This is a genomic window from Paracoccus litorisediminis, assembly GCF_009711205.1.
In the GTDB taxonomy this organism is placed as follows: domain Bacteria; phylum Pseudomonadota; class Alphaproteobacteria; order Rhodobacterales; family Rhodobacteraceae; genus Paracoccus; species Paracoccus litorisediminis.
On sequence record NZ_WMIG01000006.1, the window covers coordinates 115344 to 173014 of the forward strand.

At 64.4% G+C, this 57671-nt stretch carries 46 protein-coding genes (1 of these 46 only partly in view); 17 read left to right on the top strand and 29 right to left on the bottom strand.

The features are described from left to right. Positions 1 to 18: 18 nt before the first annotated feature. Positions 19 to 1482, top strand: a complete 1464-nt coding sequence (locus GL300_RS13190; RefSeq protein WP_155040105.1) for an amino acid permease — start codon at positions 19 to 21, stop codon at positions 1480 to 1482. Next, a complete protein-coding gene (locus tag GL300_RS13195; protein ID WP_155040106.1) occupies positions 1479 to 2402 on the top strand; it encodes an asparaginase in 924 nt (307 codons plus the stop codon). The genes GL300_RS13190 and GL300_RS13195 overlap by 4 nt, the downstream gene beginning before the upstream one ends. A 116-nt stretch (positions 2403 to 2518) precedes the next feature. Here GL300_RS13195 and GL300_RS13200 read toward each other — a convergent pair whose 3' ends face one another. The 5 genes from GL300_RS13200 to GL300_RS13220 all read right to left on the bottom strand — a co-directional run bounded on the left by GL300_RS13200 (position 2519) and on the right by GL300_RS13220 (position 12343). Then, a complete protein-coding gene (locus GL300_RS13200; protein ID WP_211595064.1) occupies positions 2519 to 3160 on the bottom strand; it encodes an RraA family protein in 642 nt (213 codons plus the stop codon). Positions 3161 to 3267: 107 nt separating this feature from the next. Then, positions 3268 to 9000, bottom strand: a complete 5733-nt coding sequence (locus GL300_RS13205) for a DUF3320 domain-containing protein (RefSeq protein WP_155040107.1) — start codon at positions 8998 to 9000, stop codon at positions 3268 to 3270. A gap of 114 nt (positions 9001 to 9114) precedes the next feature. Beyond that, positions 9115 to 10302, bottom strand: coding sequence for an acetyl-CoA C-acyltransferase (locus GL300_RS13210; RefSeq protein WP_155040108.1), 1188 nt, complete (start codon positions 10300 to 10302; stop codon positions 9115 to 9117). A 28-nt stretch (positions 10303 to 10330) separates the two neighbouring features. Then, positions 10331 to 11098: a 3-hydroxyacyl-CoA dehydrogenase gene (locus GL300_RS13215; protein WP_155040191.1), complete on the bottom strand. Its 768-nt coding sequence runs from the start codon at positions 11096 to 11098 to the stop codon at positions 10331 to 10333. Positions 11099 to 11173: 75 nt separating this feature from the next. Then, positions 11174 to 12343: an HPP family protein gene (locus GL300_RS13220; protein ID WP_246195169.1), complete on the bottom strand. Its 1170-nt coding sequence runs from the start codon at positions 12341 to 12343 to the stop codon at positions 11174 to 11176. 214 nt (positions 12344 to 12557) lie between these two features. On the opposite strand from GL300_RS13220, the gene mprF reads away from it, so the two are divergent. After that, positions 12558 to 15191 (top strand): bifunctional lysylphosphatidylglycerol flippase/synthetase MprF, encoded by a 2634-nt coding sequence (gene mprF / locus GL300_RS13225; protein ID WP_155040109.1) that lies wholly within the window; start codon positions 12558 to 12560, stop codon positions 15189 to 15191. 48 nt (positions 15192 to 15239) lie between these two features. Here the strand turns inward: mprF and efp are convergent, their stop codons facing one another. Further along, positions 15240 to 15806, bottom strand: a complete 567-nt coding sequence (gene efp / locus GL300_RS13230) for an elongation factor P (protein ID WP_155040110.1) — start codon at positions 15804 to 15806, stop codon at positions 15240 to 15242. Between the two features lie 138 nt (positions 15807 to 15944). On the opposite strand from efp, the gene epmA reads away from it, so the two are divergent. Then, positions 15945 to 16988: an EF-P lysine aminoacylase EpmA gene (epmA, locus tag GL300_RS13235; RefSeq protein ID WP_155040111.1), complete on the top strand. Its 1044-nt coding sequence runs from the start codon at positions 15945 to 15947 to the stop codon at positions 16986 to 16988. Position 16989: 1 nt separating this feature from the next. Here epmA and GL300_RS13240 read toward each other — a convergent pair whose 3' ends face one another. Further along, positions 16990 to 18189 (bottom strand): glycosyltransferase family 87 protein, encoded by a 1200-nt coding sequence (locus GL300_RS13240; protein ID WP_155040112.1) that lies wholly within the window; start codon positions 18187 to 18189, stop codon positions 16990 to 16992. A gap of 291 nt (positions 18190 to 18480) precedes the next feature. Here GL300_RS13240 and GL300_RS13245 point away from each other — a divergent pair, with 291 nt between their 5' ends. The 3 genes from GL300_RS13245 (at position 18481) to GL300_RS13255 (ending at position 22703) form a co-directional block, all read left to right on the top strand. Then, on the top strand, positions 18481 to 20109 hold the full coding sequence (locus tag GL300_RS13245) for a Na/Pi cotransporter family protein (RefSeq protein ID WP_155040113.1): 1629 nt from the start codon (positions 18481 to 18483) through the stop codon (positions 20107 to 20109). 127 nt (positions 20110 to 20236) lie between these two features. Next, on the top strand, positions 20237 to 21196 hold the full coding sequence (locus tag GL300_RS13250) for a SphA family protein (protein ID WP_155040114.1): 960 nt from the start codon (positions 20237 to 20239) through the stop codon (positions 21194 to 21196). 274 nt (positions 21197 to 21470) lie between these two features. After that, entirely contained in the window at positions 21471 to 22703 is a 1233-nt protein-coding gene (locus GL300_RS13255; RefSeq protein WP_246195170.1) for a Hint domain-containing protein, read from the top strand. A 54-nt stretch (positions 22704 to 22757) separates the two neighbouring features. Here GL300_RS13255 and speB read toward each other — a convergent pair whose 3' ends face one another. Beyond that, complete coding sequence (gene speB, locus GL300_RS13260; RefSeq protein WP_155040115.1) at positions 22758 to 23708, bottom strand: agmatinase; 951 nt, start codon at positions 23706 to 23708, stop codon at positions 22758 to 22760. 227 nt (positions 23709 to 23935) lie between these two features. On the opposite strand from speB, the gene GL300_RS13265 reads away from it, so the two are divergent. Further along, positions 23936 to 25396, top strand: a complete 1461-nt coding sequence (locus tag GL300_RS13265) for an aldehyde dehydrogenase family protein (RefSeq protein ID WP_211595066.1) — start codon at positions 23936 to 23938, stop codon at positions 25394 to 25396. A gap of 69 nt (positions 25397 to 25465) precedes the next feature. Beyond that, entirely contained in the window at positions 25466 to 26443 is a 978-nt protein-coding gene (locus GL300_RS13270; RefSeq protein ID WP_155040116.1) for a LysR substrate-binding domain-containing protein, read from the top strand. Between the two features lie 20 nt (positions 26444 to 26463). Here GL300_RS13270 and GL300_RS13275 read toward each other — a convergent pair whose 3' ends face one another. The 4 genes from GL300_RS13275 to menC form a co-directional block, all read right to left on the bottom strand. After that, positions 26464 to 28434: a DEAD/DEAH box helicase gene (locus GL300_RS13275; RefSeq protein WP_155040117.1), complete on the bottom strand. Its 1971-nt coding sequence runs from the start codon at positions 28432 to 28434 to the stop codon at positions 26464 to 26466. Between the two features lie 170 nt (positions 28435 to 28604). Further along, positions 28605 to 30062, bottom strand: coding sequence for an APC family permease (locus GL300_RS13280; protein WP_155040118.1), 1458 nt, complete (start codon positions 30060 to 30062; stop codon positions 28605 to 28607). 44 nt (positions 30063 to 30106) lie between these two features. Then, positions 30107 to 30835: a GNAT family N-acetyltransferase gene (locus GL300_RS13285; protein ID WP_343043037.1), complete on the bottom strand. Its 729-nt coding sequence runs from the start codon at positions 30833 to 30835 to the stop codon at positions 30107 to 30109. Continuing rightward, positions 30832 to 31959: an o-succinylbenzoate synthase gene (menC, locus tag GL300_RS13290; RefSeq protein ID WP_155040119.1), complete on the bottom strand. Its 1128-nt coding sequence runs from the start codon at positions 31957 to 31959 to the stop codon at positions 30832 to 30834. Before menC ends, GL300_RS13285 begins: the two co-directional genes overlap by 4 nt. 136 nt (positions 31960 to 32095) lie before the next feature. On the opposite strand from menC, the gene GL300_RS13295 reads away from it, so the two are divergent. Beyond that, entirely contained in the window at positions 32096 to 32332 is a 237-nt protein-coding gene (locus GL300_RS13295; RefSeq protein ID WP_246195171.1) for a hypothetical protein, read from the top strand. Here the strand turns inward: GL300_RS13295 and ada are convergent. After that, on the bottom strand, positions 32329 to 33396 hold the full coding sequence (ada, locus tag GL300_RS13300; RefSeq protein WP_246195172.1) for a bifunctional DNA-binding transcriptional regulator/O6-methylguanine-DNA methyltransferase Ada: 1068 nt from the start codon (positions 33394 to 33396) through the stop codon (positions 32329 to 32331). The two genes, GL300_RS13295 and ada, sit on opposite strands and share 4 nt — an antisense overlap. Before the next feature lie 223 nt (positions 33397 to 33619). On the opposite strand from ada, the gene otsB reads away from it, so the two are divergent. From otsB to GL300_RS13315, 3 genes are read left to right on the top strand one after another with little or no spacing between them, the layout of a single operon-like run. Beyond that, positions 33620 to 34360 carry a trehalose-phosphatase gene (gene otsB / locus GL300_RS13305; protein ID WP_170297668.1) on the top strand — a complete coding sequence of 247 codons (741 nt, stop codon included), beginning with the start codon at positions 33620 to 33622 and terminating at the stop codon, positions 34358 to 34360. An 8-nt stretch (positions 34361 to 34368) separates the two neighbouring features. After that, positions 34369 to 36153, top strand: coding sequence for a glycoside hydrolase family 15 protein (locus tag GL300_RS13310; RefSeq protein ID WP_155040121.1), 1785 nt, complete (start codon positions 34369 to 34371; stop codon positions 36151 to 36153). Continuing rightward, the gene (locus GL300_RS13315; protein ID WP_155040122.1) at positions 36150 to 37532 is read left to right on the top strand and encodes an alpha,alpha-trehalose-phosphate synthase (UDP-forming); all 1383 of its coding nucleotides are present in this window, start codon (positions 36150 to 36152) and stop codon (positions 37530 to 37532) included. Before GL300_RS13310 ends, GL300_RS13315 begins: the two co-directional genes overlap by 4 nt. Here GL300_RS13315 and GL300_RS13320 read toward each other — a convergent pair. From GL300_RS13320 to cyoA, 5 genes are read right to left on the bottom strand one after another with little or no spacing between them, the layout of a single operon-like run. Beyond that, entirely contained in the window at positions 37507 to 38205 is a 699-nt protein-coding gene (locus tag GL300_RS13320) for an SURF1 family protein (RefSeq protein WP_211595071.1), read from the bottom strand. The genes GL300_RS13315 and GL300_RS13320 overlap by 26 nt on opposite strands. 41 nt (positions 38206 to 38246) lie before the next feature. Continuing rightward, positions 38247 to 38621: a cytochrome o ubiquinol oxidase subunit IV gene (gene cyoD, locus GL300_RS13325; protein WP_192336809.1), complete on the bottom strand. Its 375-nt coding sequence runs from the start codon at positions 38619 to 38621 to the stop codon at positions 38247 to 38249. After that, positions 38621 to 39241, bottom strand: a complete 621-nt coding sequence (gene cyoC / locus GL300_RS13330) for a cytochrome o ubiquinol oxidase subunit III (protein ID WP_155040125.1) — start codon at positions 39239 to 39241, stop codon at positions 38621 to 38623. The genes cyoD and cyoC overlap by 1 nt, the downstream gene beginning before the upstream one ends. A gap of 4 nt (positions 39242 to 39245) precedes the next feature. Next, positions 39246 to 41255, bottom strand: coding sequence for a cytochrome o ubiquinol oxidase subunit I (gene cyoB / locus GL300_RS13335; RefSeq protein ID WP_155040126.1), 2010 nt, complete (start codon positions 41253 to 41255; stop codon positions 39246 to 39248). Between the two features lie 13 nt (positions 41256 to 41268). Next, a complete protein-coding gene (gene cyoA / locus GL300_RS13340; protein ID WP_246195184.1) occupies positions 41269 to 42408 on the bottom strand; it encodes a ubiquinol oxidase subunit II in 1140 nt (379 codons plus the stop codon). 281 nt (positions 42409 to 42689) lie between these two features. Here cyoA and GL300_RS13345 point away from each other — a divergent pair, with 281 nt between their 5' ends. The 4 genes from GL300_RS13345 to GL300_RS13360 all read left to right on the top strand — a co-directional run bounded on the left by GL300_RS13345 (position 42690) and on the right by GL300_RS13360 (position 46334). Then, on the top strand, positions 42690 to 43994 hold the full coding sequence (locus tag GL300_RS13345; RefSeq protein ID WP_155040128.1) for an MFS transporter: 1305 nt from the start codon (positions 42690 to 42692) through the stop codon (positions 43992 to 43994). A 116-nt stretch (positions 43995 to 44110) separates the two neighbouring features. After that, entirely contained in the window at positions 44111 to 44359 is a 249-nt protein-coding gene (locus tag GL300_RS13350) for a type II toxin-antitoxin system Phd/YefM family antitoxin (RefSeq protein WP_155040129.1), read from the top strand. A gap of 3 nt (positions 44360 to 44362) precedes the next feature. Beyond that, positions 44363 to 44779: a type II toxin-antitoxin system VapC family toxin gene (locus GL300_RS13355; protein ID WP_155040130.1), complete on the top strand. Its 417-nt coding sequence runs from the start codon at positions 44363 to 44365 to the stop codon at positions 44777 to 44779. A 166-nt stretch (positions 44780 to 44945) separates the two neighbouring features. Then, positions 44946 to 46334, top strand: coding sequence for an L-cystine transporter (locus GL300_RS13360; RefSeq protein WP_155040131.1), 1389 nt, complete (start codon positions 44946 to 44948; stop codon positions 46332 to 46334). Between the two features lie 20 nt (positions 46335 to 46354). Here the strand turns inward: GL300_RS13360 and GL300_RS13365 are convergent, their stop codons facing one another. The 11 genes from GL300_RS13365 to araD form a co-directional block, all read right to left on the bottom strand. Then, entirely contained in the window at positions 46355 to 47089 is a 735-nt protein-coding gene (locus GL300_RS13365; protein WP_155040132.1) for an SDR family oxidoreductase, read from the bottom strand. 10 nt (positions 47090 to 47099) lie between these two features. After that, positions 47100 to 48050, bottom strand: coding sequence for a 2-hydroxyacid dehydrogenase (locus tag GL300_RS13370; protein ID WP_155040133.1), 951 nt, complete (start codon positions 48048 to 48050; stop codon positions 47100 to 47102). After that, positions 48047 to 49678 (bottom strand): ABC transporter ATP-binding protein, encoded by a 1632-nt coding sequence (locus GL300_RS13375; protein ID WP_155040134.1) that lies wholly within the window; start codon positions 49676 to 49678, stop codon positions 48047 to 48049. The genes GL300_RS13370 and GL300_RS13375 overlap by 4 nt, the downstream gene beginning before the upstream one ends. Further along, positions 49671 to 50591, bottom strand: coding sequence for an ABC transporter permease (locus tag GL300_RS13380; protein WP_211595073.1), 921 nt, complete (start codon positions 50589 to 50591; stop codon positions 49671 to 49673). Before GL300_RS13380 ends, GL300_RS13375 begins: the two co-directional genes overlap by 8 nt. Before the next feature lie 9 nt (positions 50592 to 50600). Then, a complete protein-coding gene (locus GL300_RS13385; RefSeq protein WP_155040136.1) occupies positions 50601 to 51515 on the bottom strand; it encodes an ABC transporter permease in 915 nt (304 codons plus the stop codon). A gap of 79 nt (positions 51516 to 51594) precedes the next feature. Further along, positions 51595 to 53097 carry an ABC transporter substrate-binding protein gene (locus GL300_RS13390; protein WP_155040137.1) on the bottom strand — a complete coding sequence of 501 codons (1503 nt, stop codon included), beginning with the start codon at positions 53095 to 53097 and terminating at the stop codon, positions 51595 to 51597. 108 nt (positions 53098 to 53205) lie between these two features. Beyond that, on the bottom strand, positions 53206 to 54075 hold the full coding sequence (locus tag GL300_RS13395) for a DMT family transporter (RefSeq protein WP_246195173.1): 870 nt from the start codon (positions 54073 to 54075) through the stop codon (positions 53206 to 53208). Positions 54076 to 54078: 3 nt separating this feature from the next. Further along, positions 54079 to 55134 carry an Ldh family oxidoreductase gene (locus tag GL300_RS13400; protein ID WP_155040138.1) on the bottom strand — a complete coding sequence of 352 codons (1056 nt, stop codon included), beginning with the start codon at positions 55132 to 55134 and terminating at the stop codon, positions 54079 to 54081. A 55-nt stretch (positions 55135 to 55189) separates the two neighbouring features. Beyond that, complete coding sequence (locus GL300_RS13405; protein WP_343043038.1) at positions 55190 to 55900, bottom strand: ribonuclease activity regulator RraA; 711 nt, start codon at positions 55898 to 55900, stop codon at positions 55190 to 55192. Between the two features lie 4 nt (positions 55901 to 55904). Continuing rightward, positions 55905 to 57095, bottom strand: a complete 1191-nt coding sequence (locus tag GL300_RS13410) for an L-talarate/galactarate dehydratase (RefSeq protein ID WP_155040139.1) — start codon at positions 57093 to 57095, stop codon at positions 55905 to 55907. Between the two features lie 12 nt (positions 57096 to 57107). Beyond that, positions 57108 to 57671: the 3' end of an L-arabinonate dehydratase gene (gene araD / locus GL300_RS13415; protein ID WP_155040140.1), read on the bottom strand. 1173 nt of this gene lie beyond the right edge of the window; the window shows 564 of its 1737 coding nt (coding positions 1174–1737); the start codon falls outside the window, past its right edge — the gene reads right to left on this strand; it ends in the stop codon at positions 57108 to 57110.

Genomic DNA, 57671 nt, shown 5'->3' on the forward strand with positions numbered 1-57671 from the left:
GGAAGGAACAAGTTCACGATGTCAGCATCCAGTGACAATCCAACGCCCTCGGAAGGGCATGTCTACCGCGAGGAGGAGGCCGGCTTTCACAAGGAGCTGAAGCCGAGGCAAATCCAGATGATCGCCATCGGCGGCGCCATCGGCACCGGCCTTTTCCTTGGTGCAGGCGGGCGTCTGGCCACGGCCGGCCCCTCTCTGGTCCTTGTCTATGCCCTGTGCGGCTTTTTCGCGTTCCTCGTGCTGCGCGCCTTGGGCGAGCTGATCATGCACCGGCCCAGTTCGGGGTCGTTCGTGTCCTATGCCCGCGAGTTCTACGGCGAGAAGCTCGCCTTCGCCGCGGGCTGGATGTATTGGCTGAACTGGGCCATGACCTCGGTCGCGGATGTCACCGCCGTCGCGGTCTACATGAATTTCTTCAAGGCCTATGTGCCGTGGATGGCCGGCATCGACCAATGGGTCTTTGCCTTGGGCGCGCTGGTCATCGTGCTGGCGATGAACATGCTTTCGGTCAAGGTCTTTGGCGAACTTGAGTTCTGGTTCAGCCTGATCAAGGTCCTGTCGCTGGTCACCTTCCTTTGCGTCGGCATCTGGTTCGTGCTGACCGGCACGCCGGTCGCAGGCCATGTTCCGGGGCTGCATCTGATCTCGGAAGGCGGCGGCATGTTCCCGCATGGCATCCTGCCCGCGATGCTGGTGATTCAGGGCGTCGTCTTCGCCTATGCCTCGGTCGAGCTGATCGGTACTGCGGCGGGCGAGACCGAGGACCCGCGCGAGGTCATGCCCCGCGCCATCCGCACCGTCGTGCTGCGCCTTGTCGTCTTCTATGTCGGCTCGGTCCTGCTGCTGTCACTGCTGCTGCCCTATACCGCCTATAAATCGGGCGAGAGCCCCTTCGTTACCTTCTTCGGCGCGATCGGCGTCGAGGGTGCGGACATCATCATGAACCTCGTGGTGCTGACGGCGGTGCTGTCCTCGCTGAATGCGGGCCTGTATTCCACCGGGCGCATCCTGCATTCGATGGCGGTTTCCGGCTCGGCCCCGGCAGTTCTGGGTCGCATGAACCGTCAGGGCGTGCCCTATATGGGCATCGCGGTGACCGCCGCGGTGACGGTTCTGGGTGTGGTGATGAACGGCCTTGTGCCCGATGCCGCCTTCGAGATCGCGATGAATGTCGCGGCGCTCGGCATCATCACCGCATGGGGCGTCATCGTGCTGTGCCAGCTGAAGCTGTGGCATCTGTCGCGGCAGGGCAAGATCCAGCGCCCCGATTTCCGCATGTTCGGCGCGCCCTTCACCGGCATCCTGACCCTGGCCTTCCTGCTGGGCGTGGTGGTGCTGATGGCCTTTGATTACCCGATCGGGACCTGGACCGTCGCGTCGCTGCTGGTCATCGTCCCCGCTCTGATCATAGGTTGGCATATGTCGCGCGACCGCATCCATGCCATTTCCCGCGCACATGGAGAAACGGAGTTCCGGCTTTGACAAGCCCGCAAAAATTGCCACTCGTCGCGGTCATCGCGACGGGGGGAACCATTGCCAGCCGCAAGGGCGCCGAGGGCGCGGCCAGCCCTGCCCTGACCGGGCAGGATCTGCTGGACCTGCTGCCCCCCCTGCCCCTGCGTCTGCGCGCGGTCGAGCTGCTGGCCAAGGATTCCTCGACCCTCACCCTTGCCGACATGCAAGGCATCAGCGACGAGGTCGGCCGCCAGCTGGCAGACCCCGACATTGCCGGAGTCGTCATCCTGCACGGGACCGACGCGATGGAGGAAACCGCGCTGCTGGTGCGGCTGCAGAACCATGCACAAAAACCTGTTGTCTTTACCGGGGCACAATTCTCGGCCGACAGCACCGCACCCGACGGGCCCGCAAATCTTGCGCACGCCGTGCAATTGGCGCTGTCTGGGAATGGCGTTCGGCTGGCCTTTGGCGGACAGGTGCTGCCGGTCTGGGGGCTTTACAAGGCAGGCACCGACCGTGCCGACGCCTTTGCCCTGGCGGGCTCGGCTGATCCCGAACTTCCGCCTCTGCCCGCACCGATTGGCGGGTTGCGCATCGACCTGATCGCCGTTCATCCGGGTGCTGACGCGGTGCATCTGGACGCAAGCTTAGCTGCGGGTGCGCAGGGCATCGTCCTTGTGGCGCTGGGTTCCGGCAATGCCACACCCCAGATCGTGGCGGGCGTTACCCGCGCCCTTGCCGCAGGTGTGCCCGTCGTCACCTCAAGCCGTGTCCCGGAAGGAGTGCTTACCCCGACCTATGGCGGCGGCGGTGGCGGTCACGATCTGCAAGCCGCAGGGGCGATCCATTCCCGGCTTCTGCGCCCCGGACAGGCCCGCATCCTGCTGGCCGCGCTGATTGCCAACGGCGCATCATCGGACCAGATCGCGCAGGCTTTCGCCTGACCGCAAGCAGCCGGGCCCTCCGCAGCTTCTTTCTTGCTTAAATATCCCGGGGGACGCCCGCCCGGCCCCATTGAGGGGTCGGGCGGGCGGGGGGGGCGGAGCCCCCGGCACCACCCCTACAATCCGAAAATCTGTCCGATCGGCTCATCTGAGGCCAAGCGCCGGTTCCATTCGGCCTCCAGCACCAGTTTTGCTTCGGCCCGGTCGATCAGCGCCGCAGCCTGCGCCGGGGTCAGTGCAGCCAAACCATCGTCATCGCCGATGATCAGGTCGCCAGAACTGACCGGGCAACCACCGATGGTCACCGGAACATTGACCTCGGTTCCCGCGGCCCCGATCGGTCCGCGCGGATTGATATGCCGGGCATAGACCGACAGGCCCGTCATTTCGGCCAGCGCGCCGGTATCGCGGACCGCACCATCACAGACGATCCCAGCCACGCCGATACGGTGCAGGTGACCGCCCAGCACATCCCCGATCATCGCCCATTCCGCAACACCGGCAGCGTCGATCACCAGAACCTCGCCCGCCGCGATCACACCAATCGCCCGCAAAACCGGGCCAAAATCCGGCGCGGCACAACGCGCGGTGACCGCCCGTCCAAACAAGGCGGGCTGCCGGCCAGCGGGGCAAAGCGGGCGGATGGCGATGTCGATCTGACACTCGGCCGCCAGATCGACAATCACCGGGACCGGGATACGCCGCCAGCGTTCGATCAGATCCTGCGGAATTTCAGCACTCTCAGCCGCGATACTCACCACCTGCTCCTCCGGTTTCTGGCAAATCGCGGGCAAGGTGGCCCGGATCGCGAGCAGCTTGAAGCCCCTTTCGCCACCTGCTGGCGAAAGGGCGCTTTTCAACTTGCTTACGCGGACGCAGGCGCCAGCCAATCGAGACAGCTTTGCAGATAAGCACGGGCATCCTGGGTCAGGCGCACCACGCCAAGGTGGCGGGACAGCTCCTGCACCGGGTCATCCGATGCCGCGATCCGGTCGGCATGAAGATCATGGACCGAGGCAATCTCGACCCGCGAAATCTCGCGCAGATTGCGCCCGGACAGCCCGCGATATGCCACCCGATCCTTGGTTGTACCCTTAACCCAGTAGAAGCGGGTGCCTTCCTCATCCGTGGCATCAAGCTGAGGATGCAACTCGGCAACACGGGACTGGATGCGGTTCCCCGTCCGCTGCCAGCCATGTTCCTGCGCGACGCGGCGGGCCAATACCCCCTCGGTCATTGGTCCTTCGCGAAGCAGCAACCCCTCGATCAATGCCGCCAATACCGGGGTATAGTCGGCGTCAAAGAAGCGGTCGGCATCTGGCTGCTGTCCGGCCAAAGCCGGACCGGCGGTGGCAAAGTGTTCCGGTTCGCTGGAGGGCTCGGGCAGGTCGGGTTCGGGAACTTCGGCGACGGGCTTCGACGCCTCAGCCTCACGACGCGCGCGGTCCTGTTCCAGCAGCGCGGAAAGCCCGGTGTGGATGCGCGTGGCAGTCTCGGCCGGATTGCGGAACCAGTCGGTCGACCATATCCGCAGGATCTTCCAGCCCAGCCCCTCCAGCACCGCCTGCCGCACGCGGTCGCGGTCGCGCGCGGTGGCGGCGCTATGATAGGCGGCACCATCGCATTCTATCCCCGCCAGCCACGCCCCCGCGTGATCCGGATGCCTCACGCCCAGATCGATGCGGAAGCCTGAGACACCGATCTGGCTGTGCAATTCCCAACCCTTCAGCGCCAGCGCATCGCGCACTGCCGCCTCAAAGGGCGAATCCACCCCGCCGAGCGAGCCCAGATCCTGCCCCGCCAGCGCCACCGCGCCCCGCTGGGCATAGTCCAGAAACGCCTTGAGGTCGCGCACGCCGCGCGCCTTGGTCCGGGTCAGATCGATCTGATCGGCAGTGACCGAGCTGAAGACATGCAGTTCGGCCCGCGCGCGCGTCACTGCAACGTTCAAGCGCCGCTCACCACCGTCATTGTTCAGCGCACCGAAGCTCATCGACAACTTGCCCGCCGGGTCCGGCCCGAAGGTCACGGAAAACAGCATCACATCGCGCTCATCACCTTGGATATTTTCAAGGTTCTTGACGATCAGCGGTTCCTCGCGGTCATCGGCAAAGAACCATTCCAGCGCCGGATCGGCCTGCCGTTCGGCATCGAGCAGATCAAGGATCAGGCCCTGCTGCTGACTGTTGAAGGTGATGACGCCCAGCGTCGGACGTTCGGCCTCCGGCAGCGCCAGCCATTCCTTGAGCCGCGCACGGATCATGGCGACGATGGCGCGGGCCTCTTCGGGATTGGTGCGGCCTTGCCCCCGGCCATAGATGCCGTCGATCCGGTGTAGCCGCAGCGCCTGACCCGAAGCCTCGGGCGAAGGGAATGTCACCAAGCCGCCGCCGTAATAATTGTGGTTCGAGAAGGCGATCAGCGCCTCGTCCCGGCTGCGGTAATGCCAGTTCAGGCGATGCGTCGGAATCCCCGCCGCGCCGACCTCATCGAGGATCGAGGGCATGTCCTTTTCATATTCCGGGGTTTCGCCCGCATCGTCGCCCTCATCGCTGCGGCCAAAGAAGTTCGTCGGCGGAAGCTGTTTCGGGTCGCCGACGATGATCGCCTGCCTGCCCCGCGCGATGGCGCCGATCGCATCCCATGTCGAGATCTGCGAGGCCTCGTCAAAGATCACCAGATCGAATTGCGCCTGCCCCGCTGGCAAGTATTGCGCCACAGAAAGCGGCGACATCAGCACGCAGGGGGCGAGTTTCGGGAAGGTCGTCGGCATTTCCGCGATCAGGCTGCGGATGGCCGCTGTCGGGCGCTGCAGACCCAACTGGTGGCGCAGGGTCCCCAGTTCGGAACGTCGCGGCACGCTGTCGCGGCTGGGCAGGTCATTGCCCAGGCGGCGCATTACCTCGGCCGAGGCCAGATCGGTCATGGCCTGATCCAGCTCGCGGAAGCGGCGGATCAGCGCGTCATGTTCCCAATGTGCAAAGCCGCGCAACTCGGGCGCGGCATCCAGCGCCAGCCGCAGCCACCATGCCATATAGGCGCGTTCAAAAGCCTGGCCTGGATCGCCCGATATCTGGCTGTTTTCCAACGCCTGCACCAAGGGCGACAGTCCGGCGGCCACGGCCCGCTGGCGCGAGGACAGCCATTTCATCCAATCCGGGAAACGCCCGCGAACCGCCTCGATCCCGTCCAGAAGGCTGCGCAACGCCGCGTCGTCATCGGGCAGTTGCCCGCCCGCCGCCGAGAATCCGGCCCTCGCAACAGCAACGCCGTTTAGCGCGGCGGCCAGCCTGCGCAGATGGGGGGCGACCTCTCCGCCATCGGCGGCACCCAGCCGTTGACGCAGCAGGGTCCGGGCCGTGTCCTCCAACCCGGCCACCGTCAACTTACGCTCAAGTTCCAGATAGGCGGCGGCCTCGTCCAGCGCACGGGTCAGGCTGGCGGGATCGGAACCCTCGCCCGCAAACCCCGAAAGCCGTGACAGCGGGGATGCCTTGATCCGGGCCAGCAGCGGCTGCAAGCGACGCAAGGCGGCGATGTCGCGGGCCGGATCGGCCATACCGACCGAGGCATAGGTCTGCAGCAGCTTGCGCAGCTTGGACTGGGCCATGGCGCTGAGCGGCCAGAACTTGGTCTGCGCCTCGCGCCACTGCATTTCCAGCGCCTCAAGCGGCATGGTCGCGATGGTATCGTCCGGATAGGTCGCCGAGAGCGCGCGACGCTCGGCCCGGCAGGCATCAAGCATCCCTGCGAATTCGCGCGCCTCATCGCGCAAGCCGGGCAGGTCGTCGAAGGCTGCGATCTCGACCGCCGGGCGGTCAAGCCGGGCGGCGGGCAGAATGTCGAGCGCGACATTCGCCCCCGGCATCCCGATCGCGCGGGCCAATTCGCCGCGCGCGTCCTGCAATTCGATTAGGGCCGCACGCAGCGCCTGCGCCCCGGCAAGGAAACCATCCTGCCAACCATAGGACCAATCCCCCGCGCCCAGCAGCGCCAGCGGGCCGGTCGGATCAAGCCCTTCGACGACCGCACGACGCTGGCCCAGTTCCTGCGCCAGCTGGCACAGCCGCTCCCAGCTGTCGGCGTCGTGGCAGTCCTTGCTGGCAAAAGCCAGCGTGAAGGGCTGATCGCCGCCAACAGCCCGGCCAATCGCCTGAAAGACGCTGAAACCCTGCGTACCGGGCGCGTGCAGCGCCGCGACATAGGCATTCAACTGGTCGCGGGTCAGGCGCAGATCCTCGGTCACGCGGACCCATTCGCGGCCAACGCTGCCGCTGGCCCGGTCCCATGACCGGCCAAGCTGGCCCAGCACTGCCTTGCGGTCGGCCTTGTTGGAGTGCAGTTCCAGCACGGCCGTGCCCAGCCCCTGCCGCTCCAACCGGCGCTGCACCACGTCCAGCGCAGCGGCCTTTTCGGCCACGAACAGCACGGTGCGGCCCCGGCCCAGCTGATCGGCAATGATATTGGTGATGGTCTGGCTTTTGCCGGTCCCCGGCGGACCGATCAGGACGAAATCCCGCCCCTCGGCCGCCGCGACCACCGCCGCCAGTTGCGAACTATCGGCGGGCATCGGCGCCAGCAGATCGGCGGGCGCGTGGGTGTGGTCAATCCGGGATGGCTCGGGCATTGGTGACAGCGCACCGGCAAAACTCTCGGTCGGGCTGTCCAGCAGATGGCGGACCAGCGGACTCTCGCGCAGGTTATCCGCCCGGTCGACCAGATCCTTCCACATCAGGTATTTCGCGAAGGAGAAGGTCGAGATCGCGCATTCCTCGACCAGTTCGAACCCGGCCACGTCGCGGACGCGGTGGCGCACGATCTCAAAAATGCGGTTCAGGTCCAGCCCGCTTTCGTCGCGGGGCAGGTCACCCTCCAGTTCGGGGATGCGCAGTTCGAAATCGCGCTTGAGCATTTCAAGCAGCGTGGCGTTGATGCGCACCTCGTCCTCGATCTGGCCAAGGCGGAATTCCGACTGGGCCGAGCGACGATCCAGCCGCACCGGCATCAGCAGCAGGGGCGCGCGGTAATGGCGCGGGTCGCTGTCGGCGCGTTTCCAGCGCAGGAAGCCGGCGGCAAGGAACAGGGTATTCGTGCCGCCTTCCTGCACGTCGCTGCGGGATTTTCGGTAAAGCTCGGTCAGGCGGGCGAACATGTCGTCGCCACCCAAGGGCACGGCGATCTGGCCCTTGTCCAGCGCGTCCTGCGCCAATTCGGCCTCGATCCGGCGCGCCTCATCGGCGGGCAGGTCGCGGCCTGCCACCGCCTTTTCGTCCTTCAACGCCAGCAGGCGGAATTGCTTGCCACCCGACAGGCCATCCTCGAGCCCGGCAAGATCGGGACACAGCAGCGGCACGCTGAGCTTGGTTTCGCGGAAGTTCAGCAGCTTGTTGCCCAGCGACAGATCCAGCAGCTTGCGCTGCCAGCGTTCGATCCGGCCAAGCGCGGTGCCGGGAAGCTCGTCCAGATCTCCGGGCAACAGGCCCAGATCCAGCGGGCGCGGCAGTGCCGCGGGGGCGGCAGCATCAGGCGTGGCGTCAGCATCCGGCGCATCGTGGTGGCTGGCCAGCGGGCGGATGCGGGCGGCGCGGGCGCGGTTGATGTCGATGGCTTGCAGGAATTCGGTCTCATGCGCCTCGGACAGGCGGTCGCGACCCGCCATCGCGGCTTCCTCAAAGCCTGCGCTGGGGCGACGCGTCAGCAGCGTCGTTTCCAGCGGCACGAACTCGCGCAGGCTGGCGGCCTTGCGCACGGCGATCACGTCGGGTTCCAGCATATGGCCGAAATCGCGCGACACCAGCCAGACGCCCACCCATGCATGCCCCTGCGAGAACAGCACCGCAGTGTTCAGCCCGGCAGCCTCAAACGCCGCGGCCAGCAGCAGTGAGCTGTCAAGACAGGTCGCCAGCCCCTCGCAGGCAATGCGCTCGGGGTCGCGGACTTTCTGGCCGTTCTGCTCAAAGGACGCGGGCGGCACGGCATAGGTCAGCCCCAACCCGGTCGCCGCCGACCAGATTGCCCCGGCGATCATCCAGACACGCTGGGGGTCGTTCGACTGATAGCCCTCCATCGCGCCGGAATGGCCCGCGGCCTCCAGCAGGCGCGAGGCGTCCTTCAGCAACCGCGCCACCTGCGGATGATTGGGCGAGACAAAGGCGGCCAGGATATTCTCCATCTCGGCCAGCCCGCCCCATTCGTCGCGGGCCAGACATTCGATCGGCTCGCGCAGTTCTGCGACGGTTTCGCCGTCATGGGTCAGGGTGAAGTCCAGATGGCCCAGCTCGGCCTCGTCCAGACCGCCCAGAATGGCCGGGTCCAGCGGCGTGTCCAGATCGGTCAGCGCGATCTCGGCCCCCGGTGCGATACGGTCAAGCTGCCAGATACGGTCGCGCAATACGCCGGGGCTGGCGCTAAGCCGCAGGCTCACATCACTGGCGGCGACCAGCCCGTGATTGGCGATCCGCAGGCTGCGCAGCACCGAAACGCCATTCTGCGAGGAAGCGAAATTGATCTTTTTGCGCAGCACCACGGTCAGGGACAGGGCAGGCTTCGCCGGTTCGTTGGAAATGTCCGAAATCTCGAGCGCGTGGTCTTGTTGCATCAATTCTGTCTGATAGTCGATTGAATCCTTTCACCATGAATAGGGGTTCGGCGGCGGATGCACAAACGAATGTTCCCGCCATGTTCCAGTTTGCGCGAAGCCGCGCCGTTCCCGTCAGCGCAGTCGCTCAATCGCGATGGCCGTCGCCTCGCCGCCGCCGATGCAAAGCGAGGCGATGCCGCGGTCCAGATCATGGCTTTCCAACGCCGCAAGCAGCGTCACCATGACCCGCGCCCCCGAAGCCCCGATCGGGTGCCCTAGCGCGCAGGCCCCGCCGTGGATGTTCACCGCCTCATGGGGCAGGCCCAGATCCTGCATCGCGGCCATGGCGACGACGGCAAAGGCCTCATTGATCTCGAACAGGTCGATCTGGCCCAGATCCAGCCCGCTGCGTTCCGCCAGCTTGCGGATCGCGCCAATGGGGGCGGTCGGGAACAGGTTCGGGCGGTCGGCATGGGTGGCATGGCCAAGGATGCGGGCGCGCGGCGTCAATCCGCGGCGCTCAGCCTCGGATGCCCGCATCAGGACCAGCGCCGCCGCCCCGTCCGAGATCGACGAGGAATTCGCCGCCGTCACCGTGCCCCCTTCGCGAAAGGCGGGCCGCAGCGTCGGGATCTTGTCGGGCCGGGCCTTGCCGGGCTGTTCGTCGATGCTGACCAGCACCTCACCGCCGCGGGCGGCGATGCGGACCGGCGCGACCTCAGCCTGAAAACGCCCCTCGGCAATCGCCTGCTGCGCCCGGCTGAGCGAGGTCAGCGCATAGGCGTCCTGAGCCTCACGCGTGAACTGATAGGCCTCGGCGCAGTCTTCCGCAAAGGTGCCCATCAGGCGGCCTTTGTCATAGGCATCCTCAAGCCCGTCCAGAAACATGTGATCCAGCACCTGCCCATGACCCATCCGGTAGCCCGCGCGGGCCTTGGGCAGCAGGTAGGGGGCGTTCGACATGCTCTCCATCCCGCCCGCGACGACGACATCCGCGGAACCCGCTAGGATCAGGTCATGGCCAAGCATCGCGGCCTTCATCCCCGAGCCACACATCTTGTTCACGGTCGTCGCTCCCGCGCCCATCGGCAGTCCGGCAGCCAGCGCCGCCTGCCGCGCCGGGGCCTGTCCCTGACCGGCGGGCAGGACGCAGCCCATGATGATCTCTTCGACGGCGTCCGGCGACACACCCGCTCCGGACAGTGCCGCCGCGATGGCGGTCGCGCCAAGGCTGGCGGCATCGACCGGGGCCAGATCGCCCTGAAATCCGCCCATCGGGGTGCGGGCCGCACCGACGATGACGATCGGGTCCTTGTCCATGTCGCTTCCTCCTTATTTCGGGGCCATCTTATTTCGGGGCCATGCGCAATGCGCCGTCCAGACGGATGACCTCGCCGTTCAGCATCTGGTTCTCGACGATATGGCGCACCAGCGCGGCATATTCGGCGGGTTGGCCAAGGCGCGACGGGAAGGGCACGGTTCCGCCAAGGCTGTCCTGCACATCCTGCGGCAGACCGGCCATCATCGGCGTGGCGAAGATGCCGGGTGCGATGGTCATGACGCGGATGCCGTGGCGGGCCAGTTCACGGGCGGCGGGCAGGGTCATTGCTGCCACCCCGCCTTTGGACGCGGCATAGGCCGCCTGACCGATCTGCCCGTCAAAGGCCGCGACCGAGGCGGTATTGACGATCACCCCGCGCTCTCCGCCCTCCAGAGGCGTATTGCGGGACATGGCGTCGGCTGCCAGCCGCAGCATGTTGAACGTGCCGATCAGGTTGATGCCGATGGCGCGGGCGAAACTGTCCAGACCATGCGGCCCTTCGCGCCCCACGATCCTTTCACCTGGAGCGATGCCTGCGCAATTCACCGCCACGTCGATCCGCCCGAAAGCCTCCAGCGCCGCCGCAATCGCCGCTGCACCGTCACTGGCGCTGGTCACGTCGGTGCGCACAAATCGCGCGGCCCTGCCCAACTCCTCCGAAAGAGTCAGGCCCGCAACGCTGTTGATGTCCAGCAGCACCACCTTGGCTCCGGCCTCGACCGCCATCCGCGCTACGGCTGCGCCGAGGCCCGAACTGGCGCCGGTGATCAGGAACACCCGCTCTTCGATCCGCATCATCCCTCCCCTGACATTGCGTTTCGGGGCAAGACTAGCGGCAGGCGGTCCGCAGGCAATGAAATTCGCGGGGGTTCAGGCGACCCGCGCGTTTTGCCGGGCAAGCCCCGCCAGCAGGTCGGTCTGGGTAACGATGCCCCGGATGCGGCCACGGCTGAGGATCGGAACCGCATCGCACCCGCCCCCCGCCAACAGCGGCAGCAGCGCCGAGACACCGCTGTCGGGCCGGCCGTTCGGGACATTGCGACGCATCACCTGACCGGCAAGAACCGGAGCCGTGCGGTCCCGACGGACCAGCCGTGCCATCGACCGCCTGAAACCCTGCCCGGTTCCGAAGGCGTCCTGCCCCGCAAGACGGATCAGGTCGATCTGATAGATGATGCCAAGGAACTTGTCGCCCGCTTCGACCACGGGCATCGCGGTGAAGCCATGCGTGCGAAACAGCTCTGCGACCTCGCCCAAGGGTGCCTCGGGGCCGACTGTGACCAGCGCATGCGACATGATCGATTCCGCCGTCAGCGGGCCGAAATGGTGGCTGGCGGCCTGAAGCTCGGCCGCGCCGATCAGGCGGGACAGGTCCTCGACACCGACGTTCTGGGACTGGCGGGTGCGGCGCAGGATTTCTTCAAGGTCTTCCTTGCTCAGTCCCAGCCGCTCGGGCGCGGCATGTTCGTCGGTGCCATGCGGGCTTGGGTCCTCGAAATGGCGGAACGGGTAGCGGCGGCCCGTGGCGCGGGCATAGAGCATCGCGACCACGATCAGGATCAGCGTTCCCGCCGCAACCGGGGCAAGGACAAAGCCGAAGCCCAGCTTGGCGATGGCCTCGGGGTTCTGCGCGGCGGTCATCGCCACCGCCCCGGCCGGGGGGTGGATGGCACGCAACGGGACCATCAGGACGATAGCCAGTCCGACGGCCAGCGCGATACGCCATGCGGGATCGGGGATCAGCATGCAGCACAACACGCCCACCGTCGCCGCGCTAGCATTGCCGACCAGCGCCGACCAAGGCTGCGCCAGCGGGCTGTTCGGCACGGCAAAGACCAGCACCGAGGTCGCACCAAAGGGCGCGATCAGGTACAGCCCCAACCGCGTATCGACCAAGGGCGACATCAGGAACAACCCGGCCACCGCCAGCCCGATCAGCGCGCCAAGCCCGGCGCGCATCGCCTCGACCGGTGCGCCCGGACCGATGGCGGGACCAAGCCCGCGCAGCAACCGTTCCATCTGGGCGGAGTTCTTCTGCATTCCCTGTCCTTTGGGTGCGACCCGTTGGCCTGCGTCGAATTGGCGCAGTAATAGGCGCATTGCCGAAAAAATCGCAACCCATGCTGAATAACCGGGCGGCACGTAAATCAGGCGGCATCTTCCCCGCAGCGCTCGGCTGCACTATGGAACTGAGAAAACCGGAGGCCCGCATCGGCGCACCCGGCCACGCTGTTGAAAGGTGAGCGCTTCGCATATGTCCTCCGGGCCGAGCCAGACCGAGGTTGATCTCGAACGCCCTGCCCTGTGGCGGCAGTTTCTTCCCTATATCGTCGCGATCCTGCTGTTCGGCGCCGGGCTTTACGCGCTGAACCGGCTGCTGGCCGAGGTGAACATCCATCAGGTCGCCGAGCAGGTGCAGGCGACACCATGGAACGTCACCTGCATCGCGCTGATGACGACAATGGCCGGATACCTGTTCCTTGCCGGATACGACTGGTCGGCACTGCGCCATATCGGCAAGCCCCTGCCCCTGCCCGTCGCCATGACCGGCGGGCTGATGGCCTATGCCTTTGGCAATACGATCGGGCTGTCGGCACTTTCTGGCGGTGCGGTGCGCTGGCGGGTCTATTCCGGGCTTGGCCTTGACGGCTACGACATCGCGGCGATCTCAACCTTTACGGCGGCATCCTTCGGGATCGGGGCCTCGCTGATCGGGTTTGCGGCGCTGGCCATGCATCCCGGCGCGCTGGGGCCGCTGCTGCCCCTTCCCGAGACCACCATCCGCCTGCTGGCCATTGCCGCGATCCTTGGTGTGGCGCTGCCCTTGCTATGGGCCGGGATCACCCGGCGAGAGCTACGCATTGGCCGTTTCAGCCTGCATGCGCCGGGCGTGCCGATCCTCAGCTCACAACTGCTGATCTGTATTGGCGACATCTTCTTTTCGGCGATGACGCTTTACGTGCTGTTGCCCGATGCCGGCATGGGCTTTGCCAAGTTCACCGCCGTCTTTGCCGCGGCGACCATGGCGGGCGTGCTCAGCCATGTGCCCGGCGGGGTCGGGGTCTTTGAAAGCGTCATCATCGCGGCCATGCCGCGCGACGTGCCCATCGACAATGTCGCGGCGGCACTGCTGCTGTTCCGGCTGATCTATTATTTCGTGCCCTTCGCCATCGCGCTGGTAATGCTGGCACTGTACGAGGGCTGGCGGCTTCTGGGCAGCCGCGCGCCACGCACCGCCTTTGGCCGGTCGCTGTCCACGATCGAACCGGCATTGCGCGCAGTCTCGCCGCTTGCGCCGCTGCTGCTGGCGGTCATGGTCTTTGGCTCGGGCCTGTGGATGAGCGTCTCGGCGCTGCTGCCACCGATCACCGAGGCGGCCGAGCTGGCCGAGTCATTCTTTCCGCTGGCCTTTGTCGAGGGCTCGATCCTGCTGACCAGCGCGCTTGGCGCGGGGCTGATCGTGCTGTCTCTGGGCGTCGTGCGGCGCAGTCTGGGGGCGTTCTGGCTGACGGTCATCGCCATGCTGACGGGCGCGGGTTTCGCCATCATCGAGGGGGTCGAGCCGGGTCAGGCTACCGCGCTGATCCTTGGCGTGGCGATCCTGATGCCGTTCCGGCGGGCTTTTCACCGCCGCTCGTTGCTGACCCATTCGGCGCTGACGCCGGGCTGGATCGCACTGATGATGGCGGCCATCGCGGGCTTTGGCTTCGTGCTGTTCTTTGCCCATAAGGAAACGCCCTATACCAACGAATTGTGGTGGCAATTCGCGACCGACGAACGCGCGCCGCGCGCGCTGCGGGCGGCATTGCTGGCCGGGCTGATGGTCGGGCTGGGGGCGCTGTTCCTGCTGCTGCGCACCCCACGCTTCCGCCCCGAGACGCCGGATGAGGCGACGCTGGCGATTGCCGGGCGCATCGCCATGGCAGGGGTCAATCCCGATGCGGGTTTCGTGCTGACCGGCGACAAGGCGGTGATGCTGTCGGACAATCAGCAGGCTTTCCTGATGTTCGGGGTCGCGGGATCTTCCTGGATCGCCTTTGGCCCGCCCGTCGGCGACGAAGAAGCCTGCGAGGAGGTCGCCTACAGCTTTGTCGACGCCGCCCGCCGTGCCGGGGCACGCCCGATCTTTTATGAGGTCGGCCCGAATGACGTGCCCTTGATGCTGGATCTGGGCATGACGTTGCACAAGATGGGCGAAGAGGCGGTGGTCGACCTGAAGCGCTTCACGCTTGAAGGGTCGGACCGCAAGCGGCTGCGCACCACCTATGCCCGCGCCGGGCGCGACGGGCTGACGCTGGACATCACCCTGCCACCGCATGACCCGGAACTGATCGAGGAATTGCGCGGCATTTCCGATGAATGGCTGGACGCCAAGAAATCGCGTGAAAAGGGCTTCTCGGTCGGGCGCTTCGATCCCGATTGGCTCGGCCGCTGGGCCCTGGCACTGGTCCGTCAGGAAGGCCGGATTGTCGCCTTTGGCAATATCATGACCACAGACCGGCACGAGGTCGCCTCGATCGACCTGATGCGGCATCGCATAAATGCACCAAGCGGCACGATGGAGTTCATGTTCACCGCGCTGATGTTGGCGCTGAAAGAACGCAACTACCCGGCATTCTCGCTGGGAATGGCGCCGCTGGCCGGGCTGGACCCGAACCGCTCACGCCGGGTCTGGGACCGTTTCGGGGCGCTGATCTTCCGCCACGGCGGCAGCTTCTACAAGTTCGAGGGGCTGCGCGCCTTCAAGGACAAGTTCGACCCGGACTGGACGCCACATTACCTGGCGACACCGACCTCGATGCCGCCGCTGCTGCCTTTGGCCGATGCGGCGCGGCTGATCGCCCGCCAACCCGGCGCGGGCAGCGCCATCCACGATCCGCAGACATGAAAAAAGGGACGCCGAGGCGTCCCTTTCCCCATTCGATCCGCTGTCAGATCAGGCTTTCGCCCGCTCGACATAGGTCAGGTCGGCGGTGTTGATGATGACCTTGGTGCCGACGCCGATATGCGGGGGAACCATGATCCGCACGCCGTTATGGGCCAGAGCGGGCTTGTAGCTGGACGAGGCGGTCTGGCCTTTGACGACCGGCTCGGTCTCGGCGACTTCGACGGTCACGCGCTGCGGCAGTTCGATCGCGATGACGACACCGTTATGGACCTGCAGGAAGACGCGGATGCCGTCTTCAAGGAAAACCTTGTCGTCGCCGATCACGTCGGGCGAGACCACGACCTGCTCATAGCTGACCGGCTCCATGAAGTGGTAGCCTTCGGTGTCTTCGTACAGATAGTCGTATTCACGCTCATCGACATGGGCGCGCTCAACCTGCTCGGTGGTCTTCCAGCGTTCCGACACCTTGTTGCCGTCGGCGATGCGGCGCAGGTCGACCTGCGTGGTCGGCGTACCCTTGCCCGGGTGGAAGTTGGTCGCCGTCAGGACGACATGCAGACGGCCGTCGATTTCGACGACATTGCCTTTGCGAAGGCTTGAAGCGATGACTTTCAAGGGTGGTTCCTTGCGTGCTTTTCAGATACCGGGAAAGCCGGCCATGGCAGGCCGGCAAATATGCTGGTCCCCATAGCGGTTTCTGCGGCGTATTGCCAGCCGCAAGCACGCATTCCCTGCGCTCAAGGAGGCTTCGCGATGAAAACCCCCGAAACCAGCCCGTGGTGGGATCGTGCCCGCCATGCCGAACGCCGCCCATTGCTGCTGGCGCGCAATCGCACGCAGGCCGCGATCCGCGACTGGCTGGGCGCACAGGATTTCATCGAGGTCGACCCGGCAGCGCTGGCGATCAGCCCCGGCAATGAGGCGCATCTGCACGGCTTCGCCACTGACCTGATCGGCAATGACGGTGGGTCGCAGCGGATGTATCTGCATACCAGCCCCGAATTCGCGATGAAGAAGCTGCTGGCCGCTGGCGAGGAACGCATCTTTGCCTTCAGCCATGTCTGGCGCAACCGCGAGCGCACCGCGCTGCATCATCCCGAATTCACCATGCTGGAATGGTATCGCGCGGGCGGCGACTACCGCGAGTTGTTCGGCGACTGCGCGCATTACCTGCGCCTTGCCGCCGAGGCTGCGGGGGCCGAGATGCTGCAACATCGCGGCATCAGCTGCGATCCCTTCGCCACCCCCGAGGTGATGAGCGTGGCCGAGGCCTTTGACCGGTTCGCCGGGATCGACCTGCTGGCGACCTGCGACCGCGCGGAAACCGATGCCGAAGCGCTGCGCGCGCAGGCGCGTGCTCAAGGCATCCGCGTCGGCGATGCTGACGGCTGGTCCGACATGCTGTCGGGCATTCTGGTCGAAAAGGTCGAGCCGCATCTGGGCCACGACCGCCCGCTGATCCTTGACCGCTACCCCGCCGCCGAGGCAGCCCTTGCCGTTCCGGCCAAGGACGACCCGCGCGAGGCCGAGCGGTTCGAGCTTTACGCCTGCGGTGTCGAATTGGCGAATGGCTTTGGCGAGTTGACCGACCCCGTCGAGCAACGCCGCCGCTTTCAGATGGAAATGCAGGAAAAGCAGCGGGTTTACGGCGAAACCTACCCGCTGGATGAGGATTTCCTTACCGCACTTGTCCAGATGCCACCTGCATCAGGCTGCGCGCTTGGCTTTGACCGTCTGGTCATGCTGGCCACAGGCGCGCCGCGCATCGATGAGGTGCTGTGGACGCCGGTCGCCTGACTCAGGCGGGGCGGGACAGGCCCCGCTTCCAGACCGGCGCGCGGCACAGCGTCAGGTAAAGCGTCAGCAGCAGCAGCAAAGCCACCTCGCGCGAGCGGGCGAATTGCGGCAGATCGACCGCCTCCCAGATGCGTTGAGGAAAGAACAGGATACAGGCGAGAACCGCCAAGGTGCCCAGCAGCGCCAGATTGCCTCGGGCAGCACGCACCAGCGGATAGGCCAGGATCGTGGCCGGGGCGATGTCATAGTCATGGGCATAGACGAACAGGAAGGTCAGGCAGAAGATCGCGCCGATCAGCCAGCAATTTTCATAGGCGCGGCGCTGCAGGTAAAGAACCACCACCCCCAGCACGGCCAGCGGGGCCAGCGTCGGGGTTTCGACCCCGAAATTCGCAAGCCCGCTGCGAATGCCGAACAGATGCTTGAAGCCGGCGACGTTATAGACCGTGTCCTGATATTCCCGCAGCCCCTTGAGCCAGCTGAACCAACTGCCCTGCAGCCCCGAAGTCAGCATCGGCCATGCCGAAAGCAGCACCGTCCCCCCGGCAGCCGAGGCCAGCAACACCCAACGGCGGTCCAGCAGGAACCAGAAGCCGACCAGAATCGCCAGCTGCGGCTTGAACGCCCCCAGCGCCAGGAAAAGCCCGGCCAGAACATCCCTTTTGCGCTCGGCGAAATACCAGCTGCACAGCAGGAAAGCCCCCGAAATCAATGTGGTCTGGCCCATCCAGGCGACATGCGCCGCAAAGGGATTGCCAAGGATTACGGCGCCGGCGATCAGCACATTCCCCAGCCGGAATTCGTCGCTGTCGTCGGATTGCTCGGAGCCCAACCAGACAAAGCCGATCATACAGATCAGTGCCAGCGTGTTGAAAATCCCTGACATCAGCTTGGCCTGCGCGACGCTGCCCGCTGAAAACGCCATGCTCAGATAGGACGAGTTCGGCGGATAGGCATAGTTTCCATCGGCAGTGCCCATGATGCCGCGCATGGCTTCCTTGAACAGATCGGCGGAATAGGGCGAGGCGCCTTTTTCCCAGATATCTCCGGCGACATATAAATATGGCATGTCAAAGGCGAATTCGCCGGAACGGCCAATCCCGACGATCCCGAAAATGACAAAGAAAACCGCGCCCAGCAGCAGCAATGCCAGCGCATATTTCGGAAAAGTCGCCTTTTCCGCACCAGATACCCAACTCATAATCGTTCCCCGGCAACCAAAGGCACAAATTCTGGTCCGCCTTCACTGCTTCAGGAGGAGCGGAAATTAGTCCGCCGTCAACTGTCGGAAGGGACAGGTCCGCCCGTTTTGACGCCATCGGACGCACATTGTGCCTATCGGACAACGGCTGTCGGCATTGGATTCACGTTCTGCGGAATTGACTTGGTCTGTCAGGTCCCCGGTGATTTGCTGAAGGGACGTAAACGGCTTCTTATCCATTTTGCCCTATATCGGCCCGAGGGTTTCGAAAGAGGTGACGGAAAGGACTCGATGAATTCACTGGTGATCTTTGCCCAGATCGCGGGCGCGGTGGCGCTGCTGCTGTTCGGTATCGGCCTTGTGCGGGACGGCGCGACCGAGGCTTTTGGCGTGCGCATGCGCATGGCGCTGGGATTGGGCACCCGCACCGGGCCACGCGCCTTTCTGTCGGGGCTGGTAGCGACGCTGGGGCTGCAGTCCTCGACTGCGACGGCGCTGATGACGGCGAATTTCGTCGACCGGTCGATGATGAACGAAAGAATGGCCCAGATCGTGCTGCTGGGCGCGAATGTCGGCACGGCGCTGACTGCCGTAGTGGTCTCGGCCGGGCTGGAAGCCGCGGCACCGGCGCTGATCCTGCTGGGCTATGTCCTGTGGCGTCGCGGCGCGACCGTCTGGTCAGGCAGCGGTCGGGCACTGATCGGCTTGGGGCTGATGCTGGTGTCGCTGACCATGCTGGAGCATGGGACCGAGTTCCTGCGTTCATCGCCACAACTGGCGGCCTTTTTGCCAATGCTGGACAGTGCTTGGCCAGTGGCGTTGCTGTTCGCGGCCCTGCTGGCGGTGCTGTGTTCGTCGTCTCTGGCAGCGGTGCTGCTCATCTCATCGCTGAACCTGCCGGTGGGGCTAACCGTGGTCATGGTGCTGGGCGCGAACCTTGGTGGTGCGGTTCCGGCGGTTCTGGCCACCACGACGCTGGGCCATAGCGCCCGACGGGTAACGCTGGGCAATCTGGCGGTTCGTGCGATGGGCTGCCTTGCCGTGATGCCGCTTGCCGGATTTGCCGGACAGGCGCTGACCCAATTTCCGATGCCGCGCACCGGGCTGGCGGTCGAAGCCCATCTAGCCTTCAATATTGCCCTTGCCCTGCTGATCTGGCCGCTGACCGGCCCCATTGCCCGACTGGTCTGCACTTTCCTGCCCGATGAAGAGCGTGAGCACTCACAGGGCCCCGCATGGCTGGACGAAACCGCGCTGCAGACGCCATTGCTGGCCCTGACCGGCGCGCGGCGCGAGGTGATGGCAATCGGCGACGCCGTGGATCAGATGCTGACCCTGACCCGCAAGGCCTTCCACGACAGCGACACCGCGCCGCTGGCCCAGGTGGATGAACTGGAGCGCCGCGTCGATCGCCGCCAGCAAGAGGTCAAGACCTATCTCTCGCGCCTTGGAAGCTCGGCGACCGAGGACGAAAAGCGCCAGTCGATCACCATTCTCGACTATGTCATCAACCTTGAACATGTGGGCGACATCATCGATCGCGGCCTCGCCCCCGAGGTTCGCAAGAAGGTCGGGCTTGGTCTGCGCTTCTCGGATGAGGGTTATCAGGAAATCGATCGCATGTTCCTGATGACGCAGGACAACATGCGGATGGCGCAAAGCGTGTTCCTGTCGCGCGACCGCGACATGGCACGGCGGCTGGTCGAACTGAAGGTCGAGATCCGCAAACTGGAACGGCAATCGGCGCAACGCCACCTGATCCGCCTGCGCGAGGGTCAGGCGAACACGCGCGAGACCTCGTCACTGCATCTGGATATTCTGCGCGACCTCAAACGGATCAATGCGCATGTGATCTCGGTCGCGCATCCTATCCTGGATGAGGAAGGGCTGCTGGTCGAAAGCCGTTTGCGCCAGCGATAGCGCCGCTGCGCAAGACAGATGCAAGAACGCGACACCCTCTGCCCGGAATTTCACCGGAAATTGACAGGTAGTCCATTCGCTCAAATACTTCCTGCATCCGATCTTCTCAGCCTTGGAAAGAACGACCATGCGCAGGATCACGCGGAATTCACGTTGTATCACTCCGGCTTTGGTGCTGGCTGCGATCGCCGGCCCGGCAGCGGCCGTCGAGAATGGCGCGGGCATGTATATCCTTGGTTCGCGGACCAGCGGCGCGGGGATGGTTGCGCCGGCGGGAACCTATACCCAGCAAAGCTATTACGCCTATTCCGGCGACATCAGCGGCGAAATCCCGAATGGCGGGCGGCTGGAGGTCGGCGTCGATGGGTCGGCATTTATCGGGCTGTCGTCAGTGCTGTGGTCGTTGGAAAGCGAACCCGTGCTGGGCGGACAACCCTATGTAAGTTTCACCCTGCCCTATGGCTACAAAAAGTCCGAGGTCGATGCCACGCTGAACGCACCCGGAGGCGACGTCCTGACCGGCTCGAAATCCTCGGACAGCTTCCTGTTCGGTGACCCGGTTCTGGGTGCTGGGCTGGGTTGGGGACAGGGGCCGTTCTATGCCTCGCTGAACATGCTGATCAACGTTCCGGTCGGAGATTACGAAAAGGGTCGCAGCACCAACGTCGCCTTCAATCACTGGGCCTATGACTTTACCGGCGGGCTGACCTGGATGAATGCCGATACCGGCTGGCAGGCCAACTTCGCCGCCGGTGTCACCTTCAACGACATGAACGACGACACCAATTACGAATCCGGGGACGAGCTTCACCTTGAAGCCGCGATCGGCAAGACCCTGAACCCGAACCTGACACTGAGTTTGCAGGGCTATTATTACAAGCAGATCAGCGGCGATAGCGGCTCGGGCGCGCTGCTTGGCGAGTTCAAGGGCGAGGTCACCGGCCTGGGTCCGGCGGTTGCATGGAACAGCGACTGGAACGGCACCCCCCTCGCCTTCGAGGCACGTTGGTTTCACGAATTCGATGCAACGAACCGGCTTGAGGGTGACGCGGTCCTGTTCAACCTGATGATCCCGCTGGGCGGTTGACCCGCTACCGAAACGCCGTTCTCGGAATAATAAATCCCGAACCCTGTCTAAAAGGCCAGGTTCGGGATTTTCCATTTACTCTTCGCCCGCCCCATTTCAAAGCCATCATGGTTAAAATTCATCCGGAAGTTGACTAACTTCGACAGGTAAATCCTATCCATTTGTTTAACTTGCCGGAATTTCATCCAGCGGTTCAGATGGCCTTGGGGGAGCGTGAATTTCCTCAAGTCGAAATTACGGCAGTATTCAGCCGTTTCTGTTTTGGATGTTAACGATGCCATATGTTACCGAGATTCCCGCGGGATTGATTTCCGTGGCCGATGGAAACCTTTCCTTCAACGGGCCTGCCGACCTTTCCGACATGATCGACCGTTCCGCGGATGTGGGACAATACAAGATCGATGCGGATGGCGCGAGCAGCCTGTCCAGCGGGGACAATTTCACTTTCATCGCTCCTGACCCGAGCAGCAATCTGGAATGCACCTATCTTGTGGCGGGCACGCTTAACTTCGCCCCCTATGCGGTCAATCTTAACCGGCTGGATCTCCAGATCACCGTTTCTCCGATCAGCGGTTATCTGGTTGAGACCGACGGTAAATACTACTTCGTCACCGATGGCCCGCTTGACAACGACCATGTTACGGCGACCATCGAGGGTACGGTCGGCCCCTCGCAGGGGAATCCTCAGCCGGTTTCGGTCGGGCCGGTTCCGCTGTCGCAACTGGCTGACTCTCTGGCCAATGATATTGACGGGCTTGCGCAGGGTTGGGCCGATCGACTGGCCGCAGATGTGCGGCAACTCGACGACCAGTTCGTGGGCTACGGACGCGCCTCGGATTCGACGCTGACGCATGACCAGACCGTCGATCGTGAAATCACCGATGCCGAGGTGGTCTGCTTTGCCGCCGGCACCCTGATCGAGACCGATCGTGGCCCGGTTCCGGTTGAGGAACTGGTTGCCGGGGACACGGTCTGGACCAAGGATGACGGTTTCCAGCCCATCCGCTGGATTGGCAGCGTCAAGCTGTCGGGCGCGATGCTGGCGAACAAGCCGAACCTGCGCCCGATCCGCATCCGCGCCGGGGCGCTGGGGGCAAATACGCCCAGCAGCGACCTGCTGGTGTCACCGCAGCACCGTGTCCTTGTCCGCTCGCGGATTGCGGTGAAGATGTTCGATACGATGGAAGTGCTGATCCCCGCCAAGCAATTGCTGCAGATCGACGGGATCGATTATGACCACGCCACCACCGAGGTCGAATATTTCCATTTCCTTTTCGACCGGCACCAGATCGTCGTCTCGAACGGGGCGGAGACGGAAAGCCTGTTCACCGGACCGCAGGCGCTGCGCGCCCTGACTGCCGAGGCGCGGGACGAAGTCCTAAGCCTGTTCCCCGAACTGGCCGAGCGGGACTATCAGCCCGAGGCGATCCGCCCACTGCCTTCGGGCCGCAAATCGCGCAAGCTGGTGCAACGCCATGCCAGCAAGCACCGCGATCTGGTCTGCTGACACATAAACCGAGGGACGGTAGGGCAAGGGGCGGCATGACCGCCCCTTGCCAATTCAGCGACGCTTCACGCCCGGAAGTGCGCAGAGCATCTCGAACAGGTAGTTCGCGGCGATGACGGCGGTATTGCCAGCCGGATCATAGGGCGGCGAGACCTCGACCAGATCGCAGCCGATCAGGTTCAGCCCGGAGCAGCCGCGGATGATCTCAAGCCCCTGGATCGTGGTCAGGCCACCGACCTCGACCGTGCCGGTGCCGGGCGCGAAGGCCGGGTCAAGGCTGTCGATATCGTAGCTGAGGTAAACCGGCGCATCGCCGATCTCAGCACGGATTTTTTCCATCAGCGGGGTCAGGGATTTGTGCCAGCATGCTTCCGCCGGGGTGACGGTCCAGCCCTTGTCGCGGCCCCAGTCGAAATCCTCGGCCGTGTAGCCCGAACCGCGCAGACCGATCTGATAGACCTTATCGTTCAGCAGGCAATCGTCTTCCCACGCGCGGCGGAACGGGCAGCCATGGGCTTCTTTCTCGCCGAACATATGTTCGTTGGTGTCCGAATGCGCATCGACATGGATCAGCGCGACCGGGCCGTGCTTTTCGCGCATGGCGCGCAGGATCGGCCAGGTCAGGGTGTGGTCGCCGCCCAGCGTCAGCGGGATCACGTCATGCTTCAGGACTTCGCGATAGTGGTTGGTGATGATATCGACCGATTTTTTCAGATCGAAGGTGTTGATCGCCACGTCGCCAATATCGGCCACTTGCAGGCTGTCGAAGGGCGCAGCGCCAGTCGCCATGTTATAGGGGCGGATCATCCGGCTTTCGTCGCGGATCTGGCGCGGGCCAAGGCGCGTGCCGGGGCGGTTCGAGGCGCCGATATCCATCGGGATGCCGATGAAGCAGGCATCCAGCCCCGCCGCCGTGTCCTGCGTGGGAAGGCGCATCATCGTGGCCGGTCCCCCGAAGCGCGGCATGGTGTTGCCGCCAAGCGGTTGATTAAATCCGTCGGACATCGGGTCTTGCTCCTGTAGTATGGCAATTTTCAGGCAGACTAGGGCAGTCCGTCACTTCGCTAAAATCACGGCGTTGCGAACCTGACTTCGATCTGAACCGACGTTATCGCGGGTCAGCGCTGGCGGGCAAGCTTCGGATTCCTCCGAAGCAAGGGCCGTTCAATCGTGATGTTTCCCAATGCAAAGACAGGGCATCACGCCGCTCGATATTCTCAAGGAGCCGTAACATGACCCAGATCGCCCCCAGCACCGCCCTTCTTGGGCGCGAGATGTGCGTCTTCATCGACGGGGCATGGCGCGCCGGTCACGGCGACCAGATCGTTTCCGTCGATCCCTCGACCGGCCAGCGCATCGCGGAATTTCAGGGCGCGCGGCCCGAGGATGTGGCGGTTGCCGCCGAGGCCGCTACCCGTGCCTTTGGCACGTGGCGGCGGCTGCCCTCGACCCAGCGCGCGGCATTCCTGCGCGGCTTTGCCGAAGGTCTGCGCCGCCGCAAGGACGATCTGGTTCAGTTGCAGATGCTGAACAACGGCAAGCCCCGGATCGAGGCGGAAATCGACGTGGACGACGCCGCCGCGACCTTTGACTATTACGCCGATCTGGCCGAGACGCTGGACGCCCGGCAGGACGGCGCGGTAGAACTGCCCGACTCGACCCTGCGCGGTCGCACCCGCTTTGAGCCGGTCGGCCCGGTGGCGCTGATCGTGCCGTGGAACTTCCCGATGGTCACGACCGCATGGAAGCTGGCCCCCGCGCTGGCGGTCGGCTGCACTGCCGTGCTGAAGCCCTCGGAATTCACCACGCCTGCCGAACTTGTCTACGGCGATATCGCGCTGGAAATCGGCCTGCCCGCTGGCGTGCTGAACATCCTGCCGGGCGCGGGTGCGGTCGGTGGCGCAATGACTGCCGAGCCGCGTTTCCGCAAGATTAGCTTCACCGGCTCGAACGCGACCGGCCGCCGGGTGATGGCGGCGGCGGCGGAACGCTCGGTGCCGGTCTCGCTGGAGCTGGGTGGCAAGTCGCCCATCGTCATCCTTGACGATGCCGATGTCGCGCAGGCGGTCGAGATCGCGGCGCTGGGGATCTTCTTCAATGCCGGGCAAATGTGCTCGGCCACCTCGCGGATGATCCTGTCGGACCGCATCGCCGATGACGTCATCGCCGGGCTGCGCCGCCATGTCGCGGGCATGGTGGTCGCGGGCCATCAGGATCCGCGCGCCGAGATGGGGCCGCTGACCACCGCCGCGCAGCGCGACAAGGTGCTGGAATACCTGCTGCGCGCCCGCCATGACGGGCTGGACTGCCTGACCGGCGGTGCCTCGACCGGGCCGCAATCGGGTTTCTTCGTCGAGCCGACCGTCTATCTGGACGTGCCGACCGATCACGCCATCTGGCGCGAGGAAATCTTCGGCCCGGTGCTGGCGATCCGCCGCGTGTCTTCGGACGATGAGGCGCTGGCCCTGGCCAATGAAAACGACTTCGGCCTTGCCGCGACCGTCGTCGGCGGTGCCCGCGCCGAGGACATGGCCAACCACATCGATGCCGGTCATGTCTGGGTAAACTCGCCGCAGATCATCTTCCCGAACACGGCATGGGGCGGGTTCAAGGCCAGCGGCATTGGCCGTGAACTGGGGCCGTGGGGTCTGGCCGCCTATAGCGGCGTCAAGCATGTGACGTCGCGCGCCTGACAGCGCAGGGGTTGCGTCGCGTCATCATGCGGGCCAGATCAGGGAAAACATCCCTGACGAGGCCCCCGCGTGACCCAAAGGCGCGAAACGCAATCCCGCTCGACCCCTGCCGCCTTGTCGCGGCGGGGCAAGGCACGCACGCCGATCCCGGTCGAAAGCGCCGACATTCGCCTGATCCGCATCTTTCTGCGCGTGGTCGAGGCGGGCGGGCTGTCGGCGGCGCAATCCGAACTGAACCTGGCACTGTCGAGCATTTCCGAGAAAATCTCGGCGCTTGAGGCACGCTATGGGCTGAAGCTGTGCAAACGCGGACGCGGCGGCTTTGCCCTGACCCCCGCGGGCGAAGATTTCTACAAGGAAGCGCAACGGTTGCTGGGGACGCTGGACCAGTTCTCCAGCCGCGTCTCGGCGCTTGGCGCGCAGATGCCGCGCAGCCTGTCGATCGGGCTGGTGGACAATACCATCTCGGACCCGCTTTGCCCGATCTCGCGGGCAGTGGCGCTGTTTGCCGAACTCGCGCCGCATGTGCATCTGGAAATCATCACCCTGTCGCCGGGCGAATTGCTGCGCGAAGTCATCGGGCAAAAGGTCGATCTGGCCGTTGGCAGCTTTCCCCGCGCCGCCATGGGGCTGGATTACCTGAGCCTGCATGACGAAAGGCACAATATCTATTGTGCCACAGACCATCCGCTTTTCGATCTGCCCGATGACCAGATCGGCATCGACACCATCCGCGAACACCGGATCATCGCGCGCAGCTACTGGGCATCGCGCGACATCCGCGTCTTTGCCATTGCCGCGCCCCATGCCACGGTTTCGAACATGGAGGCCGAGGCACATCTGATCCTGTCGGGTACCTATCTGGGCTATCTGCCCGACCATTACGCCGCGCAGTTCGGCGACCAGTTGCGCAAGATCCGGCCCGATCTGTTCTCCTACGTGGCGAAATTTCAGGTGGCGACGCGGCAGGACTGGCAGTCGCGCCACGCCACCCGCGCCTTTATCGAGGCCTTGCAGCAGGCCAGTAACGAATTGCGCCGCCCCTAGGGGCGGCGCAACTGTATCGATCAGCCTTTGCGCTTGGGCGCGAAGCCCTTGCTGGGACCATCGGCCTTGCGCTTGGGCGCGGGCTTGGCCCAACCGGCTTTCGCACCGGCGGGCTTTGCCCCCGCAGGCTTGGCAAACTTGGCCTTTTCGCGCGGAGCGAAACCTTCGGTGGGGCGCTTCGCGGCTTTTTCGCCAGTGCTCCAACGCGCCTTGCGGGTCACGGCACCGTCGTCTTGACGGGGACGATCATCGCGGCGCTCAAAGCTGCGCTCGGGGCGCGGCTCATAGCTGCGTTCGGCGCGCGGTTCGCGGCGCTCTTCACGATAGCCTTCGCCCTCGAATTTCTTCTTGGGGTAGCCCTTCTTGACGGCAGGCTCGCGACGCGGCGAGGCGGCGGCGCGCTCAAAGTTCGGCATGCCCTGCTGACGGATCATCATCAGCCCGTCTTCCAGCTCGGTCGCCTCACCGAACTTGTCGGCGGCACCGGCGGCGATCTGGACGAAGCTTTCATGCTCGCGGACCTTGATCGCACCGATCACGTCCTTGGTCACCTGACCGGCTTCGCAAATCTTCGGCAGCAGCCAGCGCGCCTCGGCCCGGCCGGAATAACCGACGGTCAGGCTGAACCACACCGATTCACCGAAATCGCGCGGCTCACGCGGCGCGGACGGAGCAGGTTTCTCCTGCATCACCGTCAGCTCCTCGGGAGCGGGACGGCCTTCGCGCCACATCCGCACAAAGGCCGCAGCGACTTGCTCGGCGCCGAAGCGGTTGAGCAGTTCGGCGGTCAGCGCGCTGTCCTCGCCCGCGGGCTCGGTCAGGGCGGGGTCGGCCATCAGGCGTTCGTCATCCTTGGCGCGAACTTCGTCGGCGCTGGGGGCACCGGACCATTCGGCCTCAAGCTTCGCCATCTTCAGCAGGCGCTGTGCCTTTTTGTAATCCGAAGAGGTGACGATCAGCGCCGAGACACCCTTGGAACCGGCGCGGCCGGTCCGGCCCGAACGGTGCAGCAGGGTTTCCGAATTGGTCGGCAGATCGGCATGGATCACCAGTTCCAGCCCCGGCAGGTCGATGCCGCGCGCGGCCACGTCGGTCGCGATGCAGACCTGGGCGCGACCGTCGCGCAGCGCCTGCAGCGCATGGCTGCGCTCGGCCTGGCTCAGTTCGCCCGACAGCGCCACAACCTTGAAGCCGCGGTTGCCCATGCGGGCCAGCAGGTGGTTCACGTTGGCGCGGGTCTTGCAGAAGATGATCGAGGTCCGCGATTCATGCAGACGCAGCAGGTTGAAGATCGCCGGTTCGCGGTCGCGGGGCAGCACGCTATAGGCGCGGTATTCGATGTCGCCATGCTGGCGCGCCTCGCCCTGTGCGACGATGCGCAGCGCGTCCTTCTGGAAGTCACGGGCCAGCTTTTCGATCGCCGGCGGCACCGTGGCCGAGAACATCAGCGTGCGGCGCTCGGCCGGGGCGGCTTCGAGGATGAATTCCAGATCTTCGCGGAAGCCCAGATCCAGCATCTCGTCGGCCTCGTCCAGCACGGCGGCGCGCAGCTGGGACAGGTTCAGACCACCGCGATCGATATGGTCGCGCAGACGGCCGGGGGTGCCGACGACGATATGCGGGCCACGCTCAAGTGCGCGGCGCTCATTGCGGTAATCCATGCCGCCGACGCAGGTGGCGATCTGAACGCCCGCCTCGCCATACAGCCATGCCAGTTCGCGGGCGACCTGCAGCGCCAGTTCCCGGGTCGGCGCGATGGCCAGACCCAGCGGGGCATCGACCGGCGTAACGCGGTCTTCGCCCTGCAGGATATCGGGGGCAACGGCCAGACCAAAGGCCACGGTCTTGCCCGAGCCGGTCTGCGCCGAGACCAGCATGTCGCGGCCTTCGGCCTCGGAAGCCAGCACGGCCTCTTGCACAGCGGTCAGGCTGGCATAGCCTTTGGCCGCCAGAGCCGCGGCCAGCGGCGCGGCAATATTCAGTTCTGTCATGTTTTCGCCAGAAAGGGGGGTGCCAAACACCCGATGAGCGGCACCGATCCCTTTGCGGCAGGAGAGCCAAGGCTCCGCCGCTCCGGACGCGCAGCGCCAGAAGGGGGCCATTTAGACGCGAAGGCCCGACAAGTAAAGCACGAAATGCACGTCGGGCCTGCGCAGGCTGGTTATTCCGCAGCGACACTCTCCAGCGCCGAGTTCCGCGAGGAATAGAACAGATAGAATGCCGCCGCCAGAACCAGCCAGATCGCGGTCAGCCGGAACACGATGCCGGGCAGGTTCGAGATCAGGTAGAGGCAGCTGAGGATGCTGAGGATCGGCAACGCCGGGAACAGCGGCACCTTGAAGCCGCGCTCGGCATCAGGACGGCGATAGCGCAGGATGATCACCCCAAGCGATACCACGGTAAAGGCGGTCAGCGTGCCCATGCTGGTCAGGTCCCACAGCACGTCCGAAGGCAGGAAGGCGGCGATCGCCGCGATCACGCAGGACACGATGACCGTATTCGCGGTCGGCGTCTGGGTCTGCGGGTTGAGGCGGCTGAACACCTTGGGCAGCATGCCGTCGCGCGACATGGCGTAAAGGATGCGGGTCTGGCTGTAGATCACCACCAGCGTGACCGAAAACACCGAGATCACCGCCCCCCCCGACAGTATCACCGCCGGAATCGGCGAGCCGGTGACATTGTGCAGGATCACGGCCAGACCGGCTTCTTGCCCGTCAAATGCGCCCTGCGGCTGCGATCCCAGCGCGGCCAAGGCCACCAGCAGGTAGAAAAGGATCACGATGATCAGGGCCAGCACGATCGCGCGCGGCAGATTGCGGCGCGGGTCCTTGACCTCGTCCCCGGCGGTCGACACCGCGTCCAGCCCGATGAAGGTGAAGAAGATCGACCCCGCCGCCGCGCTGACGCCAGCAAAGCCATGCGGCGCGAAGGGGGCAAGGTTCTGGCCGTCAAAGGCGCTGAAGGCGATCAGGATGAACATCACCAGCACCGCCAGTTTCAGCACCACCATGATAGCATTCACCCGCGCCGATTCCCGCGTGCCAGCCGTCAGCAGGAAGCAGCACAGGAACACCAGCACCGCCGCCGGCAGGTTGATCAGCCCGTCGCCGCCGAATTGCAGCGCATATCCGTCCGCGACCAGCGGCGCATGCAGCAGTGCACGTGGCAGTTCCAGCCCCGTCGTCACCATCAGCAGATTGTGCAGATATTCGCTCCACCCCACGGCCACCGCCCCGGCCGAAACGCCATATTCCAGCATCAGGCAGGCCGCGACCATGAAGGCCACGCCCTCGCCCAAAGTGGCATAGGCGTAGGAATAGCTGGAGCCCGAGACGGGGATCATCGAGCTCATCTCGGCATAGCACAGCGCGGTCAGCCCCGCCGCAAGCCCGGCGATCAGGAATGAAATCAGCACCGCCGGACCCGCCGTCGGCACTTGCTCGGACAGGACAAAGAAAATCCCGGTGCCGATGGTCGCGCCGACGCCCAGCATGGTCAGTTGGAACAGCGAGATATGCCGCCGCAACTGGACGCCGCCTGCATTTATGGCCTGCTCGTGGAAAAGGCGGACCGGTTTCTTGCGCAGGATGCGCTGCACAAGCGGTGTCGTATTCGTCATGTGTCTTTTGTATTCCCTGTCTTCCGGGGCCGCCGCCCCGCTTCTCAGCCCGTTTCGTCGGTGGAAACGGGGGCAGACAACAGGTAGGCCGGCTCGCGGCTGTCGAATCCGGCGACCCTTTGGCCGAGGGCAAAGGCCCGGGTCAAGTCCTCGCGTAGCCGCAGACGGGCCGACATTGCGGAATTTTTGTCCATTTGCATCATCGCATCGATATCCTTGGGGATGGCGATGCGTTGGGCGGTGGGGTCGGGATCGGGGCGATGACCTGCGGCGCGGGCGGTGACCGGGGCGCTGTTCAGGTCCCAGTCCAGCAGCAGCCGGTCCGAGGGCAGGCCGGCGTTGATGCCCTCCATCGCGCCGTAATAATCGTTCAGATAGGTCGCGGACGTCGCCCCCAACGCGCCGATATTCAGCCCGGCATTGACCGCGCGCAGCGGATCGAAAGTCCAGCGCACCCGGGTGATGTCGTGTGCCAGACACCAGTCGCGCTGGAACCATTTCAGCCGCAGACCCAGCTTCAGCCCCCGCGCCTGCGGCAGAACGGCAAGGCGATGGGAATGCTGCACCCCCGGCGTGGCGCTGGGAAAGGCGAACAGGAAGGCCAGCATCTGCTGCCCGTCAAAGGCGCCGGCGACCAGCCCGCCCTCATGCTGGATCGCCAGCATCAGGTCGGCATTGTCGGCCGGATCATCCGCGCCCCAGACCGCGCGTTGCAGGTCCTCCGAGGCGCGCAGCTCGGCCAATGAGGCCAGTTCGCGCAGAACCACACTCACCGGAAGTCCTCGCGCGCGCCGGTGACCTGGTCAAGGAAGCTGCGGTCCAGCGTCACCCCCAAGCCCGGCCCATGCCGCGGCACCGCCATCAGGCCGTTATCGGACTCAAGCTTCTGCTCGATTATATCCTTTGTAAAATAACGACTTGCGGATGATGTATCACCCGGTTTCGAGAAGTTCGGCAGGCTGGCCAGATGGATGTTCTGCGCCCGGCCAATGCCCGATTCCAGCATGCCGCCGCACCAGACCGGCACGTCGAAGGCCGCGCACAGGTCATGGATGGCGCGGGCCTCGGCAAAGCCTCCGACCCGGCCGACCTTGATGTTGATGACCCGCGCGGCCTCGGCCACCAGCGCCTTGCGCGCATCCGTGGCCGAGCGGATGCTTTCATCCAGACAGATCGCCGTGGTCAGTCGCGCCTGCACTTTCGCATGGTCGTGGATGTCGTCGAAAGCCAGCGGCTGCTCGATATAATCCAGCCCGAAACGGTCCATCTGCACCAGCAAAGGCAGGTCCGGCAGGCGGTAATCGGTATTGGCATCGACGGTCAGCTTGATGTCGGGGAAACGCCCGCGCACCGCCTCCAGCAGCTTCAGGTCATGGCCGCGCTTGATCTTCAGCTTGACCCGGCGATAGCCCGAGGCAACGGCGGTCTCGACCCGTTCCAGCGTGGTCGGGATATCGGCAATGCCAAGGCTGACGCCAACCTCGACCGCATCGCGCACCCCGCCCAGCAGCGCCGAAAGCGGCTGGTTCAGCGCCTTGGCCCACAGGTCCCAGAAGGCCATCTCGACCATGGCCTTGGCCATGCGATGACCGCGCCAGGGGGCCAGTTCAGCGGCAATCTCGGCGGGGTTCGCGAAGCGCCGCCCGATCAGTCCCGGCAGCACCGCCTGCCGCAGGAAATCCAGCGCGCCGGCCTGGGTTTCCTCAAGATAGTCAGGCAGCACGTCCATGACGCCCTCGCCGTAGCCCTCCAGCCCCTCGCCGCGCAGCGTCAGCAGCGGGAACACCTTCTCGGTCATCGTCCCGGTCGAAATCACGAAAGGCGTCAGCAAAGGCAGCCGCACAAGCCGCAATTCCGCCGAGTCAATGCGAAGGCCAAGGGGGGGTATGTCAGTCATGATCGTCTCGCTGGAAAGGCGCGCGCAACCTGATGGGAAAGCGCGACATTCGCAAGCCGGTGATTGTGCCTGCCGTCAGATCACCAGCATTTCGGGGATCAAAAAAGCCTCGCGGCGACAACCCAAGCAGTTCGGAATGAAACGCCCCCTTCATTCGGATTCCAGTCTGCGCTACAGACGGGCCATGCTGGTAGATCCGAACAACCCGTTCTTCGACCGCCTGTGGGTCAGGCTTCTTTGCGTTCTGGCGCCATTGGGCTGGGCCGCGGTCGAGTTTTCCAATGCCGAGAACTTCTGGGGCGGCTGCTTTGCCGCCGCAGGCCTCTATCTGGCTTATGCGCTGTTCTGGGTCAGGGGACGGGACCGGAGCTAACGGTCCCCGGCCTCGCGGTCCAGCAATTCGCGCTTGCGCGCAATGCCCCAGCGATAGCCCGACAGCGCCCCATCCGTGCGCACGACCCGGTGACAGGGGATGGCGACCGCGATGGTATTGGCCGCACAGGCCCCCGCGACCGCGCGCATGGATTTCGGCTGGCCCAAGCGCCGGGCAAGCTCGGCATAGCTGACGGTTTCGCCGACGGGCAGATCGCGCAGGGCCTGCCAGACCCGCTGCTGAAAGGCCGTGCCGCGGATATCCAGCGGCAGGTCCAACCCTAGCGCCGGACGCTCGACAAAGCCGATGACCTGCGCCACCAGCTTTTCATATTCCGCATCCGCACCGACCAGACGGGCGCGGGGAAAACGGTCCTGCAATTCGCGCAGAAGCGGTTCGGGCTCATCGCCCAGCGAGATCGCGCAGACCCCCTTGTCGGTGCTGGCGACAAGGATCGCCCCCAGCGCACATTGGGCAAGGGCAAAGCGGATCTCGGCCTGCGCCCCACCCTGCCGATAGGCCTTGGGCGCCATGCCGATGATCGCGTCCGAGGTCGCATAGAAACGGCTGCCAGATCCAAATCCCGCCTGATAGATCGCTGCCGTGACGCTGCCTTCACTGGCCAGCGCGTCGCGCAGGCGACCCGCGCGATGCGCCTTGGCATAGCCCTGCGGCGTCAGGCCGGTCCGGGCCTTGAACTCGCGGTGAAAATGAAAGCGGCTCAGACCGATGCGGCGGGCAAGTTCCTCGGTCGAGGGCGGGGTCTCGGCCGCCTCGATGATGCGGCAGGCCTCAGCGATCAGGGCGTCATTGGCCTGTGCCGGTGATTGTCCGCGCGGATGGCAGCGCAGGCAGGGCCGGAAACCCGCTGCATCCGCCTCATCGGGGGTGGCAAAGAAGGCAATGTTTTCGGGACGGGCGCGGCGCGAGGGGCAGGACGGCCGGCAATAGACCCCGGTGGTGCGCACGGCATAGACGAACTGGCCATCCGCGCGCGGATTGCGGGCCAGAACCTCGCTCCAGCGCGGGTCGAGGGCTGCGTTTTGATCCTGTTGCATGAACATGATATAGCACCTTCCTGATCGTGTCGGGCATATCATGCGCGCGCTTCACGCGGAATGCGCCCCGGTTCTTGCTGTCAAATCGCAAGCCATGATGCGCGCGTCGGCCCCGCAAGCAGGTGGAACCCTGCCTGCGCCCACGACCTTTAGACTGGGGGGCATTGCCCGACCCAACCGAACCGCTAGGACCGCGAGCCCTTCGCGCCACTGGAAAAGGACGGAGCCTTTGAAGGACATCACCAAGGAATTCGGATCGCTCGATCTGGATGAACATGCTTTTTTCTTTGATTTCGACGGCACACTGGCCGAAATCGCCCCTCGGCCTCAGGATGTGATCCTTGCCCCCGAATTGCGCCGCGATTTATTGCGGCTGAGCATCCGGACCAAGGGCGCAGTTGCCGTCATCACCGGGCGCAACCGGGCCGAGATCGCCCCGCATCTGGACGCGGCGATCCCCGTCGCCGGGCTGCATGGGACGGATTTCCCCGGAGCAGCGCCCGCGCCCGATGATGCGCGCCGCTTGGCTGCAATCCGGCCCCTGTTGCCAGGATTGGCCGATCTGGTGGCAAGACATCCCGGCACCTTGCTTGAGGACAAGGGGCCGGGTCTGGCGCTGCATTGGCGCGGCGCGCCCCAGTTCGAAGCCGCGATGGTCGCCGCGGCTCAAGCCGCCCTGAATGCGCTTGGGCAGGGCTGGGCGCTGCAACCCGGTAAGTCCGTGGCCGAGATCCGCCCCATTGGCGACGACAAGGGCTCGGCCCTGTGCCGTTTCATGGAACTGCCGCCGTTTCGCGGCAGGCGTCCCGTCGCGTTTGGGGACGATCTGAACGACCTGCCGATGCTGCAGGCCGCGCGCGAGGCGGGCGGCATCGCCGTGGCGATGGGGGAACGCGACCTGCCTGCCGATATCCGGCTGGAGGGGCCAGTGGCGCTGGCGAAGTGGTTGGAAGAAAGGCTGGGCGCATGAGGAAACCGATGCAAACGCTTGAACTTGGGATCATCGGCAATGCCTCCAGCGCGGCGCTGCTCAACCAACATGGCGACATGATCTGGATGTGCCTGCCCCGCTTCGACAGCGATCCGGTCTTTTGCGGGTTGCTCGAACCCAAGGCGGGCGAGGACGAAGGCATCTGGCAGATCCGCTGCGACGACCTGACCGAGACCCGGCAAAGCTACCTGCGCAACAGCGCAATCCTTGTGACCGAACAGACCGACGCCAAGGGCAACCGGCTGCGGATCACCGACTTCATGCCGCGCTTTCGCGAGCGCGGGCGGATGTTCCGGGGCCGGACCGTGGTGCGCATCGTCGAGCCGCTGGCAGGCACACCGCGCATCACCATGCGCCTGCGCCCGCGCCACGGCTACGGCGCGCATGCCGCCCAAATCCGGCGCGGCTCGAACCACCTGCGCTACGAGTTGGGCGATCAGAACCTGCGTCTGACCACCTCGGCCCCGGTCGAATTCGTGGTGAATGAGACGCCCTTCCTGCTGGATCGCCCCCGCGTCTTTCTGCTGGGTCCGGATGAGCCGCTAAGCGATGCGCCCGAGGTGATCGCCTCGACCTTTCTTGAACGAACGCAGGAATACTGGGCCGATTGGGTGCGGGCGCTGTCGATCCCGCCCGATTATCAGGATGCCGTCATCCGCGCCGCGATCACGCTGAAGCTGTGCGAATATGAGGAAACCGGCGGCATCGTCGCCGCGCTGACCAGTTCGATCCCCGAATATCAGGGCACGGGTCGGAACTGGGATTATCGCTTCTGCTGGCTGCGCGACAGCTTCTTTACGGTCAAGGCGCTGAACAGTCTGGGCGTGACGCGGACGATGGAGGATTATCTGGACTATGTCCTGAACCTCGCCACCGGATCGCATGACGGCTACATGCAGCCGCTGTTCGGGCTGGGCCATGAGCGCGTGATCCTTGAGGAAAGCTGCGACGCGCTGGCGGGCTATCGCGGCAATGCGCCGGTCAGGCGCGGCAATGCGGCCTATGTTCAGGTCCAGAATGACGGCTATGGCTCAGTCATTCTGGCGGTCAGCCAGTGTTTCTTCGACCAGAGGCTGCCACGGTTGGGTGGCACGGATCTGTTCCACCGGCTTGAAGTTCTGGGCCATCAGGCGGTCGCGCGCTGGAATACCCCCGATGCGGGCCTGTGGGAATTCCGCACCCGCGAAAGCATACATACCCATTCGGCGCTGATGTGCTGGGGGGCATGCGACCGGCTGGCCCGAATCGCCGCGCATCTGGACATGTCTGATCGCGCCGCCCATTGGGGGGCCGAGGCCGCACGCATCCGCGAGGCGATCGAAGCTTATGGCTGGAGCGAGGCCCGCCAAAGCTATGTCATGGCCTTCGGCAGCGAGGATCTGGATGCCAGCCTGCTGCTGATGACCGAAATCGGCTTCACCACCGGACAGGACCCGCGCTACCGCGCCACCGTCGCCGCGATCGAGGCCGAGCTGCGGCAGGGGCATCACCTGTTTCGCTACAAGACCCCCGACGATTTCGGCGCGCCCGAAACCGCCTTTACTGCCTGCACCTTCTGGCTGATCGATGCCTTGTGCCGCCTGGGTCGTCATGACGAGGCACGCGAAATCTTTGCCGAGGTGCTGGCGCAAAGGAACGCGCTGGGTCTGCTGTCCGAAGGGGTCCATGTCGCCAGCCGCACGCTGTGGGGGAACTTCCCCCAGACCTATTCAATGGTCGGGCTGATCAATGCCGCGACCAAGCTGTCGCGGACATGGGAGGAGGTCGTTTGAGCCGTCTGATCGTCGTCTCGAACCGTCTGCCCGCGCTTGGCAAGGGCGTGGCGGCAGGCGGGCTGGCCGTGGCGCTCGATGCGGCGCTGAAGGACAAGGGCGGGTTGTGGCTGGGCTGGTCGGGCAAAACCTCGGACGCGCCCGGCCCGGCGCAGGTCCACACAGAAGGCGCGGTGACCTACGCCGCCCTGGACCTGACCGCCGAGGATGTGGCGGGCTATTATGACGGCATCTCGAATTCGGTGCTGTGGCCCCTGTGTCATTACCGGGCGGATCTGCTGGAATATAACCGCGCCGATATGGACCGCTACATGGCGGTGAACGGCAAGTTCGCCGATGCGCTGGTTCCGATGCTGCGACCCGACGATCTGGTCTGGGTGCATGACTATCACCTGATCCCGCTGGCCGAGGCCCTGCGCGAAAGGGGGGTCCAGAACCGGATCGGCTATTTCCACCATATCCCTTGGCCCGCGCATGACCTGTTTCGCGCCCTGCCCCGCGCGCGCTGTTTCCTGCAGGCGATGCTGGCCTATGACGTGGTCGGCCTTCAGACCCGCGCCGATGCCCGCAACCTGCGCGAGGCGCTGGACGCCCGCCGCCACGACCTTGAGGAAACCATCGCGCCACGCGGCACGCGGATCGGGGCCTATCCGATCTCGATCGACACCGCGGCTTTTGTTGCCCGCGCGCGGCGGGCGCGCGATCTGCCCCGCATCCGGGAACTGCACCAGCGTTTCGGGCCGCGCGACATGGTCATCGGGGTGGACCGGCTGGATTACTCCAAGGGACTACCCGAACGCCTGCGCGCCTTTGAACAACTGCTGGAAAACCATGCCGGGCTGCATAACCGTGTCAGCTTCCTGCAGATCACCCCGGCCTCGCGCAGCGGGATCGAGGGTTACGACCGCATCCAGCAAGAGGTCGCGGAACGCGCGGGTCGGTTGAATGCCAGCTATGGCACGCTGGACTGGGTTCCGGTTCGCTATATCAACCGCGCCTTCAGCCACAGCCTGCTGGCGGGGCTTTATCGCCTGTCCAAGGTCGGGCTGGTCACGCCGCTGCGCGACGGCATGAACCTTGTCGCCAAGGAATATGTCGCGGCGCAGGACCCCGAGGACCCCGGCGTGCTGGTCCTGTCGCAATTCGCGGGTGCCGCAGCAGAGATGCAGGGCGCACTGATCGTCAATCCGCATGATGTCGAGGAGGTCGCCACCGCCCTTGCCCGCGCCCTGACCATGCCGGTCGAGGAACGCCGCGACCGGCATGCCGCGATGATGCGCAGGCTGACGGCTTTTCCGGTGGCGGTCTGGGCGAAATCCTATCTGGCCGATCTGGAGGCGGCGCAGCGCCGGGTCAGTCCTGCGACCGATCCCGGCTGAGAACATAAAAGGCCCCGGCAGCCAGTCCCGCCGCCATTGCAAACCATGTCAGCGCATAGCTGAGATGGTTGTTGCGGAAGCTGACCACGGTCAGCCCGCCAATCGGCAGGGCCTGCGCAGCCGGGGCGCTGTCGGCGTCGATGAAATAGGGCGCGTGATCGGTCAGCCCGAAATGCTGCGACAGCGCCTCAACATCGCGAGAATACCAGCGCCCGCCTGCCGGGTCGTTGTCGCGCAGGAATGCTCCGCCGGGTTGCGTCAGGCGCAGAAGACCGCTGACCTGCTGCGGCCCTTCCGGGCGGGCGCGGGCGCTGGCCTCACGCCGGTCATCGGGGACAAAGCCGCGATTGATCCAGACCGCCCAGCCCTCGGGTGTGACCAGCGGGGTCATGACCCAGAAGCCCGAGCCCTGCCCGGTGACGGCCTTGACCAGAACCTCGTCCTGAAATTCGTAAGCACCCGCCAGCGCAACGCGGCGATATTCGTCCGCCTCGGGCGAGATCGCCGCCCATTCGGCGGCAGCGGGGGCAGGAGCGGCAGGGGCGGCGACGCGCGCCTCGACCCGCTCGATCAGATCCGTCTTCCAGGACAGACGCTGGACCTGCCAGACGCCCAGTCCCAAAAGAACGATGACGCCCACCACCGAGGCGAGCGCCATCAGCGCCCAGGCCATTCCTGACCTGGGCCGGCGCGGCCCGTGAGCCGCGCCCGACATCACGGCATGACCTGCAGTTCGTGGTTCATCTGCGGCATCATGTTCGTGTTCAGATGGAACATGACCCACAGCGAACCCGCGATCATGATGACCACGATCACGATGGTGAAGATCGCGGACAGCAGCGTCCAGCCTTCTTCGGCCGAGCTGTTCATGTGCAGGAAGTAGATCATGTGGACCAGCACCTGCGCCACGGCGCAAAGCACGACCAGACCCACCGTCATCACGCGGCTGTCGAAACCGCCGCCCATGACGACGCCAAAGGGGATGACGGTCAGGATCACCGCCAGCACGAAGCCGGTCATGTAGCTTTTGAAGCTGCCATGATCGTGATGCGCGCCGTGATCGTCATGATGGTTATGCGAATGTGCCATCAGATCACCCCCATGAGATAGACGACCGTGAAGACCCCGATCCAGATCAGGTCAAGGAAGTGCCAGAACAGGCTGAGGCACATCAGGCGGCGCTGGTTTGCCGCCGTCAGGCCGAACTTCATGACCTGAACCATCAGCGTGATCAGCCAGATCGAGCCGAAGGTCACGTGCAGACCGTGCGTGCCGACCAGCGTGAAGAAGGCCGACAGGAAGGCCGAGCGCTGCGGACCCGCGCCCTCATGGATGAGATGCGCGAATTCGTAAAGCTCGATGGCCAGGAAGCACAGGCCAAAGAACAGCGTGATCAGCAGCCATTTCAGCGTGCCCGCCTTGTCGCCCTTGGCCATGCGAAGCATCGCAAAGCCATAGGTGATCGACGAGAACAGCAGCATGGCGGTGTTGATCGCCACCAGCTCGAGGTCGAACAGGTCCTTGGGGCCGGGACCGGCCGCAAGGTTTCCGTGAAGCACCCCATAGGTCGCGAAGAGGACTGCAAACATCAGGCAGTCGCTCATCAGGTAGACCCAGAACCCGATATTGGTCGAGGCTCCTTCGGGGTGGTGATGGGGCTCGGTTTCCCAATAGGCGGCCGGGCCCTTCAGTTCGGTGATGGTGCTCATCGCATCATGCTCCCTGTGCCAGCTGAGCGTCGCGGGCCGCTTCGACCTCGCGCACCTCTTCGGCGGGGACGTAGTAATCCCGGTCGTAGTTGAAGGTGTGATAGATCGAGTAGCCGACCACGCCCAAGAAGGACAGGATGGCAAGCCACCAGATGTACCAGATCATGGCCATGCCGCAGACCGTGCAAAGCGCGGCCAGGATCACACCGGTTCCGGTGTAGCGCGGCATGTGGATCGGCAGGTATTCCGCCTTGGGGCGCGCCGCGCCGGCAGCCTTCATCTCGGCCCAGGCATCCAGATCGTGAACGACCGGATTGAAGGCAAAGTTGTAGGACGGCGGCGGCGACGAGGTCGCCCATTCCAGCGTGCGCCCGTTCCACGGATCGCCCGTCACGTCACGGTATTCCGGCTCGTTGCGCTTCCAGATCGAGATACCGAACTGGACGAACATCGCACCGATGCCAGCCGCGATCAGCAGCGCGCCAAAGGCCGCGATGATGAACCAGATCTGCAGGCTGGGATCGTCAAAGACGCGCATCCGGCGGGTCACGCCCATCAGGCCGAGGATGTAAAGCGGCATGAATGCCACCCAGAAGCCCACGACCCAGCACCAGAAGCTGACTTTGCCCCAGAACACGTTCAGCTTGAAGCCGAAGGCCTTGGGCCACCAGAAGTTGATCGCCGCGAACAGACCGAACAGCACGCCGCCGATGATCACGTTATGGAAGTGCGCGATCAGGAACAGCGAGTTGTGCAGCACGAAGTCCGCCGGGGGAACGGCCAGCAGAACGCCGGTCATGCCGCCGATGACGAAGGTCAGCATGAAGGCGATGGTCCACATCATCGGCAGCTCCATGCGGACGCGGCCATGATACATGGTGAACAGCCAGTTGAAGATCTTGGCCCCGGTCGGGATCGAGATGATCATCGTGGTGATCCCGAAGAACGAGTTCACCGAGGCGCCCGAACCCATCGTGAAGAAGTGGTGCAGCCACACCAGATAGGACAGGACCGTGATGCAGACGGTCGCATAGACCATCGAGGTATAGCCGAACAGACGCTTGCCCGAGAAGGTCGAGGTGACCTCCGAGAAGACGCCGAACAGCGGCAGGATGAGGATGTAAACCTCGGGGTGACCCCAGATCCAGATGAGGTTGATATACATCATCGGGCTGCCACCAAGGTCATTGGTGAAGAAGTTCGTGCCGATATAGCGGTCCAGCGTCAGCAGGATCAGCGTCATCGTCAGAACCGGGAACGAGGCCACGATCAGGATGTTCGTGCAGAACGAGGTCCAGGTGAAGACAGGCATCTTCATCATGGTCATGCCCGGCGCGCGCATCTTCAGGATCGTCACCATCAGGTTGATCCCCGACAGCGTTGTTCCGACACCCGCGACCTGCAGGCCCCAGATGTAATAGTCGACGCCGACCCACGGACTGTAGGCGATGCCCGACAGCGGCGGGAAGGCCAGCCAGCCGGTTTGCGCAAACTCACCCACGAACAGCGAAGCCATGACGATGATCGCACCGCCCGCCGTCATCCAGAACGAGAAGTTGTTCAGGAAGGGGAAGGACACGTCGCGCGCCCCGATCTGCAACGGCACGACATAGTTCATCAGACCGGTGACGAAGGGCATCGCCACAAAGAAGATCATGATGACGCCATGCGCCGTGAAGATCTGGTCGTAGTGGTGGGCGTTCAGATAGCCTTCCGAGCCGTTGAAGGCGATGGCCTGCTGAAGCCGCATCATGATCGCGTCGGCAAAACCGCGCACGAACATGATCAGGCCAAGGATCATGTACATGATCCCGATCTTTTTGTGGTCCACCGAGGTGAACCATTCTTTCCAGAGATAACCCCAGAGCTTGTATTTGGTCAGCAGCGCGACCGTGGCCGCGCCGCCGAGCACCACGGCGACAAAGGTCGCCGCGACGATCGGCTCCTTCGGGATGGCGTCCCAATTGAGACGCCCCAGAAGGAAGGTGGTTTCGACATTTGTAGGAATGGCCATCTGGGACTCCGGCTCAGAGTTGCTTGTCGACGGCGTCGGGTCGCCGCGCGTCCTGGATGAGCCGGGGCATGCTCAGCCCCAGACCAAGGCGGTTGTCGGGGCGGGGCAAGGCAATGCCGCGCATCGGCGTCTGGTCGACGCGGACGACCGGCTGCGACTGGCGCAGGTCCGAGAACATGCGTGCCGAATCCGCGGGGGTGCAGAAGCTGGTGACCATGAAGGGCTCTTGCCCCAGAACCGGGCGGGCAAGGCCGCGACGGATTTCCTTGTCATGGGTCAGCTGGGCCATGTTGATGGTCCCGGCCAGGCCGGTGCCACCCTTGGCATCCAGCGCCATCATCTCGGCCATGCAGATCTTACCTTCTTCGACGCACATGTTGACCACGCGGTCGAACAGTTCCGGATCGGTCTGCGCGAAGGTCATCGGCTTCACGTTCTCGGTCGGTGCTTCGAGCTCAAGATATTTCGCACGGTCCAGCGTACCGCCAGCGGCACGGGCTTCGTCGACCCATTGGTCGAATTCGGCCTGATCAAGCGCATGCGCCTTGAAGCGCATCCCCGAGAAGCCGTGGCCCGAATAATGCGAGGCAAGCCCCTGATATTCGCCGCCATGGTTGAAGACGCCGTGCAGCGTGGTCTCCATGCCGGGCATTGCATAAAGCATGCCAGCCATGGCCGGGATGTAGAAGGCGTTCATCACCGAGGACGAGGTCAGGCTGAACTCGATCTCGCGGTTGACCGGGACAGCCAGCTCGTTGATCGAGGCGACACCTTGTTCCGGGTAGATGAACAGCCATTTCCAGTCCAGCGCGACGACCTCGACGCGGAACGGGTCCTGCTCCGGGACCGGTTCGCTTGCGCTTAGTCGGTCCAGCGGACGGTAGGGGTCCAGAAGATGCGTGCCGACCCAGGTCAGCGCGCCAAGGCAGATGATGATGATCAGCGGCGCAGCCCAGATCACCAGCTCGAACTTGGTCGAGTGGTCCCAATCGGGGCGATAGGGCGCGTTTTTGTTCGAGGCGCGGTAGCGCCAGGCGAACAGCACAATCAGCACCATCACCGGAATGATGATGATGAGCATCAGGCCGGTCGAGGCCAGAAGCAGATCCTTTTGGCGCTCCGCGATGTCGCCGGAGGGCTTGAGCACCTCCATCTTACAAGCGGAGAGCGCGAGAATAGCGGGGGCAAGCGCGAGAAAGCGCGCCAGTCGGGGGAGTATACGCATGAAAGCCGTAACCTCAGCTGAAGAGGGGGCGTAGGGAGGGGTAGATCGGCCACCCCCTAATGGTTCGGGTCCGCGACAGACATAGGACAATTTGCCACACCCTGCGCATCTTGAACATCTGCGTTGACCAGACGAAGAACGCCCCCACTATTGCCTTAAAGTCCCCTCGCCCCCCACGCTGTCGGGTGCCCCTGATAGGTCAGCTAGACATGTGCGCAGCTACGCCCTCCTCTTCCAACCTTCCTCGTGAGGCCGCCGGACATGATGTCCGCCCGTCCGACATCGCGGTCGGCGTGATCATCGGACGCTCGTCCGAGTTCTTCGACTTCTTCGTTTTCGCGATCGCTTCGGTCATCATCTTTCCGCATCGGTATTTTTCCTTTGCGGATCCGTTGACTGCGACGCTTTGGTCCTTCGCGGTCTTCGCGCTGGCCTTCCTTGCCCGCCCGCTGGGCACGGCCCTGTTTACCGTGATCGACCGCCGCTACGGCAAAGGCACCAAGCTGACGCTGTCGCTGATGATTCTTGGTACCTCGACCGTCGGCATGGGTCTGATCCCGTCCTACGACCAGATCGGCGCGGCCTCGATCGCGGTGCTCTGCCTGTTGCGAATCGGTCAGGGCATCGCCCTTGGCGGCGCATGGGACGGTCTGCCCTCGCTTCTGAACATGAACGCGCCGGAAGATCGTCGCGGTCTTTATGTCATGGCGCCGCAGCTTGGCGCGCCGGTCGGCCTGATCGTCGCCAGCCTGCTTTTCGCCTATCTCCTGTCGAACATGTCGCAGGAAGACTTCCTGAGCTGGGGCTGGCGCTACCCGTTCTTTGTGGCCTTCGCGATCAACGTCGTGGCGCTGTTCGCCCGTCTGCGCATCGTGGTCACCCCGGAATACGCGCAAGCCTTCGAGGATCATGAGCTTGAGCCGACCAGCTTCCGCGCGGCCATCGCCAATGACGGCCACACGATCCTTGTCGGGGCCTTCGTGCCGCTGGCCAGCTTTGCGCTGTTCCACATGGTCACGGTCTTCCCGCTGTCCTGGATCTATCTCTACACCAACGAGACCCTGTCCAACTTCCTGGTGATCGAGGCGCTTGCCGCGGCCTGCGGCTTCCTCGCCATCATCCTGTCGGGCGTGGTCGCCGACCATATCGGCCACCGCAAGCTGCTGTTCCGCTGCGCGGTCGCCATCGCGATCTTCAGCCTGTTCGCGCCGCTGCTGCTTTCGGGCAACCAGATCGGCGAGGCGGTCTACATGATCATCGGCTTCATCATCCTTGGCCTCAGCTTCGGCCAAAGCTCGGGTGCGGTCGCTTCGCTGTTCGAGCCGCGCCGCCGCTATACCGGCTCGGCCATCGTCTCGGATCTGGCATGGCTGTTCGGCGCGGGCTTCGCTCCGCTGGCGGCACTGGCGCTGTCCTCGTGGCTGGGCCTGCCGGCCGCCGGGCTTTACCTGCTGTCGGGTGCGCTTTGCACCATGGCGGCACTATGGTTCGCCCGTCAGTTGCGCCTGCGCTAAGCCGGTCCAATCGCAAAAATCAGAACGCCCGGTGTTCCGCACCGGGCGTTTTTCATTGAAATCACCGCGTCCACGCCCTATCTATCTAGCCAGATAGCTAGCTAGTTGAGGTCGCCATGTGGACGCTTCAAGACGCCAAGAACCGTTTCTCGGCCGTAGTCGAGGCTGCCATGTCCGGCCAGCCGCAACAGGTCACCCGTCGCGGCAAGCCCGCGGTCGTCGTGCTGTCTGCGGCGGAATATGACCGGATGCGGGCGGCAGCGGCGGAAAATCGCGGCTCGTTCATCGCGCATCTGCTGGATTTTCCGGGTGTTGCCCCCGAGACCCCGCGCCAGACCGTCCGGCCGCGCGATGTCCAGTTCTGATTCATGCTGATTCTTGACACCAATGTCCTGTCGGCGCTGCGCCGCCCCGAGCGCAGCCCCGATGTCGCCGCATGGCTGACCCGTCAGGACGAATCGCAGCTTTACCTGTCAGTGGTGACGCTGGGAGAGATCGAGCGCGGCATTGCCCGGCAAGAAGAGGTGAACCCGCCCTTTGCCCGCGACCTGCGGGACTGGCTGACACGCACGGTAACGCTGTTTGCCGATCGCCTGCTGCCCTTCACCGCGACCGAGGCACAAATCTGGGGCAGGCTTTCCGCCCGGATCGGTCATGATGGCGCCGATCTGCTGATCGCGGCCACCGCCCTGGCCCATGACGCGACGGTGGTGACGGGGAATGTGGCGGATTTCCGCCCCTCGGGTTGCCGGATTCTGGACCCTTTCGTTCCACACGCGGTCTGAATCGCCGCAATTCGGGCGATGATTTCCCGGAACCCCTGCGGCTTGCGGAACATTATCATGGCTATCCGCGCCGCAGGGATATGCATATGCTTATTTTCCCGGCCCCCTTAATTCCGCCGGCCGATATGAATACTCCTATGGTCCCGTCCACTGCCGGAGAAGCGTCATGGCGCTCGTATTCATCAACCTGATCGTATTCATAGCCCTGTTATTCGCGATCCATCAGTTGCAGACGCGTGATCTGTCGCTGTCGGTCAGGGTCTTCATCGCCCTTGTCATCGGGACGCTGTTCGGCGTCGCGCTACAGATGCTGTATGGCTCGGGCTCCGAAACGATCAAGCAGACGATCAGCTGGATCAACATCGTCGGCAACGGCTATGTGCAGTTGCTGCAGATGATCGTCATGCCGCTGGTCTTTGTCGCCATCCTGAATGCGGTGTCGAAGCTGCATGACGCCTCGGCGCTGGGGCGGATCTCGGTGCTGACGCTGGGCACGCTTCTGCTGACCACGGCGATTGCCGCGCTGGTCGGGGTTATCATGGTTCTCAGCTTTGGCCTGACCGCCGAGGGGCTGGCCCATGGCGTGGCGGAAAGCGCCCGGCTTGAGACGCTGAACACCACCTATGCACCCAAGGTCGCCGACCTGACGGTTCCGCAGCTGATCCTGTCCTTCATCCCGAAAAACCCCTTCGCCGATCTGACCGGTGCCAATCCGACCTCGATCATTTCGGTCGTGGTCTTTGCCGCCTTCCTTGGCGCGGCGGCCATCCGGCTGGTCAACCGTGACCCCGAAAAAGGCCACCGCCTGATCGCATTTATCGACCTGATGCAAGCCTGGATCACCCAGCTGGTGCGGCTGATCATGGCGCTGACCCCCTTCGGTGTCATGGCGCTGATGACCAAGATGGCCGCGACCTCGAATGCGGGGGACATCTTCAACCTCGGCAAGTTCGTGATCGCGTCCTATATCGGGCTGGGCATCATGTTCGGGGTCCACGCGATCCTTCTGACCCTGACCGGCGTCAATCCGGTGACCTTCTTCAAGAAGGTTCTACCCGCGCTGACCTTCGCCTTTTCCAGCCGTTCCAGCGCCGCATCGATCCCGCTGAACGTCGAGATCCAGACCCGCCGTCTGGGCGTGCCGCAGACCATCGCGTCTTTTGCCGCGTCCTTCGGGGCGACGATCGGGCAGAATGGCTGTGCCGGGCTTTACCCGGCGATGCTGGCCGTCATGGTCGCGCCGACCGTGGGCATCAACCCGCTGGACCCGGCATGGATCGCCACGCTGGTCGCCATCGTCACGCTGAGTTCCGCCGGGGTCGCTGGCGTCGGCGGCGGAGCGACGATGGCCGCGCTGATCGTCCTGCCCGCCATGGGTCTGCCGGTCACGCTGGTCGCGCTGCTGATCTCGGTCGAGCCGCTGATCGACATGGGCCGCACCGCGCTGAACGTGAACGGCTCGATGACCGCCGGCACCATCACCTCGCAGATCCTTGGCCAGACCGACCGCGAGATCATGGCAAGCGAGGACCACGGCGAGCTGCAGAACGCCTGATCACGCCTTGCGGCAGGGGATCATCCCCTGCCGTAAAGCGGCATCGTCCGCGGCATGATGGTCAGGAAAGGCACCATCACCTCCAGCGGCATCACCGCCAGATCCGCCACCTGACGGGCCAGCAGCCCGACATCCATGCGCGACTCGATCGCCGTCGTGCCATTGGCCTGCGGCACACCCTGAGACATGCGGTCGGTGCGCGCGGTCGCGGCATTGCCGATATCGATCTGGCTGACCGCAATTCCGAAATCCCGGCAATCAAGGATCAGACTTTTCGTCAGCCCGGTGATCCCGTGTTTCGAGGCGGTATAGGCCAGGCTGTGCGGACGCGGACCGTAGGCCGAGACCGAACCATTGTTGATGATGCGCCCGCCCTGCGGGTCCTGCGCCTTCATCATCGCCACGGCGGCCTGCGCGCAGAAGATCGGCCCGGTCAGGTTGGTGGCGATGACCGTGGCCAGATCCTCGGGTGGCAGGGTCTCGAACGGAACGGCGGGGGTGTTGGTGCCGGCATTGTTGAACAGCAGATCGACCCGACCATATTCGTCCTTGGCGGCGGCAAACAGCGCCGCGACCGAGGCCGGATCGGCCACGTCGGTCGGAACCGGCAAGCCCCCTCCGGCCAGACGCGCGGTTTCCTCAAGGGCATCCTGACGGCGACCGGCCAGGACCAAGGACCAGCCGCGCCCTGCCAATTCGACAGCAACTGCCCGCCCGATGCCGCTACCGGCACCGGTGATGACTGCAACCTGCATTCGGATTCTCCTAGTTGACCGGTGTCAGCAAAGGCTGCCCGGCATAATGCGCGGCCAGATTGTCGACGACCAGCTGGGACATCTTGTCCCGGGTCTCGACCGTGCCGCTGGCATGGTGCGGATACAGAACGACGTTCGAAAGTTTCCCGAAACGCGGATCGGGATTCGGCTCATTCAGGAATACATCCAGCCCGGCCGAGCCCAGCCGCCCGCTTTCCAGCGCATCAAGCAGCGCGGATTCGTCCACCACCGAGCCGCGCGAGATATTGATGAAGCTGCCTTCCGGCCCCAGCGCGTCCAGCGCAGCAGCCGAGACCAGATGCGCCGTTTCCGGACCACCCGAGGCGGCGGCGATCAGCACATCAGACCAGCCCGCCATTTCGATCACGTCTCCGAAATACTGGTAGGGCACGCCGGGTTTCGGCGCGCGGCCATAATAGCCGATCTCCATCCCCAATGCCGCGCAGCGCTTGGCGATGGCGGCGCCGATCCGGCCCAGACCGACGATACCGACCTTGCGCCCCGAGGTGGTGCGGGTCAGCGGCAGCATCCCCTTGCGACCCCAGTCACCCGAGCGGACATAGGCATCGCCCACCACTAGATTGCGGCGCACGGCCAGCATCAGAAGGATCGCGATATCGGCCACGTCATCGGTCAGCACGTCGGGCGTATTGGTGAAGCGGATGCCACGGCGGGTCATCGCGTCCACGTCCAGCGTCTCATACCCGACCGAGGAGCAGGCAGCGATCTGCAGATGCGGCAGCCGCGTCAGGAAGGCGTCATCGGCGGGGAAATGGCCATTGCTGACCATGGCCGTGCAGGTTTCGCCAGCCTTGTCGATGAGGGCCTCACGCTCGACGGTGTCGGTCAACTTATACAGCGGAAAGACGTTGTAGGTATCTTCGAGAATCGCCAGTTTCTCTGGCCGGATCGGGGTGCAGACAAGAACATTCTGTTTCATGCGGGAACAAGTCCTTCTGACAGGCGGATCGCGCGTCGCGCCGCCTGAACTTCGGGGTCGGGATCAAGCGAGGCAGCCAGCAGCGCCCGCGTATAGGGCTGAAGCGGATGGTCGAAAATCTGGCCGGTCGGACCTTCCTCGACGATCTCACCGGATTTCATGACGATGACCCGGTCGGCAAAGTCGCGAACCACCGGCAGATCATGGGCAATGAACAGATAGGACAGGCCCAGATCACGGCGCAGCCCGTCCAGCAGCTCGATCACCTGCGCTTGGATCGACACGTCCAGCGCCGAAACCGCCTCATCGCAGATGATCAGCTTGGGTTCCAAGGCCAGCGCGCGGGCGATGGCGATGCGTTGGCGCTGCCCGCCCGAGAATTGGTGCGGATAACGCCGCGCCATGTCGGGTTGCAGGCCCACCTGCACCAGCAGTTCCGCGACGCGTTCCTTCCAGCGGGCTTTCGGCAGGATTTCGGGATGGACGACCCATGCTTCCGAGATGATCTGATAGACCGTCATCCGCGGATTCAGCGATTGCGTCGGGTCTTGGAAGACCATCTGGATATCGCGACGGATCGCAAAGATCTCCTTCGGCGACATCTGCAGCAGGTCACGGCCCTTCCAGATCACCTTGCCGCCGCTGGGCTCATCCAGACGCAGGATGGCCCGCGCCATGGTCGACTTGCCCGAGCCGGATTCGCCCACGATGGCCACGGTCTCGCCCGGCATGATGGTGAAGCTTGCACCCTTCAGCGCTTGGAAGCCGCCGTAATGCTGCTGCAAGCGTTCGACACGCAACAGAGGCTCGCCCTTGCGGTCGCCCTCTTCCCGCGTTTCACCCTTGCCGGGAGCGGCGTCGATCAGGCGCTTGGTATAGGGATGCTTGGGGTTGCGATAGACCTCGGCGGCCTCCCCGCTTTCAACGACCTCACCACGGTTCATCACCACGACGCGGTCGGCGATCTCGGCCACGACACCCAGATCATGGGTGATCAGCAGCAGACCCATGCCGGTTTCCTGCTGCAATTCCTCCAGCAAGGCCAGCACCTGCGCCTGCACCGTCACGTCCAGCGCGGTGGTCGGCTCATCCGCGATCAGGATGTCGGGCTTCAGCGCCAGTGCCATTGCGATCATCAGACGTTGCCGCTGCCCGCCCGAGAACTCATGCGGGTATTTGCCCATCGCGGCTTCGGGATCGGTGATGCCGACGCGCTTCAGCAGTTCCAGCGTGCGTGCCCGCGCCTTGTCGGCGGGCACATCATGGACGCGCATGATCTCGCAGATCTGCCAGCCGACGGTATAGACCGGGTTCAGATGGCTCAGCGGGTCCTGAAAGATCATCGCGATGCGCTTGCCGTTCAGGCTGCGGCGCTGCTCATCCGTCATCTTCAGCAGGTCGCGGCCCTCGAACAGGACCTCGCCCGATTTGATCTCGCCCGGCGGCATGTCGATCAGGTTCATGATCGTCGAGGCCGAGACGGATTTGCCCGAACCGGATTCGCCCAAGATTGCCAGCGTCTCGCCCCGGTCCAGATGCCAGCTGACATTGCGGACAGCGCTGACGGTTCCGGCGGCGGTGTGGAAATCGACCGAAAGGTTGCGGACCTCAAGCAGATGATCAGCCATTCTTGCGGCCTCCCATTTCAAGGCGCCAGCGCTGCACCGGATCAAGCGCGATCCGCATCCAAGCCGACAGAAGGTTCAGCGAAAGCGTGGTCAGGATGATCGCCAGACCCGGCCAGAAGGACAGCCACCATGCGTTCGTGAGGTACGGACGGCCCTGGCTGACCATCAGGCCCCAGGTGATCTCGGGCGGTTGGATGCCGATACCCAGGAAGGACAGCGAGCTTTCCGCCAGCATGACAAAGGCGAAATCCAGCGTAGCAATGGTGATCAGCGTCGGCAGCACCACGGGCAGGATATGGCGGAAGACGATGCGCATATCCGAGGTGCCCATGACGCGGGCGGCCGAGATGAACATGCGCTCGCGCACTTCCAGAACCTCGGCGCGGGTGGTGCGCAGATAGATCGGGATGCGGGTGATCGCCAGAACCAGCACGATATTCGCAACTGAAGGTTCCAGCATATACAGCACGATCACCGCCAAAAGCAGCGACGGGAAGGACATGATCACATCGCCAAGGCGCATGATCGCGCCGCTCCAGCGCGAGCGCGAATAGCCCGCGACCAGCCCCAGCGACGAGCCGATGATCATCGAACAGATCACTGCGCCTGCGGCGACCGCCATGGTGTTTTGCGCCGCGACAATGATGCGCGGCAGCAGCGGGCGGCCCAGTTGGTCCGCGCCGAGGATGTAAAGGAAGCCGCGCGCCAGCTCGAACGGGGGCGCATTGCGGCCGCGCAGGTTCTGGCGTGTCGCCTCATCCGACAGCCAGATCGGGCCGAAGATCGCGCAAAGCACGACAACCAGCAGGAACAGCGCGGCGAAGAAGGCGAATTTATCGGCCCAGAGCAATCGGATGAAGGTTCCGAAGCGTCCGCGCTCTTTCTGGGTGGTCGTTGTGTTGGTTTGGCTCATGGTCATGACTCAATACCGGATGCGAGGATCAAGCATCGCATAGGCGAGGTCGATCAAGAGATTCATGATGAAGATGGCCACGGCCGAGACCATGATCGCGGCAAGGATCACCGCGAAATCGCGTTGCAGGATGGCGTCGATCATCAGCTTGCCGATGCCGGGAAAGCCAAAGATGGTTTCCACGACCACCGCACCGTTCAGGATGCCCGCCGCCTGATCGCCGATCACGGTGATGACCGGCAGCATGGCGTTGCGCAGGCCGTGGACAAAGATGATCGGGCGCGGCGGCACGCCCTTGGCCTTGGCGGTTTTCACATAGGCCGAGGACAGCGCCGTGATCATCGAGCCGCGCACGACTTGCAGGATCAGCCCGAAGGGGCGGATGAACAGCACCGCGATCGGCAGCACCCAGTGCCAGACCGTCCCCGTCCCCGAGGTCGGCAGCCAGCGCAATTGCACCGCAAAGATCACGATGCCGACGATGGCGATCCAGAAATCCGGGGCCGAGGCCCCGATCAGCGAAAAGAAGCTGCTGATCCGGTCGAAGACGCCGCCGACCTTGAAGGCGGCGAGCGAGCCGATGACGATGGCCGCGACCGTGACCAGCGTCATGGTGATGACGGCAAGGGTCAGCGTCCAGCGGAAGCCTTCCAGAACGACATCCATCGCCGGGCGGGCCTGTCGGATCGAGTCGCCGAAGTCGAAATGCAGCAGGTCCCAGACATAGCGCCCGAATTGGACGATCAGCGGATCGTTCAGCCCGTGCAGTTCGCGGAATTTGTCACGCATTTCCTGCGTGGCGTCGATCGGCAGATACAGATCGGTGGGATCGCCCGTCAGACGGGACAGGAAGAAGACAAGGATGACAAGGCCAACGAGGGAAATCGCACTCGCGATGGCCCGCTTGCCGATGAAGCTTTTCATATCGGGTTCCTCGACCGGGGGCCTTGCGGCCAGTCGCGTGAGGCAATGGGGGACAGCACCGCCGCCCCCCGTAGTCAGATCACTTGAAGCCGATTTCCGACAGGCGAAGTTCGCTGTTCGTCGAAATCGTCGGCGTGTAGTCCAGACGCGGATTGACGCGGCTGAAGCCAACCATGTGGAACATCTCGACATCGCCGATGAGGTTCTCGTGGATGTCCTTCATCACATCCGACCACAGGGCGGCGCGGTTGTCACCGCTGGCCTCGGTCGCCTTCGAGATCTCGGCGTCGAGTTCCGGATAGACCAGACCCGATTGCAGCCCCTCGGTGCCATATTTGAAGTACATCGAGAAGACCGGGTCGCCCTTGGCATTGTCATGCTGGGCGGCGACCAGTTGCGGACCACGACCTTCGCCGAAGGGGCGGTTGTAGTAGGTGTTGTATTCCGCGACTTCGGTCATCTGCAGCTTGGTGTTGAAGCCCACGTCGTTCAGCATCTGCGACATGGCCTCAAGGATCTCGGTGATGTTGGGGAACATCCCCAGACGACCGACGATCAGGATTTCCTGATCCACCGGGACACCGGCGGCCTTGGCTTCCTCCAGCAGTTGCTTGGCGCGCTCGGGATCGAAGGGATAGGGCTTCAGATCCTTGTTATAGCCCAGCGTCGTCGGCGGAACCACGGCGGTAGCCTTTTGCGCATCCTTGGCGACCAGCGTGCCGATGAAGGCGTCGCGGTCGATGGCAAGGTTCATCGCCTCGCGGACACGACGGTCGTTCAGCGGCGCGGTGGCGTGATCGACGCGCAGATAGGTGGTTTCCGAGTTCGGATAGGCGAAATCGGTCGCGGCATTGGTCGCGTCCAGCTCGCTGATGACCGGGGCAATGTCAGCCTCGCCGACTTCGACCATGGCGGCGCGGACGGCGCTGTCATCGCGGAAGACGTAAGTGGCCTTGGTCACGGTCGGTTTGTCGCCCCAGTAGCCGTCGCGCTGGGTCAGGATGATGTTCGTTCCGATATTGCGCTCGGACATCTCATAGGGACCGGTGCCGATCGGCTTTTGCTGCATTTCCAGCGGGGTTTCCTCGGGGACGATGGTCAGCGAGGACATCAGCAGCGGCAGGATCGGCTGGGCCGGGTCGGTGGTGATGTCGACGGTCAGGTCGTCGACCTTGGTGGCGGTGATCTTGAAACCACCGAAATACTTGCCGCCGATCTCGCAGGTCATCTTGTCGCTGATCGTGCGCTCAAGCGAATGGATCACGTCCTGCGCCTTGAAGTCGGTCCCGTCCGAGAAGGTGACGCCGGGACGCAGCTTGAAGCGCCAGGTGCCGGGCTGGGTTTCTTCCCAGCTTTCGGCCAGAAGCGGCTTCAGCGTGGCGGTCGCGGGTTCATAGACGGTCAGCGTCTCGCTGATATTGCCCAGCAGGACACGCCCGATATTCGACTGCGACGACATGCAGGGGTCGATCAGCTCCAGCTCTTCGCTGAGCACGATGGTGACGTCGTGATTGGCTTGCGCATAGGCTGCCCCGCTCGCGATGGTACTCGCCAGCAGCGCGCCGATAAGGGTCGCTTTCATGTTTCCTCCCATGTTCAAGTCGCTTCGTTCAGCGCCCTCCTCGGCGCTTGTCCTTCCGAATCAACTCCTAAGTAATATATTAGTGCATCTTAGAAGTTTTAGAACCCTTTATGTTCGCCCCCGCGCCATGGTGCCGGTCACGATGGCGGCGATAATGACCGCCGCCCCGATCCAGGTCGACACACCGGCGACCTCGTGGAAAAAAGCGAATGCGAGCAAGGCGATAACTGGCAGGCGCAGGAAGTCCAGCGGTGCCAGGAACGAGGCATCGGCCATCGAAAACGCCCGTGTAATCAGCCCCTGACTGGCCGCCCCAAGCACGCCTTGCAGGGCAAGCAGCATCAGCTGGCCCGAGGTCGGCGTTTTCCAGACGGTCAACGCCAGCAGCAGCGCCAGCGGCACCATGGCAATCAGGTTCCATGCCACCAGCCGGTCGGGACGGTCGTGTCCGGACATGCCCTTCAGGATCAGCTGAATTGCGGCGGTCAGAACCGCCCCGGCCAAGGCAAACAGCAGCGCCGGATCGAAGCCGCCCGCGCCCGGCCGGATGATGATCAGCATGCCCAGAAACCCAACGCCGACCGACATCGCACGGGCGGGCGTCATCCGTTCCCCCAGCAGCAGGCAGGCGCCGATCAACAGGAAGATCGGGGTCGAGAAGCTGATCGCCGTCACGTCCGACAGGGGCGCATTGGCAAAGGCCACGAACAGCGCCAGCAGCGAGGCCAGCTTCAGCCCCGCCCGCAGCACATGCAGCCAGCGATAGGGCGATCCCATCAGATCGCCGCTTTTGACGATCCAGGGCAGCAGGAAGATCAGTCCGAAGGCGGCCCTGAAGAAGCCTATGATGAAGGGATGCACGCCGCCGGCCAGCAGCCGCACGATCACCCCGTCGCAGGCACCCAGCACGGTTGCCGCCACCATCATGCCGGCGGCGGCCAGCAGATTGTTCGGGCGGTCGTGCAGGGACTGGACCATGTCTTAGCCCCGCACTGTCGGCAAGGGGACGCCAAGCGCCAGTGCGCGATCCGCGATCCGCGGCCACAGGGCGTCATCGACGGGAACCCCGTCGGCCAGGGCAGCGCGATGGTGGCGGGCAGCGGAATCGCCGGGAACTCGGACAGCTCCCCGCGTCGCGGGTCCCGGCGGATTGCTGCGGCAGGCCTCGGCCAGCCAGTCCGATTGCTCGCGGAAGGCGTCGATCCCGGCGAATGCCTCGGGGTCGATCACCTGAATGAAGGCGCTTTGCGCCAAGGGTCCCGGCGCGGTATTGGCGCGGCCCTTGCCGGACAGCCCCTGCCCCAGCAGCTCGACCATCAGCCCAAGGCCATAGCCCTTGTGCCCCTTCAACGCGCCGCCCAGCGGCAGCAGCGAGCCGCCATGTTCGGTGACCTCGCGCGGATCGTCGGTCGGCTCGCCCGCCGCAGTCAGCGCCCAGGCTTCGGGGAATTTCTGACCGGCCTTGGCCAGTGTCTGGGTCATCGTGGTCGTGGTGATCGAGGTCGAGACGTCGATCAAAACCGGATCGCCCGAGGTCGGGAAGGCCGCCGCAATCGGGTTCGGTGTCAGCAGCGGTTTCGTCCCGCCATAGGGCGCGACGCGTGAGGCCGCCGGATTGGAACAGGAAATCTGCACGATCAGCCCGCGATCCGTCAGCTTTCGCATATAGGCCGAGAGCGCACATGTATGATGGGTGTTGCGGATGGCCGCCGTCACCACGCCATATTGGCCGACGCGCTCCGCTGCCTGTTCCAACGCACGGGTCAGCAGCCATGCACCGGGCAAAAGCCGACCGTCCCAGACGAAGCTCGCCCCCTTGTCGCTGACAACCTCATAATCCCCCGCCTTTCGCAGCGAGCCATCGGCCAAGGCGTCCAGATACCAAGGCAACAGACCGACGCCATGGGTCTCATGGCCGATCATATCGCCCTCGACCAGCACGCGGGCGGTGGCTTCGGCCTTGTCGGGTTCCATTCCGGCGGCGGACAGAAGCGCTTGCGCGAAATCGGTCAGCGCCTCGCTATCGATGAGGGGCATGGTCTCTCCGTCATTGGGCAGAAGGGGGCGGGCGGACCGCCCCCGGCAGGTTGGTTCAGCGACCGTTGGCCTTGCGCCATTCGGCGAAGATCTCGAGGTTCTTTTCATCCGTCGCCGGGTAAAGCCCGATGATCGTGGCGCCGCCCTTGACGCGTTCGGTGACGAAATCTTCGTAAGCCGTCATCTCGACGGCCTCATCGGCGATCTCATCGGCGATTTCGGCGGGGATGATGATGACGCTGTCATCGTCGCCGACCACGATATCGCCGGGGAAGACCGCCACATCGCCGCAGCCGATCGGCACGTTGATGTCGATGGCCTCATGCAGGGTCAGGTTCGTCGGCGAGGAAGCTCGGTGGTGATAGGCCGGGATTTCCAGCGCGCCGATGGACATCGAGTCGCGGAAACCGCCATCGGTGACGACGCCCGCGCCGCCCCGGACCATCAGCCGGGTGATCAGGATATCGCCTGCGGATGCCGCGCGGGCATCCTTGCGGCTATCCATGACCATGACATGGCCTTCCGGGCATTGCTCGATCGCGGCACGCTGCGGGTGGTCGGGGTTGCGGAAGACCGTCATCGGGTTGCGGTCCTCGCGCGCGGGCATGTAGCGCAGGGTAAAGGCCGGGCCGACCATATTGCGACCCTTGCGCTCGACCGGGCGCACATCCTGAATGGTCTGGTTGCGCAGGCCGCGTTTATACAGCGCCGAACACAAAGTGGCGACCGAGACGCCCATCAGTTTTTCACGAGTAGCGGGATTCACGGGCTCAGCCTCCGAAAGTGGTGGTTTCAACGGTCCAGTCGCGGGCCTTGCCGGTCAGCGAACAGCCCAGACCCGGGCGCGCCGGCACGATCATGCGGCCATCGCGGATTTCCAGTTCTTCGTTGAAGAGTGGTGCAAGCCAATCGAAATGCTCGACCCAAGGTTCGTGCGGATAGGCGGCGGCCAGATGCAGGTGGATCTCCATCGCGAAATGCGGGGCAAGACGCATGCGCTTGACCTCGGCCTGCGCGCAGATTTTCAGGAACTGGGTGATGCCGCCAACGCGCGGTGCGTCGGGCTGGATGAAATCGACCGCATCGGCGCGGATCAGCGCCATATGCTCATCGCTCGAGGCCAGCATCTCGCCGGTGGCAATCGGCGTCGCCAATTCGCGGGCCAGCAGGGCATGACCCTCGGCATCATAGGCGTCCAGCGGTTCCTCGATCCATTCGAGGTTCAAGGGCTCGACCAGACGCCCGAAGCGAAGCGCCGTCACGCGGTCCCATTGCTGGTTCGCGTCCACCATCAGCGGCGCGCGACCGTTCAGATGCTGGGTCACGGCGTCGATGCGGCGCAGGTCCTCCATCGGGTCGGGCTGGCCGACCTTGATCTTGATGCCGCCAATGCCCGCATCCAGCGACTTGTCGATGGCTGCCTTGATCTCATCGATGGACGAAGACAGGAACCCACCCGAGGTATTGTAGCAGGCGACGCCGTCGCGATACGCGCCAAGCAGCTTGGCCAGCGGCAGGCCCGCGCGTTTGGCTTTCAGGTCCCACAGGCAGATATCGATGGCGGCAATCGCCTGCGTCGCCACCCCCGAGCGCCCGACCGAAGCGCCCGCCCAGCACAGCTTGTCCCAAAGCCGGGCGATGTCATTCGGGTCCTCGCCCAGCAGATTGTCGGCGATCTCGCAGGCATGGGCGTAAAGGGCGCGGCCGCCCGCACGCTTGGAATAGCTGAAGCCTAGGCCGGAATGGCCGGATTCGGTTTCGATCTCGCAGAAAAGGAAGGCCACCTCGGTCAGCGGTTTCTGCCGTCCGGTCAGAACCTTGGCATCGCTGATCGGGCGGGCCAGCGGCAGATAGGCCAGCGACAGCTTGATCGTCTTGATCGCATCCTGCGTCGCGGGACCGGCGGCGAAACCCGCCTTGGGCGGTTGCGCCGGGATCAGGCGCTGTGAGATATCCAACATGACATTCCCCCCTTAGTTGATCGCGGGTTCCGGCGTCTTGCCGCCGTATTCGGTTTTCAGGAAATCGAAGTCGCAGCCCTTGTCGGCCTGCTCGATATGCTTGCTGAACATCAGCCCATAACCGCGCTGGTAGCGGGGTTCGGGTGCCTGCCAAGCTTCGCGGCGGGCGGCCAGTTCGGCCTCATCGACCAGCATGTTCAGGGACCGCGCGGGGATATCGAGTTCCACCATGTCGCCGGTTTTCAGCAGTGCCAGCGGCCCGCCGACGAAAGCCTCGGGCGAGACATGCAGCACGCAGGCCCCGAAGCTGGTCCCCGACATGCGCGCATCGGAAATCCGCACCATGTCGCGCAGGCCCAGCTTCAGCAGCGCCTTGGGCATCGGGATCATCCCCCATTCCGGCATCCCCGGCCCGCCCTGCGGCCCGGCATTGCGCAGGACCAGCACGGTTTCCGGCGTCAGCGGATAATCAGGATCGTCGATGATCGCCTTCATCTCGGCATAGCTGTCGGCGACCAGCGCCGGGCCGGTATGGCGATGGAATTTCGCGTCACAGGCGGCAGGCTTGATGACCGC

What these genes read in the sequence shown, in the direction of transcription:
- GL300_RS13355 (WP_155040130.1), top strand. Translation starts at nt 44,363, where the DNA reads ATGCTGATTCTTGACACCAATGTCCTGTCGGCGCTGCGCCGCCCCGAG.
- GL300_RS13310 (WP_155040121.1), top strand. Translation starts at nt 34,369, where the DNA reads ATGCAAACGCTTGAACTTGGGATCATCGGCAATGCCTCCAGCGCGGCG.
- GL300_RS13380 (WP_211595073.1), bottom strand. Translation starts at nt 50,591, where the DNA reads ATGAGCCAAACCAACACAACGACCACCCAGAAAGAGCGCGGACGCTTC.
- ada (WP_246195172.1), bottom strand. Translation starts at nt 33,396, where the DNA reads ATGTTCATGCAACAGGATCAAAACGCAGCCCTCGACCCGCGCTGGAGC.
- GL300_RS13320 (WP_211595071.1), bottom strand. Translation starts at nt 38,205, where the DNA reads ATGGCCTGGGCGCTGATGGCGCTCGCCTCGGTGGTGGGCGTCATCGTT.
- GL300_RS13280 (WP_155040118.1), bottom strand. Translation starts at nt 30,062, where the DNA reads ATGACGAATACGACACCGCTTGTGCAGCGCATCCTGCGCAAGAAACCG.
- cyoA (WP_246195184.1), bottom strand. Translation starts at nt 42,408, where the DNA reads ATGGAGGTGCTCAAGCCCTCCGGCGACATCGCGGAGCGCCAAAAGGAT.
- GL300_RS13375 (WP_155040134.1), bottom strand. Translation starts at nt 49,678, where the DNA reads ATGGCTGATCATCTGCTTGAGGTCCGCAACCTTTCGGTCGATTTCCAC.
- GL300_RS13390 (WP_155040137.1), bottom strand. Translation starts at nt 53,097, where the DNA reads ATGAAAGCGACCCTTATCGGCGCGCTGCTGGCGAGTACCATCGCGAGC.
- GL300_RS13265 (WP_211595066.1), top strand. Translation starts at nt 23,936, where the DNA reads ATGACCCAGATCGCCCCCAGCACCGCCCTTCTTGGGCGCGAGATGTGC.
- GL300_RS13370 (WP_155040133.1), bottom strand. Translation starts at nt 48,050, where the DNA reads ATGAAACAGAATGTTCTTGTCTGCACCCCGATCCGGCCAGAGAAACTG.
- GL300_RS13245 (WP_155040113.1), top strand. Translation starts at nt 18,481, where the DNA reads ATGAATTCACTGGTGATCTTTGCCCAGATCGCGGGCGCGGTGGCGCTG.
- cyoD (WP_192336809.1), bottom strand. Translation starts at nt 38,621, where the DNA reads ATGGCACATTCGCATAACCATCATGACGATCACGGCGCGCATCACGAT.
- GL300_RS13205 (WP_155040107.1), bottom strand. Translation starts at nt 9,000, where the DNA reads ATGCAACAAGACCACGCGCTCGAGATTTCGGACATTTCCAACGAACCG.
- GL300_RS13255 (WP_246195170.1), top strand. Translation starts at nt 21,471, where the DNA reads ATGCCATATGTTACCGAGATTCCCGCGGGATTGATTTCCGTGGCCGAT.
- GL300_RS13365 (WP_155040132.1), bottom strand. Translation starts at nt 47,089, where the DNA reads ATGCAGGTTGCAGTCATCACCGGTGCCGGTAGCGGCATCGGGCGGGCA.
- GL300_RS13220 (WP_246195169.1), bottom strand. Translation starts at nt 12,343, where the DNA reads ATGCAGAAGAACTCCGCCCAGATGGAACGGTTGCTGCGCGGGCTTGGT.
- GL300_RS13345 (WP_155040128.1), top strand. Translation starts at nt 42,690, where the DNA reads ATGTGCGCAGCTACGCCCTCCTCTTCCAACCTTCCTCGTGAGGCCGCC.
- GL300_RS13350 (WP_155040129.1), top strand. Translation starts at nt 44,111, where the DNA reads ATGTGGACGCTTCAAGACGCCAAGAACCGTTTCTCGGCCGTAGTCGAG.
- menC (WP_155040119.1), bottom strand. Translation starts at nt 31,959, where the DNA reads ATGACTGACATACCCCCCCTTGGCCTTCGCATTGACTCGGCGGAATTG.
- GL300_RS13360 (WP_155040131.1), top strand. Translation starts at nt 44,946, where the DNA reads ATGGCGCTCGTATTCATCAACCTGATCGTATTCATAGCCCTGTTATTC.
- cyoC (WP_155040125.1), bottom strand. Translation starts at nt 39,241, where the DNA reads ATGAGCACCATCACCGAACTGAAGGGCCCGGCCGCCTATTGGGAAACC.
- GL300_RS13250 (WP_155040114.1), top strand. Translation starts at nt 20,237, where the DNA reads ATGCGCAGGATCACGCGGAATTCACGTTGTATCACTCCGGCTTTGGTG.
- GL300_RS13395 (WP_246195173.1), bottom strand. Translation starts at nt 54,075, where the DNA reads ATGGTCCAGTCCCTGCACGACCGCCCGAACAATCTGCTGGCCGCCGCC.
- GL300_RS13275 (WP_155040117.1), bottom strand. Translation starts at nt 28,434, where the DNA reads ATGACAGAACTGAATATTGCCGCGCCGCTGGCCGCGGCTCTGGCGGCC.
- epmA (WP_155040111.1), top strand. Translation starts at nt 15,945, where the DNA reads ATGAAAACCCCCGAAACCAGCCCGTGGTGGGATCGTGCCCGCCATGCC.
- GL300_RS13215 (WP_155040191.1), bottom strand. Translation starts at nt 11,098, where the DNA reads ATGCGGATCGAAGAGCGGGTGTTCCTGATCACCGGCGCCAGTTCGGGC.
- mprF (WP_155040109.1), top strand. Translation starts at nt 12,558, where the DNA reads ATGTCCTCCGGGCCGAGCCAGACCGAGGTTGATCTCGAACGCCCTGCC.
- GL300_RS13400 (WP_155040138.1), bottom strand. Translation starts at nt 55,134, where the DNA reads ATGCCCCTCATCGATAGCGAGGCGCTGACCGATTTCGCGCAAGCGCTT.
- GL300_RS13410 (WP_155040139.1), bottom strand. Translation starts at nt 57,095, where the DNA reads ATGTTGGATATCTCACAGCGCCTGATCCCGGCGCAACCGCCCAAGGCG.
- cyoB (WP_155040126.1), bottom strand. Translation starts at nt 41,255, where the DNA reads ATGGCCATTCCTACAAATGTCGAAACCACCTTCCTTCTGGGGCGTCTC.
- speB (WP_155040115.1), bottom strand. Translation starts at nt 23,708, where the DNA reads ATGTCCGACGGATTTAATCAACCGCTTGGCGGCAACACCATGCCGCGC.
- GL300_RS13295 (WP_246195171.1), top strand. Translation starts at nt 32,096, where the DNA reads ATGAAACGCCCCCTTCATTCGGATTCCAGTCTGCGCTACAGACGGGCC.
- GL300_RS13210 (WP_155040108.1), bottom strand. Translation starts at nt 10,302, where the DNA reads ATGGACAAGGACCCGATCGTCATCGTCGGTGCGGCCCGCACCCCGATG.
- GL300_RS13385 (WP_155040136.1), bottom strand. Translation starts at nt 51,515, where the DNA reads ATGAAAAGCTTCATCGGCAAGCGGGCCATCGCGAGTGCGATTTCCCTC.
- GL300_RS13240 (WP_155040112.1), bottom strand. Translation starts at nt 18,189, where the DNA reads ATGAGTTGGGTATCTGGTGCGGAAAAGGCGACTTTTCCGAAATATGCG.
- GL300_RS13190 (WP_155040105.1), top strand. Translation starts at nt 19, where the DNA reads ATGTCAGCATCCAGTGACAATCCAACGCCCTCGGAAGGGCATGTCTAC.